This window comes from Sulfitobacter sp. TBRI5 (genome assembly GCF_051013555.1).
GTDB lineage: Bacteria > Pseudomonadota > Alphaproteobacteria > Rhodobacterales > Rhodobacteraceae > JL08.
Genome location: NZ_CP112884.1, coordinates 1,186,132 through 1,242,657, shown reverse-complemented (window position 1 = coordinate 1,242,657; position 56,526 = coordinate 1,186,132). Strand labels below are relative to the sequence as shown.

At 56.4% G+C, this 56,526-nt stretch carries 56 protein-coding genes (2 of these 56 cut by a window edge); 27 read left to right on the top strand and 29 right to left on the bottom strand.

Annotation, left to right across the window (positions count from 1 at the left end; genetic code table 11):
- Positions 1-247: the beginning of a lytic murein transglycosylase gene (locus OLX72_RS06400; RefSeq protein WP_433990073.1), read on the bottom strand. It extends 1,052 nt beyond the left edge of the window; only the first 247 of its 1,299 coding nucleotides appear in the window; the start codon lies at positions 245-247; its stop codon lies beyond the left edge, outside the window.
- Between the two features lie 192 nt (positions 248-439).
- Here OLX72_RS06400 and OLX72_RS06395 point away from each other — a divergent pair, with 192 nt between their 5' ends.
- Positions 440-838 (top strand): DUF1801 domain-containing protein, encoded by a 399-nt coding sequence (locus tag OLX72_RS06395; protein ID WP_254684668.1) that lies wholly within the window; start codon positions 440-442, stop codon positions 836-838.
- Here the strand turns inward: OLX72_RS06395 and rnr are convergent.
- The 3 genes from rnr to dapE are packed head-to-tail and all read right to left on the bottom strand — an operon-like array spanning position 835 to position 4,900.
- A complete protein-coding gene (rnr, locus tag OLX72_RS06390; RefSeq protein ID WP_114871964.1) occupies positions 835-3,087 on the bottom strand; it encodes a ribonuclease R in 2,253 nt (750 codons plus the stop codon). The two genes, OLX72_RS06395 and rnr, sit on opposite strands and share 4 nt — an antisense overlap.
- Before the next feature lie 12 nt (positions 3,088-3,099).
- Entirely contained in the window at positions 3,100-3,705 is a 606-nt protein-coding gene (locus OLX72_RS06385) for a TIGR04282 family arsenosugar biosynthesis glycosyltransferase (RefSeq protein ID WP_114871965.1), read from the bottom strand.
- A gap of 49 nt (positions 3,706-3,754) precedes the next feature.
- Positions 3,755-4,900, bottom strand: a complete 1,146-nt coding sequence (gene dapE, locus OLX72_RS06380) for a succinyl-diaminopimelate desuccinylase (RefSeq protein ID WP_114871966.1) — start codon at positions 4,898-4,900, stop codon at positions 3,755-3,757.
- A 281-nt stretch (positions 4,901-5,181) separates the two neighbouring features.
- On the opposite strand from dapE, the gene OLX72_RS06375 reads away from it, so the two are divergent.
- The 4 genes from OLX72_RS06375 to OLX72_RS06360 all read left to right on the top strand — a co-directional run bounded on the left by OLX72_RS06375 (position 5,182) and on the right by OLX72_RS06360 (position 9,819).
- Complete coding sequence (locus OLX72_RS06375; protein WP_433990072.1) at positions 5,182-6,783, top strand: Hint domain-containing protein; 1,602 nt, start codon at positions 5,182-5,184, stop codon at positions 6,781-6,783.
- A gap of 4 nt (positions 6,784-6,787) precedes the next feature.
- On the top strand, positions 6,788-7,876 hold the full coding sequence (locus tag OLX72_RS06370) for a Hint domain-containing protein (protein ID WP_114871968.1): 1,089 nt from the start codon (positions 6,788-6,790) through the stop codon (positions 7,874-7,876).
- 45 nt (positions 7,877-7,921) lie between these two features.
- Positions 7,922-8,977 carry a transporter substrate-binding domain-containing protein gene (locus tag OLX72_RS06365; RefSeq protein ID WP_433990071.1) on the top strand — a complete coding sequence of 352 codons (1,056 nt, stop codon included), beginning with the start codon at positions 7,922-7,924 and terminating at the stop codon, positions 8,975-8,977.
- Between the two features lie 90 nt (positions 8,978-9,067).
- Positions 9,068-9,819 (top strand): IS5 family transposase gene (locus OLX72_RS06360; RefSeq protein ID WP_433988765.1). Its coding sequence is split into 2 segments (ribosomal slippage): positions 9,068-9,401 and positions 9,401-9,819, totalling 753 coding nucleotides; the frame shifts between segments, so codons are not numbered across the junction.
- Between the two features lie 13 nt (positions 9,820-9,832).
- Here the strand turns inward: OLX72_RS06360 and OLX72_RS06355 are convergent.
- Both OLX72_RS06355 and dapD read right to left on the bottom strand, forming a co-directional pair.
- Positions 9,833-10,159 carry a hypothetical protein gene (locus OLX72_RS06355; protein ID WP_114871970.1) on the bottom strand — a complete coding sequence of 109 codons (327 nt, stop codon included), beginning with the start codon at positions 10,157-10,159 and terminating at the stop codon, positions 9,833-9,835.
- A 43-nt stretch (positions 10,160-10,202) separates the two neighbouring features.
- Positions 10,203-11,030, bottom strand: a complete 828-nt coding sequence (gene dapD, locus OLX72_RS06350; RefSeq protein ID WP_114871971.1) for a 2,3,4,5-tetrahydropyridine-2,6-dicarboxylate N-succinyltransferase — start codon at positions 11,028-11,030, stop codon at positions 10,203-10,205.
- 122 nt (positions 11,031-11,152) lie between these two features.
- On the opposite strand from dapD, the gene OLX72_RS06345 reads away from it, so the two are divergent.
- The gene (locus OLX72_RS06345; protein WP_433990070.1) at positions 11,153-11,995 is read left to right on the top strand and encodes a TIGR00730 family Rossman fold protein; all 843 of its coding nucleotides are present in this window, start codon (positions 11,153-11,155) and stop codon (positions 11,993-11,995) included.
- A gap of 6 nt (positions 11,996-12,001) precedes the next feature.
- Here the strand turns inward: OLX72_RS06345 and OLX72_RS06340 are convergent, their stop codons facing one another.
- The 4 genes from OLX72_RS06340 to OLX72_RS06325 form a co-directional block, all read right to left on the bottom strand.
- Positions 12,002-12,214 (bottom strand): hypothetical protein, encoded by a 213-nt coding sequence (locus tag OLX72_RS06340; RefSeq protein WP_254684669.1) that lies wholly within the window; start codon positions 12,212-12,214, stop codon positions 12,002-12,004.
- 98 nt (positions 12,215-12,312) lie between these two features.
- On the bottom strand, positions 12,313-13,065 hold the full coding sequence (locus OLX72_RS06335) for a DsbA family protein (RefSeq protein WP_114871973.1): 753 nt from the start codon (positions 13,063-13,065) through the stop codon (positions 12,313-12,315).
- 3 nt (positions 13,066-13,068) lie between these two features.
- Entirely contained in the window at positions 13,069-14,247 is a 1,179-nt protein-coding gene (gene rlmN, locus OLX72_RS06330; RefSeq protein WP_114871974.1) for a 23S rRNA (adenine(2503)-C(2))-methyltransferase RlmN, read from the bottom strand.
- A gap of 125 nt (positions 14,248-14,372) precedes the next feature.
- On the bottom strand, positions 14,373-14,903 hold the full coding sequence (locus OLX72_RS06325) for an invasion associated locus B family protein (protein WP_114871975.1): 531 nt from the start codon (positions 14,901-14,903) through the stop codon (positions 14,373-14,375).
- A 173-nt stretch (positions 14,904-15,076) separates the two neighbouring features.
- Between OLX72_RS06325 and OLX72_RS06320 the strand changes: the two genes are divergently transcribed.
- Entirely contained in the window at positions 15,077-16,084 is a 1,008-nt protein-coding gene (locus OLX72_RS06320) for an asparaginase (protein ID WP_433990069.1), read from the top strand.
- A 3-nt stretch (positions 16,085-16,087) separates the two neighbouring features.
- On the opposite strand, the gene OLX72_RS06315 is transcribed toward OLX72_RS06320, so the two are convergent.
- The 4 genes from OLX72_RS06315 to serB are packed head-to-tail and all read right to left on the bottom strand — an operon-like array spanning position 16,088 to position 18,111.
- On the bottom strand, positions 16,088-16,402 hold the full coding sequence (locus OLX72_RS06315; RefSeq protein ID WP_433990068.1) for a YciI family protein: 315 nt from the start codon (positions 16,400-16,402) through the stop codon (positions 16,088-16,090).
- 27 nt (positions 16,403-16,429) lie between these two features.
- The gene (locus OLX72_RS06310; RefSeq protein ID WP_433990067.1) at positions 16,430-16,858 is read right to left on the bottom strand and encodes an SRPBCC family protein; all 429 of its coding nucleotides are present in this window, start codon (positions 16,856-16,858) and stop codon (positions 16,430-16,432) included.
- Positions 16,851-17,183: an ArsR/SmtB family transcription factor gene (locus tag OLX72_RS06305; protein ID WP_114871978.1), complete on the bottom strand. Its 333-nt coding sequence runs from the start codon at positions 17,181-17,183 to the stop codon at positions 16,851-16,853. Before OLX72_RS06305 ends, OLX72_RS06310 begins: the two co-directional genes overlap by 8 nt.
- A 37-nt stretch (positions 17,184-17,220) precedes the next feature.
- Positions 17,221-18,111, bottom strand: a complete 891-nt coding sequence (serB, locus tag OLX72_RS06300) for a phosphoserine phosphatase SerB (RefSeq protein WP_433990066.1) — start codon at positions 18,109-18,111, stop codon at positions 17,221-17,223.
- Between the two features lie 151 nt (positions 18,112-18,262).
- Between serB and OLX72_RS06295 the strand changes: the two genes are divergently transcribed.
- From OLX72_RS06295 to OLX72_RS06285, 3 genes are all read left to right on the top strand, one after another.
- Positions 18,263-19,417 (top strand): phosphoserine transaminase, encoded by a 1,155-nt coding sequence (locus tag OLX72_RS06295; RefSeq protein ID WP_433990065.1) that lies wholly within the window; start codon positions 18,263-18,265, stop codon positions 19,415-19,417.
- Positions 19,418-19,503: 86 nt separating this feature from the next.
- Complete coding sequence (gene serA / locus OLX72_RS06290) at positions 19,504-21,099, top strand: phosphoglycerate dehydrogenase (RefSeq protein ID WP_114871980.1); 1,596 nt, start codon at positions 19,504-19,506, stop codon at positions 21,097-21,099.
- Positions 21,100-21,190: 91 nt separating this feature from the next.
- Positions 21,191-21,919 (top strand): metallophosphoesterase family protein, encoded by a 729-nt coding sequence (locus OLX72_RS06285; protein WP_114871981.1) that lies wholly within the window; start codon positions 21,191-21,193, stop codon positions 21,917-21,919.
- Between the two features lie 18 nt (positions 21,920-21,937).
- Here OLX72_RS06285 and tdh read toward each other — a convergent pair whose 3' ends face one another.
- From tdh to OLX72_RS06270, 3 genes are all read right to left on the bottom strand, one after another.
- The gene (gene tdh, locus OLX72_RS06280; protein WP_114871982.1) at positions 21,938-22,975 is read right to left on the bottom strand and encodes an L-threonine 3-dehydrogenase; all 1,038 of its coding nucleotides are present in this window, start codon (positions 22,973-22,975) and stop codon (positions 21,938-21,940) included.
- Entirely contained in the window at positions 22,972-24,159 is a 1,188-nt protein-coding gene (locus tag OLX72_RS06275; RefSeq protein ID WP_433990064.1) for a glycine C-acetyltransferase, read from the bottom strand. The genes tdh and OLX72_RS06275 overlap by 4 nt, the downstream gene beginning before the upstream one ends.
- 89 nt (positions 24,160-24,248) lie before the next feature.
- A complete protein-coding gene (locus tag OLX72_RS06270) occupies positions 24,249-24,815 on the bottom strand; it encodes a helix-turn-helix domain-containing protein (protein WP_114871984.1) in 567 nt (188 codons plus the stop codon).
- 146 nt (positions 24,816-24,961) lie between these two features.
- Here OLX72_RS06270 and OLX72_RS06265 point away from each other — a divergent pair, with 146 nt between their 5' ends.
- On the top strand, positions 24,962-26,137 hold the full coding sequence (locus tag OLX72_RS06265) for an acetyl-CoA C-acyltransferase family protein (protein ID WP_433990063.1): 1,176 nt from the start codon (positions 24,962-24,964) through the stop codon (positions 26,135-26,137).
- Between the two features lie 7 nt (positions 26,138-26,144).
- Here OLX72_RS06265 and OLX72_RS06260 read toward each other — a convergent pair whose 3' ends face one another.
- Together OLX72_RS06260 and OLX72_RS06255 are read right to left on the bottom strand one after the other, a co-directional pair.
- A complete protein-coding gene (locus tag OLX72_RS06260) occupies positions 26,145-27,740 on the bottom strand; it encodes a hypothetical protein (protein WP_433990062.1) in 1,596 nt (531 codons plus the stop codon).
- Positions 27,740-28,015, bottom strand: a complete 276-nt coding sequence (locus OLX72_RS06255; protein ID WP_114872507.1) for a spike base protein, RCAP_Rcc01079 family — start codon at positions 28,013-28,015, stop codon at positions 27,740-27,742. Before OLX72_RS06255 ends, OLX72_RS06260 begins: the two co-directional genes overlap by 1 nt.
- Before the next feature lie 218 nt (positions 28,016-28,233).
- Here OLX72_RS06255 and OLX72_RS06250 point away from each other — a divergent pair, with 218 nt between their 5' ends.
- The 3 genes from OLX72_RS06250 (at position 28,234) to fcl (ending at position 31,760) form a co-directional block, all read left to right on the top strand.
- Entirely contained in the window at positions 28,234-29,670 is a 1,437-nt protein-coding gene (locus OLX72_RS06250) for a mannose-1-phosphate guanylyltransferase/mannose-6-phosphate isomerase (RefSeq protein ID WP_433990061.1), read from the top strand.
- Between the two features lie 90 nt (positions 29,671-29,760).
- Complete coding sequence (gene gmd / locus OLX72_RS06245; protein WP_205389012.1) at positions 29,761-30,828, top strand: GDP-mannose 4,6-dehydratase; 1,068 nt, start codon at positions 29,761-29,763, stop codon at positions 30,826-30,828.
- Positions 30,825-31,760, top strand: a complete 936-nt coding sequence (gene fcl / locus OLX72_RS06240) for a GDP-L-fucose synthase (protein WP_114871999.1) — start codon at positions 30,825-30,827, stop codon at positions 31,758-31,760. Before gmd ends, fcl begins: the two co-directional genes overlap by 4 nt.
- A 14-nt stretch (positions 31,761-31,774) precedes the next feature.
- Here the strand turns inward: fcl and OLX72_RS06235 are convergent, their stop codons facing one another.
- Entirely contained in the window at positions 31,775-33,919 is a 2,145-nt protein-coding gene (locus OLX72_RS06235) for a polysaccharide biosynthesis tyrosine autokinase (RefSeq protein ID WP_433990060.1), read from the bottom strand.
- Positions 33,920-34,008: 89 nt separating this feature from the next.
- Here OLX72_RS06235 and OLX72_RS06230 point away from each other — a divergent pair, with 89 nt between their 5' ends.
- Positions 34,009-34,332, top strand: a complete 324-nt coding sequence (locus tag OLX72_RS06230; protein WP_162798181.1) for a hypothetical protein — start codon at positions 34,009-34,011, stop codon at positions 34,330-34,332.
- 22 nt (positions 34,333-34,354) lie between these two features.
- Here OLX72_RS06230 and ubiB read toward each other — a convergent pair whose 3' ends face one another.
- Positions 34,355-35,902 (bottom strand): 2-polyprenylphenol 6-hydroxylase, encoded by a 1,548-nt coding sequence (gene ubiB, locus OLX72_RS06225; RefSeq protein ID WP_114872002.1) that lies wholly within the window; start codon positions 35,900-35,902, stop codon positions 34,355-34,357.
- A gap of 3 nt (positions 35,903-35,905) precedes the next feature.
- The gene (gene ubiE / locus OLX72_RS06220; protein ID WP_433990059.1) at positions 35,906-36,658 is read right to left on the bottom strand and encodes a bifunctional demethylmenaquinone methyltransferase/2-methoxy-6-polyprenyl-1,4-benzoquinol methylase UbiE; all 753 of its coding nucleotides are present in this window, start codon (positions 36,656-36,658) and stop codon (positions 35,906-35,908) included.
- 86 nt (positions 36,659-36,744) lie between these two features.
- On the opposite strand from ubiE, the gene mutM reads away from it, so the two are divergent.
- The 8 genes from mutM to OLX72_RS06180 all read left to right on the top strand — a co-directional run bounded on the left by mutM (position 36,745) and on the right by OLX72_RS06180 (position 47,231).
- Entirely contained in the window at positions 36,745-37,596 is an 852-nt protein-coding gene (mutM, locus tag OLX72_RS06215; RefSeq protein WP_114872508.1) for a bifunctional DNA-formamidopyrimidine glycosylase/DNA-(apurinic or apyrimidinic site) lyase, read from the top strand.
- Between the two features lie 63 nt (positions 37,597-37,659).
- Positions 37,660-38,436 carry an enoyl-CoA hydratase gene (locus tag OLX72_RS06210; RefSeq protein WP_114872004.1) on the top strand — a complete coding sequence of 259 codons (777 nt, stop codon included), beginning with the start codon at positions 37,660-37,662 and terminating at the stop codon, positions 38,434-38,436.
- A 146-nt stretch (positions 38,437-38,582) separates the two neighbouring features.
- The gene (gene rpsT, locus OLX72_RS06205; RefSeq protein ID WP_114872005.1) at positions 38,583-38,852 is read left to right on the top strand and encodes a 30S ribosomal protein S20; all 270 of its coding nucleotides are present in this window, start codon (positions 38,583-38,585) and stop codon (positions 38,850-38,852) included.
- A gap of 578 nt (positions 38,853-39,430) precedes the next feature.
- Positions 39,431-40,783 carry a chromosomal replication initiator protein DnaA gene (gene dnaA / locus OLX72_RS06200; protein ID WP_433990058.1) on the top strand — a complete coding sequence of 451 codons (1,353 nt, stop codon included), beginning with the start codon at positions 39,431-39,433 and terminating at the stop codon, positions 40,781-40,783.
- 267 nt (positions 40,784-41,050) lie between these two features.
- Positions 41,051-42,169: a DNA polymerase III subunit beta gene (gene dnaN, locus OLX72_RS06195; protein ID WP_114868463.1), complete on the top strand. Its 1,119-nt coding sequence runs from the start codon at positions 41,051-41,053 to the stop codon at positions 42,167-42,169.
- A gap of 61 nt (positions 42,170-42,230) precedes the next feature.
- On the top strand, positions 42,231-43,340 hold the full coding sequence (gene recF, locus OLX72_RS06190) for a DNA replication/repair protein RecF (protein WP_114868464.1): 1,110 nt from the start codon (positions 42,231-42,233) through the stop codon (positions 43,338-43,340).
- A gap of 137 nt (positions 43,341-43,477) precedes the next feature.
- Positions 43,478-45,895 carry a DNA topoisomerase (ATP-hydrolyzing) subunit B gene (gene gyrB / locus OLX72_RS06185; RefSeq protein WP_433990057.1) on the top strand — a complete coding sequence of 806 codons (2,418 nt, stop codon included), beginning with the start codon at positions 43,478-43,480 and terminating at the stop codon, positions 45,893-45,895.
- Positions 45,896-46,016: 121 nt separating this feature from the next.
- A complete protein-coding gene (locus OLX72_RS06180; RefSeq protein ID WP_433990056.1) occupies positions 46,017-47,231 on the top strand; it encodes an MFS transporter in 1,215 nt (404 codons plus the stop codon).
- Position 47,232: 1 nt separating this feature from the next.
- Here OLX72_RS06180 and OLX72_RS06175 read toward each other — a convergent pair whose 3' ends face one another.
- Positions 47,233-48,141: a rhodanese-related sulfurtransferase gene (locus tag OLX72_RS06175; RefSeq protein WP_433990055.1), complete on the bottom strand. Its 909-nt coding sequence runs from the start codon at positions 48,139-48,141 to the stop codon at positions 47,233-47,235.
- A gap of 79 nt (positions 48,142-48,220) precedes the next feature.
- On the opposite strand from OLX72_RS06175, the gene pncA reads away from it, so the two are divergent.
- From pncA to pncB, 3 genes are all read left to right on the top strand, one after another.
- A complete protein-coding gene (pncA, locus tag OLX72_RS06170) occupies positions 48,221-48,817 on the top strand; it encodes a bifunctional nicotinamidase/pyrazinamidase (protein ID WP_114868468.1) in 597 nt (198 codons plus the stop codon).
- A 36-nt stretch (positions 48,818-48,853) separates the two neighbouring features.
- Positions 48,854-49,189 carry a cupin domain-containing protein gene (locus OLX72_RS06165; RefSeq protein ID WP_114868469.1) on the top strand — a complete coding sequence of 112 codons (336 nt, stop codon included), beginning with the start codon at positions 48,854-48,856 and terminating at the stop codon, positions 49,187-49,189.
- A gap of 90 nt (positions 49,190-49,279) precedes the next feature.
- A complete protein-coding gene (gene pncB, locus OLX72_RS06160) occupies positions 49,280-50,572 on the top strand; it encodes a nicotinate phosphoribosyltransferase (protein ID WP_433990054.1) in 1,293 nt (430 codons plus the stop codon).
- A 21-nt stretch (positions 50,573-50,593) separates the two neighbouring features.
- Here the strand turns inward: pncB and OLX72_RS06155 are convergent, their stop codons facing one another.
- The 6 genes from OLX72_RS06155 to OLX72_RS06130 all read right to left on the bottom strand — a co-directional run bounded on the left by OLX72_RS06155 (position 50,594) and on the right by OLX72_RS06130 (position 56,225).
- Complete coding sequence (locus OLX72_RS06155) at positions 50,594-51,493, bottom strand: DMT family transporter (RefSeq protein ID WP_114868471.1); 900 nt, start codon at positions 51,491-51,493, stop codon at positions 50,594-50,596.
- 149 nt (positions 51,494-51,642) lie between these two features.
- Positions 51,643-52,065: an alternative ribosome rescue aminoacyl-tRNA hydrolase ArfB gene (gene arfB, locus OLX72_RS06150; protein WP_114868472.1), complete on the bottom strand. Its 423-nt coding sequence runs from the start codon at positions 52,063-52,065 to the stop codon at positions 51,643-51,645.
- A gap of 300 nt (positions 52,066-52,365) precedes the next feature.
- Positions 52,366-52,995, bottom strand: a complete 630-nt coding sequence (locus tag OLX72_RS06145; RefSeq protein WP_114868473.1) for a queuosine precursor transporter — start codon at positions 52,993-52,995, stop codon at positions 52,366-52,368.
- A 91-nt stretch (positions 52,996-53,086) separates the two neighbouring features.
- Positions 53,087-53,989 (bottom strand): esterase-like activity of phytase family protein, encoded by a 903-nt coding sequence (locus OLX72_RS06140; RefSeq protein ID WP_114868474.1) that lies wholly within the window; start codon positions 53,987-53,989, stop codon positions 53,087-53,089.
- Positions 53,962-54,801 (bottom strand): penicillin-insensitive murein endopeptidase, encoded by an 840-nt coding sequence (gene mepA, locus OLX72_RS06135; protein WP_433990439.1) that lies wholly within the window; start codon positions 54,799-54,801, stop codon positions 53,962-53,964. The genes OLX72_RS06140 and mepA overlap by 28 nt, the downstream gene beginning before the upstream one ends.
- A 14-nt stretch (positions 54,802-54,815) precedes the next feature.
- Positions 54,816-56,225 (bottom strand): MFS transporter, encoded by a 1,410-nt coding sequence (locus tag OLX72_RS06130; RefSeq protein ID WP_433990053.1) that lies wholly within the window; start codon positions 56,223-56,225, stop codon positions 54,816-54,818.
- Positions 56,226-56,345: 120 nt separating this feature from the next.
- On the opposite strand from OLX72_RS06130, the gene OLX72_RS06125 reads away from it, so the two are divergent.
- Positions 56,346-56,526, top strand: partial view of a YggT family protein gene (locus OLX72_RS06125; RefSeq protein WP_114868477.1) — the 5' portion only. 107 nt of this gene lie beyond the right edge of the window; only the first 181 of its 288 coding nucleotides appear in the window; the start codon lies at positions 56,346-56,348; its stop codon lies off the right edge, out of view.

Genomic DNA, 56,526 nt, shown 5'->3' with positions numbered 1-56,526 from the left:
CACTTTGAATGCCCTGGCTGACTGCTCTTGATCTGAATGCCGCGACCCAGTTTTGAAACCCGGCCTCGGATCCACTCTCGCCCAACCCTTGATCGGGCGCCTTTTCAGACGCCAAACTGACCATTTTCGCGGCTGTTCTGGTATCAGGTCTGCTTTCGGGGCGAATTGACTGTTCTACCGCCGAAGCGTGAACTGATTGCACTGCCAACGCCGACAGAACCGCGATTCCACATATCGTCCAACGCATTTTTGCACCGTTTTTTTCTGCTCGGCCCAATGTTAGCGCGCCTTACTGAATCGCGAAAGGCGCAATTATGATCAAGCGCGGTCCTTTGCCGAAGCCGGAATTTGATATGCAGGTGGTGATCATTTACACTTGTCAAAAGGGATTTCATTCGGTTCCTTTTGCCGTTCATGTGCAACAGTGGTGGCGCGTCCCGTGACCCAACCGTTTTCAACAGACGCAGTTGCAGCAGCATTTCAATCCATGCCCGAAAGCGCCGTGGCCGGTCTGATGGAATTGCGCGCTTTGATCTTCAAGACGGCTGCACGCCTGCCCGAAGTCGGCCCGATAGAAGAAACGCTGAAATGGGGCCAGCCCGCCTATCTGACGCCGGTTACAAAATCAGGCTCTACCCTGCGTCTTGGTGTGCCAAAGTCGGCCAGCTTTGCACTATTCGCGCATTGCCAGACCGATATCATTTCGGGGTTCGCGGCAACGTTTCCCGGGCTTGACCGGATTGTTGGCAATCGCGCGGTGCTTTTTGACGCTGTTCACCAGATTGATCCTGCCCGGCACGGGCTGTTGATCCGGCACGCGCTGACCTACCACCTTTAGCGGCGCGACCGCGTCAGCTTGCGCTTTGTCTTGTCGCTTTTGCGTTTGGCCTTGCTGATCTTGCGGCGGGGTGAACGACCTGCGGGGGAAACCCCTTTCGGCAGTGCTTTTCCATCAAGCGTCAGCAGTTCCAGACCGATTCCACCGGTCACAGGGGCGGCTTCGGTCAGGCGTACAGTGGCGCGTTGCCCGATGCTGATCGTCAATCCGGTATCCGACCCCATCAATGTGCCGTTCTTGGCATCGAAATGAAAAAACTCGCGCCCCAAGGAACGGATCGGCACAAGCCCGTCAGCACCTGTTTCATCCAGTTTCACAAAAGCGCCGAACCGCGCAATCCCGCTGATGCGTCCGGTAAATTCGTTACCCACGCGCTCAGACAGATAGGATGCAAGATAGCGATCATTGGTATCCCGCTCCGCCATCATCGACCGGCGTTCGGTATCCGAAATATGTGCAGCGGTGGCATCCAGTCGTTCAATGTCATCCGGTGTCAGGCCATCATCACCCCACTTGTGCGCACTGATCAAAGCGCGATGCACAATCAGGTCGGCATAGCGCCGGATGGGTGACGTAAAATGTGCGTAATGTTGCAATGCCAGACCAAAATGGCCGAAATTTGCAGGGCTGTAATAGGCCTGCGCCATCGAACGCAGGGTCGAAAGATTGATCAGTTCGGCTTCTTCTGTTCCCGCAGCATCATTCAGCAGCCGGTTCAGGTGGCTGGTTTTCAGGACCTGACCCTTGGCCAGATTGAAACCTGCCGCTTGCGCCGTATCGCGCAGGCTTTCAAGTTTTTCGGGTGTCGGTTCTTCGTGTACCCTGAACAGCAGCGGCGATTTTTTTGCGATCAGGGTTTCTGCTGCGGCGACATTGGCCAGCACCATGAATTCTTCGATCAGTTTGTGCGCATCAAGACGTGCGCGGAATTGAACTGACTTGACGGTGCCGTCCTCGCCCAGCTCAACTTTGCGTTCCGGCAGTTCAAGATCCAGTGGTTGGCGCAGTTTCCGGGCATTGTCCAACGCGTGGTAGGCGGCAAATAGCGGTTTCAGAACCGTATCAAGCAATGGCGCGGTTTTTTCGTTCGGGGTTCCGTCAATGGCGTTCTGGACTTCCTGATAATTCAGCGACGCGGGCGACCGCATCAATCCCCGCACGAAACGATGGCTCAGTTTGCGCCCGTGTGCATCCAGAACCATCCGAACGGCCACGCAAGGGCGCGGGACACCTTCGTGCAGCGAACACAAATCGCCCGACAAACGGTCTGGCAGCATCGGAACAACGCGGTCCGGAAAATAGCTGGAATTGCCGCGCTTTCGCGCCTCGCGGTCCAGCGCCGATCCTGATGTGACATAGGCGGCAACATCTGCAATCGCCACCCAGACAATATAACCACCCGGGTTCTTGGGGTCGTCATCAGCCTGCGCAAAACAAGCATCGTCATGATCGCGCGCGTCGGATGGATCAATGGTGATCAGCGGCAAATCCCGCAAGTCCTGTCGCCCGTTCAAACCTTGCGGTTTGGCAGCATCCGCTTCGGCAATCACTTCGTCCGGAAAATCATCGGGGATTCCGTGCTGATGGATTGCAATCAGCGACACTGCGCGCGGCGCGGAAGGATCGCCCAACCGTTCGACAATGCGGGCGCGCGGCAGCCCCAACCTGTCCTTGGGGCCCGATTGTTCAGCTTCGACCAGTTCACCGTCCTTGGCGCCGTTGGTCGCGCCGTCAGGGACAACCCATTCGCTTTCGCGGCCTTTATCGATGGGCAGGATCCGCCCGCCTTCCGCTTTCTTGCGAAACACGCCCAGTATTCTTTTGGGGTTGCTTCCGATCCGGCGGATCAAACGGGCTTCGTAATTGTGGTCTTCTTCCTGCACGTGGGTCAGACGGGCCAGAATGCGATCACCTTCGCCCAGCGCCGGATCGGATGCCCGCAACACCATCAATACGATGGGCTCGACGCCCTCACCGTGCCATTCCAGAGGGCGTGCAAACAAATCTCCGTCAGCATCAGGGGCAAGAACCTGCAAAACACTTACCGGGGGCAGACGATCAGGATCGCGATAGGTCTTTTTTCTTTTTTCCAGATGCCCTTCGGCTTCCAGTTCTTTCAGCACCCGTTTCAGATCAATTCGGGCAGCGCCCTTGATCCCGAATGCCTTGGCGATATCGCGCTTGGCGGTCAGGGTCGGATTGTTGGAAATCCATTCCAGAATCTCGGGTTTTGTGGGGATACGAGCCATGCTGCTTGCGTATCACGGCCTAATCGCGCCGTCATGCGCAAAACACGCCAGATCGGCCATTGTGTCGACGTCCCGCAAGACATCTATTTTGCTAACGCGCGCATCTTTCAATCCTGTCAGGCTGTCAGACAAGGCGTGTTCAGTGGACCAGCGCACATTGGCAAACAAGGCTGGCGGAACAGGGGCGGGCCGTTTCAGACCAACAAGCCAGAACCCGCCATCAGTGGCCGGCCCAAAGACAGCATCGTGATTGCCAAGCGCGCGAAATGCGGCATTGATATGCTGGCGCCGAATGCCGGGAATGTCGGCACCGATAATGCAAACGGGGCCTTTTTGCGCGCTGCGAAATATGTGACGCATCCGGTCGCCCAAATCGCCCGCGCCCTGCGCCAGACGCGGCAGGTGCGCCGGCCAGACCCGGCTGGCCAATCCAGCCCTATCAGGTGTGACCGCTAAAACGATATCCCATCTTGGGTCCGCAACCGACCGCAACAAGAACGCAACCTGATGGCGAAACCACCATGCGGCCCTTGTCATCCCTATCTCGTGCCCCAGCCGCGTTTTCACGCGCCCCGGGCGCGGTTCCTTGACCATGACAACCAGAGTTTTTCGCCGCATTGCTTACTGTCCAGATGCCGAACGACAGCGCGTTTGAAAGGCGCGTGCTTTAGCCAAAATAATCCTTCAAAATCCGGGTGTAGATCGATTTCAGCTGATGGATTTGCGCCACCTCGGCCCGTTCATCGACCTGGTGCATGGTTTTTCCGACAAGGCCAAATTCAACAACAGGACAGTGATCCTTGACAAACCGGGCGTCCGACGTGCCGCCGGTGGTGGACAAGACCGGCGTGATACCTGTTTCCGACGCGACTGCCCCGGAAACGAGGTCCGACAATTCGCCCGGCGGCGTAATAAAGCTTTCGCCCGAAACCTTGACCATCGTGTCGATCGTCACGCCGAATTCCTGCGCAACCTTTTCGGCTTCCTGCAACAACCAGTCGGTTATGCCTTGTCCTGTATGGCTATCATTAAAGCGCACGTTGACGGTTGATCGTGTCGACGCGGGAATAACGTTCGTTGCCGGGTTTCCGGTGTCGATTGTGACTACGGCCAGCGTGGACGGGTCGAAATGCTGTGTTCCGGTGTCCAGCGTGTGGCTTGACAGGCGATCCATCAGCCTGGCCATAGCCGGCAATGGATTGTTGGCGCGATGGGGATATGCCGAATGGCCCTGTTCACCGGTCACGGTGAAAAATGCCGTCAGGGAACCGCGGCGTCCGATCTTGATCATTTCGCCCAATACATCCGGACAGGTCGGTTCGCCGACCAGACACACCGTCATCTGTTCTGCGGATGATTTCATGTAGTCCAGCAAGGCAGTCGTGCCGTCGATGGCCGCGCCTTCCTCGTCGCCGGTTATGGTCAGAATGATCGCGCCGTCCGGCGGTGTGTTTCGAACGAAATCCATCGCCGCCGCTGCAAAGGCCGCGACGCCTGATTTCATATCTGTCGCGCCCCTGCCATACATGAACCCGTCTTTGATCTCACCGCCAAAAGGCGCCATCGACCAGGCGGCCTCATCACCCAGTGGAACGACATCGGTGTGGCCGTTGAAGCCAAAAGTGCGGGCATGACCACGTGGCCCCCAGCGGGCAAACAGGTTGCTGACGTCACCGCGATCTGCGCGCGTGCATTCGAAACCGGCCTCGCTCAGAACGCTTTCAAGCAACACCAGCGCGCCACCTTCAACGGGTGTTACAGATGGGCACCGGATCAGTTTTGCGGTCAGGTCGGCAGCGTCTGTATCTGTCATGGATATCCTCTTTCTTCCAACGCCGTGGGTAAATCCGTAACGCGCATGATGCAATTGTGGCCAAAATGGCGCGTGCAATCACACCTGATGGTCAACAAGCCCTTAACAGAGCGGGAATCTTCGTGCTAGGATTCTGGCAATAATATGACCCGAGGCAGGGCAATCAGCAGTTAGGCCGAAACAAGCCGTTGAAAACACAGTTGTTTTCTATTCGAAACCACGGGGAAGAAACCCTGTGCTGATGCGTGTGCTGTCTCTTGTTGGTTCGAGTAGGGGCAGACATGGCAACGGCGACAGAGCTTTCGATCAATGAATCGGCGTCTGCCCTGCAAATGGCGCAAGCTATTTTTGGCACGGGCGTAACGATCATCACCGCGTCGGTACCGGGTGGCGATGCCCCTGATTATGATGGCGACAACCGGTCTTCGGGTATCTTTACCGGCGGGAACACGACGTCACCGGGTGTTACGCCGGGCGATAGTGGCGTGATCCTGTCCACCGGTCGCGTGCGTGATTTTACGAATTCTAATGGGTCTTCAAACACCAACGTGCGCGGCAATACGTCAACCAATACCAGCGGCGACAACAACGACCCGCTGTTCAACGCCGCGGCCGGCGCCAATACGTTTGATGCGGCTTATCTGGATGTTGATTTCATTCCCACAGGCAGCGTGATGACGATGCAGTTTGTGTTTGCGTCCGAAGAATACCCGGAATTCCAGAATTCGGTATATCAGGATTTCGTTGGCGTATGGGTCAACGGCGCACAGGTAGAACTGTCACTGGGCAACGGTGATGCCGACCCGGGCAATGTCAATTCCAACAGCAACGCCAACCTGTACCAAGACAATACAGGCGATCAGTTCAACACGGAAATGGACGGTTTCACCGTTACCATGACCCTGAAAATGAACGTGGTGCCGAACCAGATCAATTCGATCCGCATCGGTATCGCCGATGTGTCGGACAACAGCTACGATTCCAATCTTCTGATCGCGGGCAACAGCATCCAGACCGACATTATCGCGCAGGATGACAGCACCAATCTGTTTCCGACAGGGACGCGAACGCTGGACGTGCTGGCCAACGATATCGACAATGGCAGCACGCTGACGATAACCGAGATCAACGGCCAACCTGTCGGTGTGGGTGACACCGTGACGCTGACGTCCGGGCAAACAGTGTCTCTGAATGCGGACGGCACTCTGGAAATTGTGGGTGACGGCGATACCGAAGACTTCGCGTTTACCTACAAAGCCGACAGCGGAACCAATTCTGATATTGCTTTTGTCAATGTCAGTTCAATCCCGTGCTTTGTGGCCGGCACTTTGATCCTGACACCGGACGGTGAGGTACCGGTAGAATCCCTTGCGCCCGGCGCGCTGGTTGTAACCCATGACAACGGGCATCAGCCGGTACGGTGGGTCGGTCAGCGCACCGTCGACTCCGAAGGCGCGTTTGCCCCCATTCACATAAGGGCGAATACCTTTGGAACGCACAAGGATTTGCTGGTGTCTCCGCAACACCGGGTTCTGATCCGTGACAGTCTGGCCGAACTTCTGTTCGGAGATGCCGAGGTGCTGGTTGCTGCCAAGGATCTGGTCAACGACTACTCTGTGCGCCCCCGAACCGGCGGAACAGTCACGTACGTGCACATCCTGTTCGATGAACATCAAGTGGTCTTTTCCGAAGGATTACCAACGGAAAGCTTTCTACCGGGGCCACAGACCACGAAAAGTTTTGAACGGGATATTGTAGAAGAAATCTGTGCCCTGTTCCCCGAGATTGACCCCGAAACCGGCTCTGGATACATCGCGGCCGCGCGCCGCACGCTGCGCCAGTTCGAAGCGCAGGTTCTGATGTCCAGACAGAAGGCGGCGTAAGACGATGGCGTGGCTGGCACTTGCAGATCATGACGGTCAGGAATTCACGCTGACCGGTCTTGGCACCGCTGATGGGCCAAAGGCTGGAATTGAACCGGATGGGTTGTTGGCAAGGGGAACCCTGCTGATCGAAACACGGCTTTCGCCGGATGGCAGACCACAGGATCTGTTTGCATTCAGGGGGCGGGATGGCTGGCTGACAGCGCTGACGCTCAAGGCCATTCCCGGCGGCGGGCTGACCCTCGTGATCGCACAGAACGGGGAAATCACCCATGCGACGATCCTGCAAAACAGCGCGGTGCGCACGGATGTTGTGCGCGTAACCTATGCATGGGATGCGCCGAAACGCTGGGCACGGCTCGCAATTGAACGACCGGAAGGTATTGATGTTCACATGGTCAGCGTGGCGAACCCGAAACCGCTTCCGCTTGCGGATTTGCACGATCTGTTTCTTGCACATCACCAGCGCTATATTTCCGAAGACGTGGTGTTTTTCGCGCTGTCAGACCAGATTGAACCAATCGGTCCGATGCCAACACTCACCCGATCCGCGCCGATTGAAACATCCAAAGGACATGTGCGTGCCGGCAACCTGAAGCGCGGTGATCTTGTTCGGACAGAGCAGACAGGCCTTGTGCCGGTGCTGCATACCGTAAAACGCACCGTGCCCGCACGGGGAAGTTTCGCGCCCATCCGCCTGCGCGCGCCCTATTTCGGGCTTCAGCAGGATATCATCGTGGCCCCGGACCAACGGTTGGTGATCCGCGGATCAGAGGTGGAATACCTTTTTGGTCGTGAAGCGGTTCTTGTACCCGCGCGGCATCTTGTGAACGGTACGGTTGCCTTGCCACAGCAGTTTTCCCAAACAATAACCTACACACAAGTGATCCTGCCAAAACACGAAGCCATGATGCTTGCGGGTGCATCAGCCGAAAGCCTTTATATCGGGCGCTTGCGTCGTAAGCCGGATGAGCTGAAGGCCAGTGTGCTTGCAAACGTGAACCGCAATGATTTGCCTGAACACGGACAGGCTGCATTTCCGGTTCTACGATGGTTCGACGCAATTACATTGGCGGAACAACGCGCGGCATAGTTTCGACCGTCTTGATTACGCATCAGCTTTGACGTACGGGGCAATATGCGGTTCATGTTTTTCAAAGTCTTGGCATTTGTTCTGATCTGGCCGTTTTGGGCCTCGGCGCAGTCATTGACAATCAGCACTGTTGAACGGCCACCGTTCTCCATGAACATCGATGGGGCGCAGACCGGCTTTTCCATCGATCTCTGGCAGGCTCTTTCTGAAACCATCGGGCAGGAATTTACCATCACGCGCCATGATCGGTTCTCGGACATGCTCGATTCAGTCCAGAACGGCGAAGCGGATGCCGCGATCGCCAACATTTCGATCACATCCGCGCGCGAAGCCAAAATGGATTTCAGCCACCCGATTTTTGAATCCGGTTTGCAGATCATGACGCAAAAGCAGGCGTCAACAGGCCCGTCCATCTGGCGGGCTGTCGCCTCGGTCGAACTTGTCCTGGCCGTGCTGGCGGCATTTGCCATGTTGTTGGCGGGTGGAATGCTGATGTGGCGGTTTGAACGCCGTGCGCAGCCTTACTTTGATCGCAGCGCATCCGATGCCCTGTTTCCGTCGTTCTGGTGGGCGCTGAACCTTGTCGTGAACGGCGGGTTCGAAGAACGGGTGCCGCGAACGGTTTTCGGCCGGTTGTTTGGCGTTCTTCTGGTGATTTCCTCGCTTTTCATCGTGTCGATTTTCGTGGCCCACATCACGTCGGCCATGACGGTCGAGGCCATCAACGGGTCGGTGAATTCGTTTAATGATCTTTATGGCAAGCAGGTCGGCACAATCGAAAATTCGACGTCGGCCAGTTTCATGGAACGGCGCGATCTGGACTATGTTGCGTTTACAACGCTTGATGATCTGCTGGCCGCCTTTGAAGCGCAGGAACTGGACGCCGTTGTTTTCGATGCGCCTGTTCTGGCCTATTATATCGCGACTGAAACAAACTCTGTCGGCGAACTGGCCGGTGCGGTGTTCATGCGGGAAAACTACGGCATTGCCCTGCCATCCGGCAGTGCGCTGGTCGAAGATGTGAATCAGGCGCTTTTGACCCTGCGGGAAAACGGTGAATATGAAGAAATTTACCGCAAATGGTTCGGTAAAAGCCCCTAAGGGGCGCTTGTCCAACTAGGGGCTGTTGACGTTCGGGATTCCCAAATCACTTAACTTCTGATTCAAGGTTGCAAACAGAGGAGAGCAGCCTTGACCCGAAGAGTCCTGACCGATGCGCATTGGACAATCATCGACCCGTATTGTCTTGGAAAACCCACAGACCCGGGACAAACTGGGCGCGATCCTCGCCTGTTTGTGGAAGCCGTCCTTTGGATCGTTCGCACTGGGGCACAATGGCGCGAGTTGCCGGACGAATTCGGCAAGTGGAACTCTGTGTTCAAGCGGTTCCGCAGGTGGGTTAAGGCAGATATTTTCTATCATATGTTCAAAGTATTAGCCTCAGACGCCGACCTCGAATACGCCATGATCGATGGCACCATCGTCAAGGTTCACCGCTCTGGCCAAGGCGCAAAAGGGGGACTCTTTGCCAGGCCATCGGGCGCTCTCGCGGGGGGATAACCACGAAGATACTGGCGCTGACGGACGCGCTCGGCAACCTCGTCGATTTTTGCCTGATGCCCGGACAAGCCCATGATCTGCGCGAGACCGATACACTGATCCGAAATCTGTCTGCCGGGCACCTGCTGGCGGACAGGGCCTTTGATGCGGATTGGCTGCGCAATGACCTGCTGGATCGCGACATCACTCCGGTCATTCCGCCGAAGTCCAACCGGAAGTTCCCGGCGGAGTTCGACAAAGACACCTACAAATGGCGGCACCTGATCGAAAACTACTTTGGCAAACTGAAGGAAAACAGAGGGATAGCTATGCGCTCGTGCAAAACAGACCCCAGCTTCAAAGCATTCATCTCGATCGCCGCTACAATCATTCACATCAGGTGAACGTCAACAGCCCCTAGTCAAAAAATGGCGTGACTTGCGCAATGATCACGGCGTTTTCGTCCAGCGCGCGTTGCATCAGTTGCCGCTCATCCTCATCAATGTCATGCCCTTCGGCCTCTCGCTCTGACAAAGTGCCATAGCCGGTGACATCCAGTGGCGCTGTATCCGCTTGTTTCAGAATGGCGACAGTTTCGCGAACAGCTTCCGCCTCGTCTATGCCGGATGCAAAACACATGAGTGCGGCACCTGTCGCCTTATCCGGAAGGCCATCGCCTTCTTTGCGGCCGATCTGCACGACAAGAGTGTAAACCTGCTGCCGGCTTGGTTTCTTATCGCCCATTTTCTACTCCTGTCGGTCGCGGCTGTGGCGCAACCGGTATATTCTAGTCGCGCAGCAATTCGTTGATACCGGTTTTTGACCGAGTCCGCGCATCTACTCTTTTGACGATAACCGCGCAGTACAGATTGATCCCGTTTTTCGACGGCATAGACCCTGCGACCACTACGGAATAGGGCGGCACCTCGCCATAAGTGACGGTGCCGGTTTCGCGATCTACGATCTTGGTGGACTGCCCGATAAACACACCCATGCCCAGAACCGATCCTTCGCGCACAATACACCCTTCGACAACTTCGGATCGTGCGCCAATGAAACAGTTGTCTTCGATGATGGTTGGTCCGGCCTGCATCGGCTCAAGTACACCACCAATGCCCACGCCGCCCGACAAATGCACGTTCTTGCCGATCTGGGCGCATGACCCCACTGTGGCCCATGTGTCCACCATTGTACCGCTGTCCACGTAGGCCCCAAGGTTTACAAAGGACGGCATCAACACGACGCCCGGCGCGATATAAGCGCTTTTGCGGACAACGCAGTTCGGAACGGCCCGAAATCCTGCGGCTTTCCATTGGTTGTCGCCCCAGCCTTTGAATTTACTGTCTACCTTGTCCCACCAGCCGCCGGCCTGCGGGCCGCCATCCTGCTGTTCCATGTCCTTGATCCGGAACCCAAGCAACACGGCCTTTTTGGCCCACTGGTTGACGTGCCAGTTGCCGTCTGTCCCGCGTTCGGCGACACGCAACGCGCCGCTGTCCAGGGCGTTCAGCGTGTCTTCGATCGCTTCACGCGTTTCACCGCCTGTTGTCGGCGTAATTGTATCGCGCGCATCCCATGCGGCTTCGATTGCGGTTTCCAGTTGAGCGTTGGACATGGTTAACCCCTTGTTGTGCTGCGAACGGCTTAGACACCATCATGTGAAACCTTGCAATCACACTCTGGGCAATTCACCTCTTTCGCGATAGGTTCGCAGGCTGGAAAACATAGGTGCACAGAATGAAAGAAGACCGCCACAGCCCGTTTCGGGACGCGCATACCGATATTGAAACGGCCGAAGGTATTCCCAATACCCCACAAACGCGTGCTCCGGCGTACAAACTGGCATTTGCGGATCCCGATTTTCTGTGTCGGGATGAATTGCGCCCGGTCCGCTTGCAACTGGAACTGCTCAAACCCCAGATGATCCTTGATGAACGCGGGATCGAAAGCACAGTTGTACTGTTCGGGGGGGCGCGCATTCCCGAACCTGCGCACAAGGACCGCGCCCGCACCAAAACGCTTGCCGATCTTTCGAAATTCTATGACGAAGCACGCGAATTCGCGCGGTTGATGACGCTGAAATCTGTCCAGAGCTATGGCCGGGAGGATGTGATTGTCACCGGTGGTGGCCCCGGTGTGATGGAAGCCGGAAACCGTGGTGCCATCGACGCAGGCGGCGCATCAATCGGGTTGAACATCGTGCTTCCACACGAACAGGCCCCGAATGAATATGTGACGCCGGATCTGTGCTTTAATTTCCATTATTTTGCGATCCGCAAGATGCACTTTCTCATGCGGGCCAAGGCAATCTGCATTTTTCCGGGCGGATTCGGAACTTTGGACGAAATGTTCGAATCCCTGACGCTGATCCAAACCGGGCGTATGGAGCGCGTGCCATTTCTGCTGTTTGGCCGCGCATTCTGGGAAAAGATCATCAACTGGGAAGCGCTGGCTGACGCCGGCACGATTTCCGCCGAAGATCTTGATCTGTTCCGTTTTGTGGAAACCGCGACCGAAGCGGTAGACCTCATCGAGAACTGGGAGCCAGCGCCCGCGCGCGACAACCTGCCCGGTCGTTAGGCCAGATCAGGCTGCGGCGGCGTGCGGCACCATGCAAAGCGCGTTTCCGAAGGGCAGTTTGGTAACGATCATGCCCTCGGTGGTGTTTTCGATGCCATATCCATAGCCGGCCAAACGGTGGCGCCATTCGCGGGGCGACAGGGCCTTGGAGCGTTCCTGCGTGACAAGGCTCAGGATTTTTTCGGCTTCGAACGATTCGTTTTTGTTTACCATCGACATAAGGTTTGGTCCTTTGATTACCTTTTACTGGGCACAGCATTGCGGTTCACAATGGCCTTTATCGTCCGCGAACAGGGCAATTCAGGGGCATCCTGCAATCAATTAAGGCAACGAAACGGGCCGTCTTGCGCTTCCAGTGTAATCAACTGATCCAGATTTGTGGGACTGATCGAACCCAGAACCAGTGTCCGGCCAATCACGGTTGCCGGTGTTCCGATCACGCCCAGGGCACTGGCAAGCGCCTTGGATTTACGCAGGCTGCTTGCAACAGGTTCACCGCCGACATCGCGCAGCAGTTTATCGGGGTCCAGATCAAGCTCTTGCGCCATTTGGCGCAAACCAAAAGGACCGGGCGGTAACACCTTGCGCATCAGGTAACGGTGCGCGGCGATGTATTGCCCCTGCTCAGCCGCCGCAAGCGCAGCTTTGGCCGACCTGTCGGAACGGTCCCCGAGCAATGGAAGTTCGTACCAGACCAGCCGGATTGGTGCTCCGCTTTCCTCAAGTCGGATCAATCGTTCGCTTAGCACAAAACAATAGGGGCAGTTGTAATCCGAAAACACGGCAATCGGCAGACCGTCTTCCGGAGTGTGATTTTCGTACAGCGCGGCGCAGGGCGTCTGAAGCAATTCGGCCCGTTCCGCTGCAATCGATGGGTCCGGTGCATCCAGCCCGATCAGGGCAACCGGCCCTGATGAAACCGGCCCCTGATCCAGTTTCCGAAATCCGGGAAACCCGTCCAGCGGTACAAAATCAAAAGACGGAAATGCGCGTCGCCACAATGGCGGTATGCCAAAAACTGCCAGCAGAACCGCAGTGGACCCCAGAATATCCCGTCTGCGCAGCGCCACCGGTCAAAGCCCGGCCTCGGCCTCGATCTGCTTGCGCGATTTGCGTTCCCGTTCGGTGGCGGATTTCAATTGTCCGCAGGCGGCCATGATGTCTTCGCCGCGCGGCGTGCGTACGGGGCTGGCATAGCCCGCCCGATACACGATTTCCGAAAACGCCCGGATCCGGTTGTTCGAGGATCGTTTATAGGGCGCGCCGGGCCATTCGTTGAACGGGATCAGGTTGATCTTGGCAGGAATGCCCTCGATCAGTTTGACCAGACGGTGTGCGTCTTCATCGCTGTCATTCACGCCATGCAGCATGACGTATTCAAACGTGATCCGTTCCGAATTGCTGACCTTGGGATAGGTGCGCAATGCATCCAGCAACTCGGCGATGTTCCAGCGTTTATTGATCGGAACCAGCGTGTCACGCACTTCATCCGTTGTTGCATGAAAGGACACCGCCAACTGGCAGCCGATTTCCTGCGCGGTGCGGGCGATTTCCGGCACCACACCCGAAGTCGACAGTGTAATGCGGCGGCGCGACAGTTGAATGCCTTCGGGATCCATGGCGATTTTCATCGCGTCGCGCACGTTTTCAAAGTTGTAAAGCGGTTCGCCCATGCCCATCAGAACGATGTTGGACAGCAACCGCGCCTCGACATTGGGGCTTTTGCCCGGCTCGGGCCATTCGCCCAGATCATCGCGTGCGATCATCACCTGGCCGATTATTTCCCCGGCAGTCAGGTTGCGCACCAGTTTCTGCGTGCCGGTATGGCAGAACGAACAGGTCAGCGTACACCCGACCTGAGAGCTGATGCACAACGTGCCGCGCCCTTCTTCGGGAATGTACACAACCTCGACCTCGTGACCGCCGGCAATGCGCACCAGATATTTGCGGGTGCCGTCACTGCTGACCTGACGGGTTACCACCTCGGGAACTTCAATAACAAAATGCTGGGCCAGTTCTGAACGATAGGGCTTTGCCAGATTGGTCATCTGGTCAAAATCACGCACGCCCTTTTCGTAAATCCACTGCCAGATCTGGCGCGTGCGCATCCGGGCCTGTTTTTCCGGCGTGCCGTGGGCCACCAGTGTGTCCGCCAATGCCGCGCGGGTCAGCCCGACAAGGTTTATCGGCCCCTCGGGCAGTTTCCGCGGGATCGTATGTACATCCTGTGTGATCGGCGCCTTTACAGACATCGGGACTCTCCGTTTTCAGCAATGTGCCTCTATATAGGGTCAGACTGAAATATCAAAAGAAAACGCGGCATCAGCCGCGTTCATTTTTTGCTAGACTGGTCATAGCTTTTGGTAGCCGGGCTGGATCAGCCCTCGCACCGCTTTTCAGCATCTTCCAGTGCGGCGGTGAAACCCAAAAGCGAAAAGGTGTCCTTGGTCTGGGTGCCTTTTGACGATACGGCCGTGACAACAGCCTGTGCGCCACGCTTCATCGCCGTGATGATTTTCGCGTCATCCGCCGTTGATGCCGGCCATGCCCATTCATCTTCGGTGAACAGTTCGAATTCGGTGCCACCGATATCAAGATTGACCGTGGAACCGGGTTTGAACGGATATCCGCCCGTGAATGTAACCTGGCCCTTCACTTCGGCACCCGGACGATAGAACACGAACAACAGGATATCGCCACGGCGTACAGCAACAATGCGGCCATCGCGCGTATTGACCGTTTCCTTGGGGGATGACACGCCCCAGCATTCCTTTGGGTCGCTTTCTACAAAAACGCTCCAGTCCGTTTTGGCCGCGACGCGGTTTGTGCTTTGCTCTTGCGCCCAGGCACTGCTGCCCAGTACCGCCAAACACAGCCCCGAAATTGCGCCCGCTAACTTAATTCCCATTTGTCCAGCCTCCAGCCGTCCTAATCCTCAACTTCAAACGCGTTTTTGCAGCCTTGTTCCGGCTGTCTGATCGTATCAACCCGTTTTCTTTTCGACAGAAGCACACTAGCCTGAAACCTGCCACAGGCGAAAGCCCGATTGGCAGGAATTCGCGCAACTGTGAGTATAAAATAATGAACAATTCCGCATCCGCACCCGTTCCCATGGTGGAAATCTGGCGCGGTCCTTTTCTGGAAAGTATTCATGCCGGCCACGCCGTGATCTGTGACGAAGCAGGACAGATCGTTCAGGCATGGGGTGATCCCGAAGCCGTCGTGCTGCCGCGCAGTTCCGCCAAGATGATTCAGGGCCTGCCGCTGATCACATCAGGTGCCGCAGATCAGGCCGGTTTGACGACGGAACAACTGGCTTTGGCGTGCGCATCCCACAACGGCGCGGCCATTCACACCGACCGTGTGGCGGCGTGGCTGAAAGACCTTGAACTTGGCGATGACGATTTCCGGTGCGGCCCCCAATGGCCGGATGACAAGCCGGCAAATCACGCCCTGATCAGGGCATATGAAAAGCCGTGTCAGATGCACAACAACTGCTCGGGCAAACATGCGGGGTTTCTGACCCTGTCCCAGCATCTTGGTGCCGGGCCGGATTATGTTGATCCCGATCATCCGGTTCAAACCGCCTGTCTGGAAGCGTTTGAACAAACCACGCAACAGGCCAGTCCGGGTTTCGGGGTAGATGGCTGTTCTGCCCCCAATTTTGCAACAACCCTGCACGGAATGGCCCGCGCGATGGCCTTTTTCGCCTCTGCGCACGAGCGGACCGACACGACAAGTCAGGCCGCTGTAAGATTGTCGCAAGCCATGATGCTGCATCCTGATCTGGTGGCTGGCGAAGGCCGTGCCTGTACGGAACTGATGCGCGCGATGAACGGCAAGGTTGCGATCAAAACCGGTGCCGAAGCGTTCTTTGTGGCCATCATTCCCGAAAAGAAACTGGGTGTCGCGCTAAAGATCGTTGACGGCACCACGCGCGCCAGTGAATGCGCGATTGCATCCATTCTGGTCAAATTGGGTGTGCTGGACGCGGAACACCCCGCGACACGCAAACGGCGTTTTGCCCCGATTCTGAACCGGCGGGGGATCGAAGCGGGTTTAATCAAACCCGCTGCGACTTTACTTTGACGTTTACATTTCGACCACTGGCGCAACTTCGACACTGCCATTACCGCTGCTGACCATCGGGCAGCCTTTGGCCATGGCGACAGCAGCATCAATGTCTTTCGCACGGACAATGGTGAACCCCGAAAGCGGATTTGCGCCGCCATCATCTGCGACCCCTGCGGCACTTACGGTTTTTGACATACCCACGGGATTCCCCGGATTTACGACTGCGTCACTCAGATTTTCGAACCACGCCTGCCACTTGGCCATTTCCTTGGCGCCCTCTTCCGGTGTTTCCGGCATTTTGCCGCCATGATAGGCGAAAATGAAATCTGTCATAATACTCTCCCTTTGTGGTTGCTTTGGTTAATTCAATATCCGGCCAAGCCGTACCAGAGTCGCGCTCCAACCGGCTTCGTGGCGGGTCGCAATCTCGCTGTCGGGCAGCTCCCGGTGATCCACAATCAATCGTGCCCCAGATGCCGTTGGAACGATGGTGAACGTGACATGGCTTTCCTTGCCGCGTTGGTCGGTATCGTCGTGCCAGCCCCACGTGAACCCGACGGATCTGGGTGAATCCACATGGGTGACCTGACCTGACATCTTGAACCGCTGGCCGTTCTGATCCGACATATCAAAAAACCACGGCCCGGTTTTCGAGAAATCGATATGTTCTTTCTGAACAACCATCCCGTCGTGACCCCACCATTGCAAAAGCTGCGCGTGTTCGGTGACCACCCGGAACAGTCGTTCGGCTGTTACCTTGAATTCGCGTTCCAGACGGATATCAGCCATCTTCGTTTTCTCCCTCTGCGGCCAGAAAGGCATCAAGCCGGTCAAGGCCAGCCTCCCAGAATGCCTTGTGGTCCAGTGTCCATCCCGAAATCGCCTGTATGGCTTCGGGCCGCACGGAATAATAGCGTTTGGTTCCCTCGGCGCGTTGCCGGATCACGCCGGCTTCGCGCAGTACTTTCAGGTGTCTTGAAATGGCGGGCGCTGTCATGTCTGCCGTGGCCACCAGCGCACCGGCAGGTTGTTCGCCTTTCTCCATCAATCGGGTAACCAGCGTGAAACGGGTTTCATCCGAAAGGGCTGCAAATATCTTGATCAGGTTCGACATGTACAATAATTAACGTAAATGTTAATTAAATGAAACGTTAATTATTTCGTATGAATTCAGCTTTGCTGTATCCCTGAATGTACAAAAGCGCAGTCAGGTCACCGTGATTGATCCGGACATCACATTGCGCGGCAACCGCTGGCTTGGCATGCAACGCGACCCCGGTTCCGGCCCGTGTCAGCATCCCCAGATCGTTGGCGCCGTCGCCCACCGCCATAACGTCTGTTTCCGGCAATCCCAGCCTGTTCGAAATATCCACCAAAGCATCAACCTTGGCCTGCCGCCCAAGGATCGGCAGGGCGACATGCCCGGTCAGTTTGCCGGCGTCGATCATCAGGGAATTGGCGCGATTTTCGTCAAAGCCCAGATGCCGGGCAACCTGATGCGTAAACGCCGTAAACCCGCCCGAAACAAGTGTCGTGTAAGCGCCATTGGCCTTCATCGTCGCGACAAGTTCGGCCCCGCCCTGCATATACGTTATGCGTGTCGCCAGAACGTGATGGATCACATTTGCGTCCAGCCCAGCCAGCAGACCGACACGTTCAACCAGCGCTGCGTTGAAATCCAGCTCTCCGTTCATCGCCCGCGCGGTGATGTCCGCCACATGCGCACCCACACCCGCCTCGTCTGCCAGTTCGTCAATGCATTCCTGCTGGATCATGGTGCTGTCCATATCGGCCAGCAGCATTTTCTTTTTGCGATTGTCAGCTTGCTGTACCACCAGATCGACGCCCAGCTTTTGCAGATCATCCCAGACCTGCGGGTGATTGTCAGGCATCACCGGAAAGGTGAATTCTGCTGCTTCATCCGCGGCGAGCCACAGGGCACCCCCGCCGCCCCACGCATTGCGCAATGAGTCGACAAGGCTTGGATCCAGTTTCGGGCCTTGGGGCGAGGTAAGGAGTGTGGCAACAAACGGGCCTGCCAAGTTTCCGATCCACTTCAAAAAGGTCGCATTTAATTCATCAAGCGGCGCTATAGCGGCGTTTTGGCGCTTGCACCACCCCGATTGCGCCCGTATTTCCAGCGGTGGGACACCCTTCCCCAACGAAGGGCGCTTATCTGGAAGGATAGCAGAAATGGCTATTAAACAACCGGCATCGCGGCCGGCTAATCCGCGGTTTTCGTCTGGCCCTTGTGCCAAAATCCCTACATTCGAATTGCAAAAACTGTCTGACGCCCCGTTCGGGCGCAGCCATCGTGCCGCAGTTGGCAAGGCCAAATTGCTGGCCGCAATCGAAGAGACCCGCGACCTGCTTGGCATACCTGCCGATTATCGCATCGGTATCGTGCCGGCATCGGATACCGGCGCCTTTGAAATGGCGATGTGGAACCTGTTGGGGGAACGCCCGGTTGAAATGGTCGCATGGGAAAGTTTTGGCGCTGGCTGGGTCACCGATGCTGTCAAACAGTTGAAAATCGACGCGACGGTTCACACAGCCGATTACGGGCGGATCGTGGACATGGCGGCATTGAACTACGATCACGATGTTTGCTTTACCTGGAACGGCACAACCTCGGGCGTGCGGATGCCGAACGGGGATGTTATCCCATCGGATCGCGCAGGTCTGACGCTGTGTGATGCCACGTCGGCCGCGTTCGCGATGGACCTGCCTTGGGATAAACTGGATGTAACCACATTCAGCTGGCAAAAGGTTCTGGGCGGCGAAGGTGCACATGGCATGCTGATCCTGTCGCCCCGCGCGGTCGCCCGGTTGGAAAACTATGCACCGGCCTGGCCATTGCCCAAGATTTTCCGCCTGACAAAAGGCGGCAAACTGATTGATGGCATCTTCAGGGGGGAAACCATCAATACACCGTCGATGATGGCGGTGGAAGATTATCTGGTTGCCCTGGACTGGGCGCGTTCGGTTGGTGGACTGACCGGATTGATCAACCGTGCCAACGCAAACTCCGCCGCGATCGAGGCCTTCGTGAATGCCAATGACTGGATCGCCTATCTGGCAGAAGATCCGGCGACGCGGTCCAATACATCCGTTTGCCTGAAATTCACCGACGCCCGTATCGTTGATGGCGCGGCTTTCGCCAAGGCCGTTGCGAAACGGCTGGATGCCGAAGGTGTCGCCTATGATATCGGGGCCTATCGCGATGCCCCCCCCGGCCTGCGCATCTGGTGTGGCGGAACGGTAGAAACGTCCGACATATCAGCCATGCTGCCTTGGTTGTCCTGGGCATTTGACGCGGAAATAGATGCGCAAATGGAAGCTGCATAACCGAGCAATCCCGGAATCGAACACCATTGGGGTGCGCCACGTTGCGCCCCCCGTTCCCACAATTAATATCATCAAGGAGCGCCGAAATGGCCCCCAAAGTTCTTATTTCTGACAAGCTGTCAGACGCCGCCGTACAAATTTTCCGTGACCGGGGCATCGAAGTGGATTTCATGCCTGATCTGGGCAAGGACAAGGAAAAGCTTGAGGCGATGATCGGCCAGTATGACGGGCTTGCGATCCGGTCCGCTACAAAAGTGACCCAGAAAATACTGGACGCAGCGACCAACCTGAAGGTCATAGGACGCGCCGGGATCGGCGTGGACAATGTCGATCGCGAGGCTGCTTCGAAAAAGGGTGTGATCGTCATGAACACACCTTTCGGCAACATGATCACAACGGCCGAACACGCAATTGCAATGATGTTTGCCGTCGCGCGCCAGATTCCCGAGGCCAGCGCATCGACCCACGCGGGCAAATGGGAGAAATCCAAATTCATGGGCGTAGAGTTGACAGGCAAAACGCTGGGTGTGATCGGCGCGGGCAACATCGGCGGTATCGTCTGTGATCGCGCGCGCGGTCTTAAAATGAAGGTTGTCGCCTATGATCCGTTCCTAAGTCAGGAAAAAGCCGACAAGATGGGCGTTGAAAAGGTGGAACTGGATGATCTGCTGAAGCGCGCTGATTTCATCACCCTGCACGTTCCCTTTACCGATCAGACCGCAAATATCCTGTCTGCCGAGGCTATTGCGAAGATGAAAAAGGGAGTGCGTATCATCAATTGTGCCCGTGGCGGATTGGTGGACGAAGCAGCGCTGGCAGATGCACTGAAATCGGGCCACGTTGCCGGCGCGGCGTTTGATGTGTTCAAAACCGAACCTGCGATTGAAAACCCGTTATTCAATCTGCCCAATGTCGTTTGCACACCGCATCTTGGGGCCGCAACCACCGAAGCGCAGGAAAACGTTGCATTGCAGGTGGCGGAACAAATGTCCGACTATTTGCTGACCGGCGCAGTAACCAACGCGCTGAACATGCCGTCCGTGACTGCGGAAGAGGCCAAAGTGATGGGGCCATGGGTGAAACTGGCCGCGCATCTTGGTGCCTTTATCGGCCAGATGACAGACGAACCGATCAAGGCGATCAACATCCTTTACGACGGATCGGTCGCGGCGATGAACCTGGAGGCGCTGAACTGTTCGGTGATTGCGGGCATTATGAAAAAGGTAAACCCGGATGTGAACATGGTCAGCGCGCCTGTGATTGCGAAAGATCGCGGTATTCAGATCAGTACCACCAATCAGGACAAATCCGGCAGTTTCGATGGCTATATCAAAGTGACGGTCGTCACTGAAAAACGCGAAAGATCAATCGCGGGCACTGTGTTCAGCGATGGAAAGCCGCGCTTTATCCAGATCAAGGGCATCAATATCGACGCCGAAATCGGATCGCATATGCTTTACACCACGAATGAAGACGTTCCCGGAATTATCGGTCTTTTGGGGCAAACCATGGGTGAAAACGGCGTGAACATCGCCAATTTTACCCTGGGTCGATCGGCAGCGGGCGGCGAGGCGATTGCATTGCTTTATGTGGATGCCGCTGTGCCTGCCCCGATCCTCAAGAAGCTGTCGGACACAGGAAAATTCACTCAGGTCAAACCACTGGAGTTTGACGTTGCCTGACTTAGTTTAACCGCCGAAACCCAAAACGTCGCCCTGTCGGGGCGGCGTTATTTGTTTTATGGAACATCCAACACCCCAAAGGAGCGCCGGAATGACAAAACCAGTTTACGCCATCGGCGATATCCACGGCCAGATCGACATGTTGAAGGCCGCGCTGGCTTTGATCGAATCCGATGGCGGGCCTGATGCCAAGGTGGTGTTTCTGGGGGACTATATTGATCGCGGGCCGGACAGTTGTGCCGTCGTGCAGACGCTGATCGAAGGCTACGCACAGGGCCGCAACTGGAGGGCCCTCAAGGGCAACCACGATCGCTATCTGCTGCGGTTCATGAGCGACAAGAATGTGCATGACAGCCGGACCCGGCCTGACTTGATGTGGTTCAACCCGATCCTGGGGGGTGACAAGACAATGCTGTCTTATGGCGTTTACGCAAAGGATGGCGCATCGGTCAGCAATACACATACCGCCGCTTTGTCAGCCGTTCCCCAATCGCATCTTGATTTTCTGAACGATCTTGATCTGACCCACACCCACGACAAGCTGCTGTTTGTTCACGCCGGAATTCGCCCCGGCGTGCCATTGGCCGATCAGGTCGAAGACGATCTGATCTGGATAAGAGAGCCGTTTTTAAGCGATCCGCGGGACCACGGATATCTGATCGTGCATGGCCACACCGCGCTGGATGCGCCGCAGCACTATGGCAACAGGGTCAATCTTGACAGTGGCGCGGGCTTTGGGCGGCCCCTTACCACTGCGGTGTTCGAGGGGCGGGATTGCTGGTTGCTGACACCAAAGGGTCGTATTGCGTTTGGGCCGTGACTGTCGCGCACAACCTGTCTAGGTCCAGTCCAGAACAACCTTGCCACTTTGGCCCGATTTCATCGCGGCAAAGCCCTGTTCGAAATCATCAACCCCAAACCGGTGTGTGATAACGGCTGAAACGTCCAGTCCGTTTTGCAGCATTGCGATCATCTTGTACCACGTTTCGAAAATCTCGCGCCCGTAGACGCCCTTGATGGTGATGGCCTTGAACACGATGCGTGACCAATCCACAGGTGATTTGCCGGGCGGAATGCCCAGTAACGCAATGCGCCCGCCCATCACCAGCGCTTCGACCATCTGATCCAGCGCGCGCTGGTTGCCGGACATTTCCAGACCCACGTCAAACCCTTCGCGCATCTTCAGTTTCGACACTGTTTCGGCCAGTTCCTGTGTCGCCACGTTGACTGTCACAACATCGGCAACCCGCGCGGCCAGATCCAGCCGATCCTGATTGACGTCTGTAATGACCACATGGCGCGCACCCACATGGCGGGCCACTGCCGCGGCCATGATCCCGATCGGGCCTGCCCCGGTCACCAACACATCCTCGCCCACCAGATCAAAGCTGAGCGCGGTGTGAACCGCATTGCCCAACGGATCCAGAATAGCGCCGATATCGTCGGAAATCTCATCGGGCAAGGGCACGACATTGAATGCGGGCAGGCGCAGGTATTCGGCAAACGCCCCCTGTTCATTCACCCCGATTCCGCGTGTTTGCGGATCAAGATGAAACTTGCCAGCGCGACTTTGACGAGAGTTTTTGCCGATCAGATGGCCTTCCCCGCTGCACCGTTGCCCGATGTCCAACCCTTCCACATCACGACCCAGTTCGACGATCTCACCAGCGAATTCGTGGCCGGTGATCAGTGGAACAGGTACGGTTTTCCGGGCCCATTCATCCCAGTTCCAGATGTGGATATCAGTGCCGCAAATCCCGGTTTTCTTGATGCGGATCAGAACATCATCCGGTCCGATCTCGGGAACTGGCGCACGCTGCATCCACAGTCCTTCACGCGGGTGCGCTTTGACCAGCGCTTTCATTTCGTTGCTCATGTCAGAACCCCCACCGCCTTGCCGGCAACTTCGAATGCTGTCAGCGCATGATCCAGATCCGCCCAAGTCAGAGCCGCATTCATCTGCGTTCTGATCCGCGCCTGACCGCGCGGGACCACTGGAAAAAAGAACCCGGAAACATAGACGCCTTCGTCGAACAATCGCGCAGCCATGTCCTGTGCCAACCTTGCTTCACCCAGCATCACTGGCACGATCGGGTGCTGCCCGGGCAACAGATCAAACCCCAGCCGTTCCAGCCCGGCGCGCCAATAGGCTGTGTTTTCGAACAATTGCCGGCGCAAATCTGCCCCGTCTTGCACCAGGTGAATCGCCTCAATCGCTGCGGCTACAATTGCGGGCGGCAACGAATTGGAAAACAGATAGGGCCGCGCCCGTTGGCGCAGCAGATCAATCACAGGCTGCGGGCCTGCGATGTAACCGCCGATAGACCCGCCCAGCGCCTTGCCCAAAGTGCCTGTCAGAATATCGACATCCAGACCGAAGTGATCAGGCGTTCCTGCCCCGCGCGGGCCCATGAACCCTGTTGCGTGGCAATCATCCACCATGACCAGTGCGCCGGATTTCTTTGCAATTGTGGTGATTTCCGGCAGATTGGCCAGTGTTCCATCCATGGAAAACACACCGTCGGTTGCAATCATGATGTGGCGCGCACCATCTGCGCGCGCCTTTTCAAGCTGCGCCCTCAGATCTGCCATATCGTTGTTCCGGTACCGATAGCGTTTTGCCTTGCACAGCCGGATACCGTCAATGATCGACGCGTGGTTCAGGCTGTCGGAAACAACCGCGTCCTCCGGACCCAAAAGCGGTTCGAACAAACCGCCATTGGCATCAAAACATGCTGCAAACAGGATCGTGTCATCCTTGTTCAGAAATCTGGCCAGTGCCTGTTCCAGATCGCGATGGATATCCTGCGTGCCGCAGATGAACCGTACGCTGGCCATCCCGAACCCTTTTGTATCCATCGTGGATTTCGCCGTCTTGATCAGGTCAGGATGATCGGCAAGCCCAAGATAGTTGTTGGCGCAAAGATTGATGACCTGCCGCCCGCCAACCGCGATCTTTCCACCTTGAGGGGACGTGATCAAACGCTCGCGCTTGGTCATGCCGTCAGTTTCAATCTGGGTCAGGCTGTCGCGGATATGGGAAAGAAAGGCATCGGTCATGAAAGGCTCCTTTCGGTCATCCTAACATGACGGAACCGATTCCCAAACGAAAGAATACAGTATCACGGAAAAAATCCGTAATACCGGAATCAGGCGTTCTGGACCAACAAAAACGCACGGGCCGGACCGGTCGGCGCGGTGATCCGGTGGACAACATCTGCCGCGTAATAGGCGGTATCGCCAGCGCCCAGTTCTTCGGTGGCGTCCCCGGATGTCACCACGATATACCCTTCGATCACCGAAATATGTTCGCGCGCACCGCGCGTGTGCGGTTGGCTGTCCAGAACGCCGCCGGGTGCCAGGCGAAGTTCGTAAACCTCATTCCGGCCAGCCTGATCGGGTGGGGACAGGATCAGAATACGGCATCCTTCGCCCATATTGTCGATCGTAGGCACCTGGTCCGCACGCAAGATTTCAATTTGGTCGCTTAGGGGATTCGCATCCAGAAGGCCCGCGAAATCGACCTGCAATGCGCGTGTCAGGTTCCATAATGTTGCGATGGTCGGGCTGCTTTCGCCCCGTTCGATCTGGCTGACCATGGATCGCGACACGCCGGACAGTTTGGCCACCGCGTCCAGCGAAAGGCCTTGTGCGCGCCGCGCTTCTTTCAGGCGGGCGGGCAGTTTCGTCAAGATAGCGTCGCTTTTCTCCGTCATGGCGGAAACTTGGCCGGTTCCACCCGCGCTGTCAACGTCGCCTGATGTGGGTCGAATGTGGCAAAATGCTCAGTTGGCATCTTTGGGCTGACATCCGGCTTGCGTTGCTTATTATTGGCTTTGAAAACTTTCAAAGGAATCCCGAAATGACCGATATCGTAATTCTTGACGGCGCCCGCACTGCAATCGGCACTTTTGGCGGTGCGTTGGCCGGAACGCCCCCAATTGATCTTGGCGCCGCGGCGGCCAAAGCGGCGATGATCCGGTCCGGTGTCGAAGGTGGCCAGATCGGCCATGTCGTTTTTGGCCATGTGATCAATACTGAACCACGTGACATGTATCTGTCGCGGGTCGCCGCAATGCAGGCCGGAATTCCGGACACAACCCCGGCGATGAACGTGAACCGCCTTTGCGGGTCCGGCGCGCAAGCGATCGTGTCGGCGGTGCAATCCCTGATGTTGGGGGATGCGGAATTTGCGCTGGCGGGCGGGGCGGAAAACATGTCGCGTTCTCCGTTCATCATCCCGGATCAGCGCTGGGGCGCGAAAATGGGGGATATCCGAACGCTGGATATGATGCTGGGCGCGCTGAACTGCCCGTTCGGCACCGGCCACATGGGTGTGACGGCCGAAAATGTGGCCGCCGAACATGATATTTCGCGTGCCGCACAGGATGCCTTTGCCTTGGAAAGCCAGAACCGGGCGGCCAATGCATTGCAGAACGGATATTTCAAATCGCAAATCACGCCGGTCGAAGTACGCGTAAAACGCGATACCGTGCCGTTCGAAGTTGACGAGCACCCCAAAGCCACAACCGCTGACGCACTGGCCGGATTGCGCACCGTGTTCCAGAAAGACGGGACTGTCACGGCGGGCAACGCATCCGGTATCAATGACGGTGCGGCAGCAATTGTACTGGCCACAGCCGATGCGGCAGCCAAGGCAGGTCTGAAACCCAAAGCACGCGTTTTGGGCTATGCCCACGCCGGTGTTCGCCCCGAGGTGATGGGGATCGGGCCGGTGCCTGCTGTGGAAAACCTGCTGGCGCGCACAGGATTGTCGGTTGCGGATTTCGATGTGATCGAAAGCAACGAAGCGTTCGCTGCTCAGGCCTGTGCCGTGAACAAGGGCTTGGGTCTGGACCCAGCCAAGGTAAACCCCAACGGTGGCGCGATCGCGCTGGGCCATCCGGTTGGCGCAACCGGAGCGATCATCACGATCAAGGCGCTGTACGAACTGGAACGTATCGGCGGGAAAAGGGCGCTGATCACGATGTGCATTGGTGGCGGGCAAGGCATCGCGCTGGCGATCGAGCGGCTTTGATATCAACCTAAGACTGTTTCGGGGTTGGTGCGCATTGCGCCAGCCCCATGCGGATCAGTTCTGTTCCGGATATCCGGTAGTAGGTATTGATCCGCGCCCGCCCGGTTTTCAGGTACCATCCGCGCAATGGTTCCGGATAATGCGCCGCAATCAGATGGGACCAGTATTCAAACGCCTCCGGACGCAGGCGAACCCCGTAATTCGAAGGCCCGTGAAACCCGAAACTGGTGTCCGGCAATACGCAGGTCTGCGGCAGACCCAGATACAATGTGCAGGTTGAATAACAGACCCGCCCCCGCAGTTCGATTTTTTGACCGTTGGCACGGATCACAGCCAGCTTGGCCAGTTTGGTCCGGATTTTCCCGCCTCGGTCATTGCCGATGACAACCGTCTCTCGCGCCGAAATCTCTTGCGCCCGGATCAGTCCCGATCCCGTAAACGACGGACCGACAAGACACAAAAGGCAGGCTGCGAAACACCGCATCCACTGGCCAAATTTGCGCACGCAGCGCGTTGTGCCGGCGCACCCATACCCGAAACGGCCGCCAACAATGGCCGCGATAACGCTGTCATGCGCTGTCACGGCATTGCAGGACGTTGCCGAAAACGCGCCGTTTTCAAAGCTTGTGCAATTGGATAGGACCACCTGCATCGCGTTGGCGTCATCCTGATGAAAGCTCCACCCGTCTTTCGCTCCGCATGATGCATCACAATCAAAAAACGCGATTAATCCGTTTGTCCGTCGTATCCGCACCGCATCCAGAGGCGACGCTGTATTTGAAGGCGATGAATACCGAAAGGAACAGGACACACCAACAACGTTGCGATCTGCCGCTGCATCGCAGTGCAAAGCCCCTGTAATGCCACCTTCGATGTGGATATTCTCCAGATAAAGATCATCGGAATGATCCAGAAATCGCGCCCCGTTGAAGTTTCGGATTGCAGCAATATCGCGCGGGCCGGGTGCGCGACCGATGTTCACGTGCAAAACGGATCCGTCCTTGAACCAGGTGTTGACCGTCGCTTGACAGGCCACCAGATCGTTGGCTTGCACCAGTTCAGAATAAAGCCCGTTTTCGGTTCGCACATCGGTGCGAAACACCCTGTTCAAGGATGTAATTCCGGCGGAATATGTGCCGCCTGCATCGCTCCATTCGGCTTCAAACGGGCCTGTGCGGTACCAAACCGGGCCATTCCAACCGATCACGGCAACCGGATAGGCAGGTTCGATCTGTCCGTTTTTGGTAAAGGCGCTGCCCTCGAATTCACCTGATTTGATCAGAATGCGATACGCCGCGCCTGTTGCATTGCCCGCGCTGAAAGCGGCATGAATGGAACGTTTTGCATTTGTGAAATCGCCATCCATGCTGCCAAAGCCGCTGTTGCCATCATCGCCATCAACGCCGTCCACATGCAGGGCCGCACCGTCCCAGATCAAGGGATCAACCAGTTGACGTGGGTCCGTATTCAACCGAAAGGCACCACCGGCGGACATGCGCACATCCAGCGCAAGAACAGAACCGTCCCATCCCAATCCGTCCGGCGGACCGAAAAAAGACTGCTGGCGCGCGCGCGACGTACAATCAAACCCCAGGCCAATCATTAGTATAACCCGATAATGCCGGACGCGGTTGTACCGCCTGCACTACCAAGAACACGCCTTACCCGAAAAGGATAGACGACGCCGGCGGCAAGCCCCGGCAAGACAACGGTACTGCCATCCATCAGAATTGCGCCTACGTCACCTCCTGCGGCAACCATGATGGCCCGCGGCAAGACGCCAAGATCAGTGTTATCATCCGGTACAATCGAAAAACCGCCGGTCGCAGGGGCGGATAATCCGGGCTGGAAACTTGAAAAGTGGTCAAGGATTGGCATTCCTAACTCCTGCAAAATCAGCGCCAAACATGCAGTGCGAACCTGTCCAAAACATAACCGGACCGTGACGGTGGGCGTTGCGTTGTATTTTCGATGCACCGCAGCCAGCATTGCGCCTGTCGATACCTTTCAAATCGGTGCCAATCTGCTATTCGGAATAGGCGTACGATCACGAAGGCGGACGTTTTTGAAATAGACGGATTTGTCAGGGTTAGAACATGCAATCAATTTATCCGGTTCTGTTATGCGGTGGGTCTGGAACCCGTCTTTGGCCATTGTCGCGCAAAAGCTATCCCAAACAATTTTCACCATTGATCGACGCGCAATCCTTGTTTCAGGCATCGGCCATGCGCATGTCGGGAAAGACGCAGTCATTGTCTTTCAATGCACCCGTCATTCTTACAAATTCGGATTTCCGCTTTATCGTGACAGAACAATTGACCGAAGTCGGCATTGACCCCGGTGCAATTCTGATCGAACCACAAGGCAGAAACACGGCCCCGGCCATCCTTGCGGCGGCGCTTTACCTGTCAAAATCCGATCCCGATGCAATCATGCTTATCGCGCCGTCAGACCATGTGGTGCCTGACGCGGGCGCATTTCACGGGGTCGTTGAACAGGGATTGGCCGCTGTGGAAAAAGGCCAGCTTGTTACCTTTGGTATCACACCGGATCGTCCCGAAACCGGCTATGGCTATCTGGAACTGTCCAAAAAGCCAGACGGGTCCGGTGCCCCGATTGCCCTGTCGAAATTCGTCGAAAAACCAGATGCCACCACCGCAAAAAAGATGTTGAAAGCCGGAAACTTTCTTTGGAACGGCGGCATTTTCCTGTGTCGGGCAAGCGAAATCATCGCTGCCTTCAAAGCCCATTCACCTGACCTGATCGACCCTGTTCAGGCCTCGATAAACAACGCCAAAACAGATCTGGGTTTTTTGCGGCTTGCACCGGATGACTGGTCAAACTGCAATGACATTTCGATCGACTATGCCGTGATGGAGCGGGCCGACAACCTCTCGGTTGTTCCCTTCACCAGTGCCTGGTCTGATCTTGGCGGCTGGGATGCCGTCTGGCGCGAAACCAATCCCGACAAGGATGGTGTGTCTACCAGCGGTCCGGCAACAGCCATTGATTGTGAAAATACGCTTTTGCGATCCGAAAGCGAAACCTTGGAAGTGGTCGGTATCGGCCTGAAGAACATAATGGCAATTGCCATGAATGATGCCGTTCTGGTCGCAGATATGAACCGGGCGCAGGATGTAAAACTTGCTGTTTCGGCGCTCTCGGCCAAGGGTGCGACGCAGGCTGTGGCCTTTCCCAAGGATCACCGCCCCTGGGGATGGTTCGAAAGTCTGGTGGTCGGTGACCGGTTTCAGGTAAAGCGTATCGTTGTCCATCCGGGCGCGGCGTTGTCGCTGCAATCGCATGTTCACCGGTCCGAACACTGGATCGTTGTGGAAGGCACTGCAAAGGTCACGATTGACGATAAGGTGCAACTGGTGACAGAAAACCAGTCGGTCTACATTCCGCTGGGCGCTGTTCACCGTATGGAAAACCCCGGCAAGGTTCCGATGGTCCTGATCGAAGTTCAGACCGGTGCTTATGTCGGTGAAGACGACATTGTGCGGTATGAGGACGTCTACGCGCGCGAATGACGCGAATGAATTGCCGCCTTCACATCCGGGCACTCGCGGTTTAGCACAGGCTTCAAACAGATTTTTGCGCCTGAAAGAATGGAAAATTTGATGACAAAACGTGCAATGATAACGGGCGTCACCGGACAGGATGGTGCGTATCTGGCAGAACTTTTGCTTAAAAAAGGCTACGAGGTACACGGGGTCAAACGCCGGTCCTCGTCTTTTAATACGTCGCGTATCGATCACCTGTATCAGGATCCGCATGACCGCGAAGTCAAATTCAAGCTCCACTATGGCGATATGACCGACAGCACAAACCTGATCCGTCTCGTGCAGGAAATCAAACCTGACGAGATTTACAACCTTGCGGCCCAAAGCCACGTTCAGGTCAGTTTTGATACCCCGGAATACACAGCCAATGCCGATGGTATGGGCACCCTGCGTCTGCTTGAATCAATCCGGATTCTGGGCATGGAAAAAACCTGCCGGTTCTATCAGGCGTCTACATCCGAACTTTACGGTCTGGTTCAGGAAGTCCCGCAAAGCGAAACAACACCCTTTTACCCGCGCTCGCCCTATGCAGCGGCAAAGCTTTATGCCTACTGGATCACCGTCAACTACCGCGAGGCATACGGGATGCATGCGTCCAATGGTATCTTGTTCAATCATGAAAGCCCGTTGCGCGGAGAAACCTTTGTAACCCGCAAAATCACCCGCGCTGCTGCAGCGATCAGCCTTGGACTGCAAGACAAACTTTATCTTGGCAATCTGGATGCCAAGCGCGATTGGGGCCACGCACGTGACTACGTGGAAGGCATGTGGCGCATCGTTCAGCAGGAGACAGCGGAAGATTTCGTTCTGGCAACAGGGGAAACCCAAAGCGTGCGCAGTTTTGTTGACGCCGCGTTTGCAGCCGTTGGTATTTCCATAGGATGGAGCGGTACGGGCGTTGACGAAAAAGGCATCGATGAAAAAACCGGTCAGGTTCTGGTCGAAGTGGATGCCCGGTATTTCCGTCCGACCGAAGTTGACCTGTTGATTGGCGATCCGACCAAGGCGCGTGAAAAACTGGGATGGACCTATACAACCACCCTGTCGGAAATGGTGCGTGAAATGGTTGAAAGCGATCTGAAAGTCGTGGCGCGTGAAAAATCGCGCAAGGACCGCGAAGGATGATGTTTGATCTGTCCGGCAAACGTGTTTGGGTCGCTGGGCATCGCGGCATGGTTGGTGGCGCTGTTGTCCGTCGCCTTGCAAGTGAAGATTGTGAAATAATCACGGCCGGGCGCGATGTTGTCGATCTGACGGATCAGGCTGGCGTTGATCGCTGGATGGAAAAAACCCGCCCGGATGCCATCGTTCTGGCGGCGGCGAAAGTTGGCGGAATTCATGCCAACAATACGATGCCGGCGGAATTCCTGCGCGATAATCTGGTACTTGAAACAAACGTTATTCATGCCGCCTATCAATGCGGGGTCGAAAAACTTTTGTTTCTGGGGTCGTCCTGCATCTACCCCAAATTGGCGCCACAGCCGATCAGCGAAGATGCTCTTTTGACAGGCCCTCTTGAACCCACGAACGAATGGTACGCGATCGCCAAGATCGCGGGTATCAAGATGTGTCAGGCGTATCGCAAGCAATACGGCTGTGATTTCATTTCCGCACAACCAACCAACCTTTACGGACCGGGCGATAACTATAATCTTGAAACAAGCCACGTCTTGCCCGCACTTCTCAGAAAGTTTCACGAAGCAAAGGAAAGCGGCGCCAAATCCGTAACGCTGTGGGGAAGCGGAACACCGTTGCGCGAATTCCTGCATGTCGATGATCTTGCGGATGCGCTTGTGTTCTTGCTGAAATCCTACTCCGGCGATGTCCCTCTGAATGTGGGATCAGGTTCCGAGGTCACCATTCGCGAACTGGCCGAAACGATTGCCGATGTTGTCGGCTACAAGGCCGAACTGGTTTTTGATCCGTCAAAACCCGATGGCACACCAAGAAAGCTTATGGATTCTTCGCAACTGCACGCCCTTGGATGGAACAACGTGCGTTCCCTGCGCGATGGTATTGAACAAACCTATCAGGCGTTGGACGGTCGTTTTTCCTGATCACGGCCAAGTTTTTAAGATACGGGCGCACCCCGTGCCGCATAATCGGCATAACAACTGTGTTTGCCGCCTAAACCGTATCTTTTCATGCCTTTCAGACTGATTTGGGTCAGCACCAGCCCGGAAACGTTCACACCGGTACTTCGGAACAGCCTCAGCGTTTTACGGATTTGCACATCAGATGTGCTGTCCCATTTCACAGTCAGAAGAACGGTATCGGCCTGTTTCGCCAGAATGCACGCATCGGGGGTCGCCAGAACCGGTGGCGTATCAATGATAATGTAGTCGTATTGCGCGCGAAGCGTTTGCACCAGATCGCGAATGCGCCGTGAAGAAAACAGATCCGCCGGGTTCTTGCGTGTTGAATTCGCCGCCAAAATGTCCGCGCCATACCCTTCGGGGCGATGGATTCCCTCCCCGATCTGTGCCGTTTCGTTCAGGATAGACACGATTCCCGCCTCAGGAAGATCTTTGAATTGTTGGCGCAGTCTGCCCCGTCTGACATCGCCTTCGACAACCAGCACTTTCTTGTCCAAACCGCTCAATACTTCGCCCATGCTCAACGCGATTGTGGTTTTTCCTTCGCCGGGCATTGCGGAAGTGACCAGAATGACCTGTTTTTGACTTTCTTTCTGGGACAGAAGAATAGATGTGCGCAGGCCCCGCATGGCTTCCATGCGGCGTGCATCACAGGCTAGGTTCAAACGGGCAGGCTGAACGCGCCCCACATCAAGTGCAGGTATTTGCCCCAGAACAGGCAGGCCGGAAAACGTCTCTAATGCCGCAGCCGTGCGAAATGACGTATTGGCGGCTTCTTGCACCAGCACGTAAAGCGCTCCGCAGGTGAGACCGAAAAGGGCCGCCATCGTGATGATCAACGATTTTCGCGGGCTATGCGCAAAGCTTGGGACAACGGCATGCGACAACACCCGACTATCCGCCTGCTGAATACCTTTTTGCGCTGATGTTTCCTTCAGACGGCTTAGAAAATGCTCGTACAAAAGGCGCGTTGCGGCGGCTTCGCGGGTCAATTGCTGCAAAGCGATAAGGTCCTGACCTTGTTGATCGATCTGCAGGTCAAGCTTGGTTTCGGACGCTTGCAAAGCCGCAAGCTGTAGCGTTGCCCGGTCAGCTTCAATCCGGACACGTGACAGGATATCGCGGTACCGGTCATCGAATTCGGCAATACGATCGGGGGTTAGGCGCCCTGATGACAACATTTGCGTCAACAAAACATCATCTGCCACTGCGACCTTGTCATGTGGCGTTTGCGCATCCACCATCTTGCCCAACAGTCCCTGCATTTTTGCCTTCCGCGTATGCGCCGCAGCAATGCGCGCCCGCAATTCCTTCAACTGCCGCTCAAGAACCTGAAGGGCAGGGGCAGAAATCAACGCAGTTGCGGCGGTAAACTGCGCCACCTGCGCTTCTGCATCTTCCAGTTGCGATTGCAGTTCAGCAACGCGGCTTGCCAGCCATTTCGCCGCGTGCTCGGTGGCGTGTTGTTTTTCATTCATCTGGTTGTCGATGTACAATCTGGCGATGGTATCGGCGATTATCGCCGATTTTTCAGGCGATTGGGTCGTCACGGAAATCCTGAAGACATGACTTCCCGGAATATTGCGCACCGAAACCTTGGACAGCAAAACGTTTACGATCCTGTCCAGATCGCGCCCCGTCCTGTCATCATCCGTTGCCGGCGGACCAAAACTTTGGCCGCCACCGAGGACGGATTCAATTCCGCTGCGCAAACGCGTTTTCAGCCCTGGTTCGCGCAGATCGGCGTTGAATTCCGGATCGGACATCAGGTGCAAGTGGCGCGCAACGTCTGTCATGAGGGTGCGCGCGCGCAAAACTTCCACTTCTGACGTTACGGATGACGGTTCACCGGATACGGCTGCGATGACACTGGGCAATGCCACAACGCTGGTTTGGCGGGTATCGAAAATCACCACAACGCTTGATGTGTAAAGTGCCGTTGCAACGGCAAAAACGTAATAAGTTGTTAATAAAACCGCGACTACACTTGCGGCCGATATGATCATCTTGCCCCGCCACAGTGTCAGCAGCAGCGTTCGAAAATCGGCCCGGAAAGGTGCGGTCGTTTGTTCGGCAGGGCCATTCGGGTCCGGCAGGAACCGCGGTTCGTGTTGTGTCATGTCGCGAATACTCAGACCAATCGGTTTGAAATTTGGTTCGTTCAAATTGCAACGATTGGGTTAACGCCAGATTAAGAAAGGTGATGTTCATGCGCATCAATGCTGACAGGACACAACACTTGCCCGTACCATCGGGATCAAACCTGTATTACAGGGTCGGTTCGGCCTTCAGGTCCGGCCTGATTGGCGCAACTCTGCTTGCAATCTGGCCGATAACGACAAGCGCGCAAACGCTTGACTGCCAGAATCCGGACAATCTGGGAAATGATGAATGCCTTGGCGTCCCGCCCGATCCTGCCTTGGGGAACCCGACAAACCTCATACCGCTTTTGACGCCGTTGATCGGCCTGGCCGTCGCCGGCGCGCTGGCCGGCACCGGCGGTACAAGCACGCCAAGTACAACAAACCAGTAAGTCCGTTCCGGGCCGCTACCGATCAGAAATCCGGCAAATGCGTCCAATTCTGCAAAACCCAGAACAACAGTGCACCCAGCCCGCCGCCCAGCAGCGCCCAAAACACGGCTGCGGGCCATTTCGCCTCCGCGGGCGCCATGGCCTCGTTCGATTGCCGGATCAACGCCGCTTCGACCAATCCGGGCAATCGTGGGCCGAAACGCGCCATCACCCGCGCGGTCTTGGCAAGATCACTCACAATGGCCTTCGGACCGATTGATTGCTTGATGTAATCTTCCACTGTCGGGCGCGCGACCTGCCAGATATTGATATGTGGGTTCAGCGAACGGGCAACCCCTTCCACCACCACCATGGTGCGCTGCAAAAGGATCAGTTCGGTGCGGGTTTCCATACCAAACCGTTCTGTCACCTCAAACAGATAGTTCAACAAACGCCCCATGGAAATCTGCGTTGCGTCCATTCCGAAAATAGGCTCGCCAACAGCGCGCAGGGCGCGGGCAAATTCATCGACATCCTTGTCTGCGGGCACATACCCGGCTTCGAAATGCACCTCTGCGACACGTTTGTAATCTTTCCGGATAAAGCCGAACAGAATTTCGGCATAAACCCGGCGGGTATATTCATCGATATGGCCCATGATCCCGAAATCATAGGCGATGATGTTGCCGTTTGGCGCAACTTTCAGATTGCCCTGATGCATGTCCGCATGAAAATAACCGTCGCGTAAGGCGTGCTGCAAAAACAATTGCAACACCCGCTCGCTCAGTGCTTTTCGATCGTGCCCCGCAGCATCAATTGCCGCATTGTCCCCCATCGGGACACCATCGGCCCAGCCCAGTGTCATCACCCGCCGCGCCGACAGGTCCCATTTGATCGGGGGCAGCTGGAAACCCGCATCGTTCTTTGTATTTGCCGCAAATTCCGACGCTGCGGAGCTTTCCAGTCGCAGGTCCAGTTCACCACGCACCACACCGTCAAAATGCTCGACAACCTCCATCGGGCGCAAACGCCGTGACCCCGGCGAAAACACTTCGACCATGCGTGCCGCAAGATAGAATGCGTCGATATCCTTGCGAAAGGCGCGTTCAATTCCGGGGCGCAGCACTTTTACGGCCACGGCCTCGCCATTGCTGATCAGCCGTGCCTTGTGCACCTGCGCAATCGAAGCGGCCGCCACCGGCTCGCTGAACTCGGAAAACACGCTGTCTACGGGTTGGCCCAGCTCTTTTTCAACCTCGGTGCGAGCCTTGTCGGTTGGAAACGGCGGCAGCTTGTCTTGCAAGACCCGCAATTGAACAGCCAGCTCATCCCCCACCACATCCGGGCGGGTCGAAAGAACCTGTCCGAATTTGATATAGGCGGGTCCCAAAGCTGTCAGCGCGCGGGTCGCGGGCGGCATCGTAACATCACCTTTGAGACCCAGCCATTTAAACGGCCAGCCCAGCGCACGGGCTACAAACCGCAGTGATTTGGGGGCTTCGAACGCATCCAGAACGACATTCATTGCACCTGTTCGTTCCAGCGTTGCACCGGTGCGGACCAGCCGCCAGATGTTGTGCGGTCCTCGCATGGTCTAGATCTTCCATCCGGAATGAAGCGCGGCAACACCCATTGTCAGGTTGCGATACTTCGCGTTTTCGAATCCGGCCTGCCGAACCATATTCAGAAACGTCTCCTGATCCGGAAAGTTCCGGATCGATTCGACCAGATATTTATAGCTTTCGCTGTCATTGGCGATCAGCTTGCCCATGCGGGGGATCACGTTGAAACTGTAAAGGTCATAGGCCTTTTGCAGTGCGTCGTTCGGCAATTGCGAAAACTCCAGCACCATCAACCGCCCGCCCGGGCGCAAGACACGATAGGCCTCGTTCAGGGCCTCTTGCGGACGGGTCACGTTGCGGATGCCAAAACTTATTGTATAGACATCAAAGCTGTTATCAGGAAACGGCAGCGCCATCGCATCACCGACAACCCAATCCAGGCTATCGGCCATTTGTTCCGCTTCTGCCCGTTTGCGCCCTTCGACCAGCATCGATTCTGTTAGGTCCAGCACCGTTGCATGCCCGGAACCGGCCCGTTTCAGAAATCGAAAGGCGATGTCACCAGTGCCGCCGGCCACGTCCAGCAGTTTTTGTCCGGCACGCGGGGCCAGCCAATCCATCATTGCGTCCTTCCAGATCCGGTGAACCCCTGCTGACATCACATCGTTCATGACATCATATTTTGTGGCTACAGAGCTGAAAACGCCCTTCACCCGTCCGGCCTTTTCGGACTCGGGCACTGTTTCAAAACCGAAATGGGTTGTTTTGTCGTCGCTGTCTGTCATCTGGCCTGACCGCTGTGTTACATCGCCCTTGTTATAGGGCGCATGTCGCCATGCACAATGCGCCCCTTTTGCACAAAGGACATATGATGCCTGAACTCCCCGAAGTTGAAACTGTGCGCCGTGGGCTGCTTCCGGTGATTGAAGGGCAAACGATCGCGCGTGCAGACGTCAACCGCCCAGATCTGCGCTGGCCCTTTCCCGAAAATATGGCGCAGCGTTTGACGGGGCAGAAAATTGTCGCGTTGCGACGCCGCTCGAAATATATTCTGGCTGATCTGAAAAGTGGCGAAACGCTGCTGATCCATCTGGGTATGTCCGGGCGCATGCTGATTTCCGGCGATCCGCTTGGGCAATTCGTACATGACCACCCCGCAGCGGAAAAACACGACCATGTTGTTTTGCACATGCAAAACGGTGCGCGCATCACCTTCAATGATCCACGCCGCTTTGGTGCAATGGACCTGCTGGATACCGCAACCGCCGACTCTCACCGGCTTTTGGCGGTTTTGGGACCCGAACCTTTGGGTAATGATTTTAACGAACCTTATCTGGTCGCAGCGTTCAAAGGAAAGAATACACCCGTCAAATCCGCCTTGTTGGATCAGAGAATCGTTGCGGGTCTGGGTAATATATACGTCTGCGAAGCCCTGTTTCGCGCCCACATCTCGCCCAAACGCCGCGCCGGCCAGCTTTCGGCGCGGCGAGTCGCATCACTGGTTCCTGTCATCCGCCAGGTTCTTGCCGATGCGATAAAAGCGGGCGGATCTTCATTGCGCGATTTCCGCCAAGCTGATGGGGAACTGGGATATTTTCAGCATTCCTTTGATGTTTACGGCCGCGAAGGCGCCCCGTGCCGGACACCGGATTGTACCGGAACCATCGCGCGACTTGTGCAATCGGGGCGCTCGTCTTTCTATTGTCCGCAATGCCAAAGATGACTTGAACCCGCCGCGTGTCGTGCTAATCCTTTGCGCCTGACCGGAACAAGCGAAAGCAGAATTATGGCCTTTGAGACGATCATCGTCGAAGTTGAAGACCACGTTGCCTTGATCAGGCTGAACCGCCCCGACGCAATGAATGCCCTGAACACCAAACTATTGGGCGAACTGTGCACTGCGCTGGAAGACGCAGACCAGAACGACAAGGTCCGGTGCATCGTGATCACCGGATCGGACAAGGCGTTCGCTGCGGGTGCCGACATCAAGGAAATGTCCGAGATGTCCTATGTCGAAGTCTTTCTGAAAGACCTGTTCGGCTCCGAAGGCACGCGTATCACCAAGACCAGAAAACCTGTTATCGCAGCCGTTGCAGGCTATGCGCTGGGCGGGGGATGCGAACTTGCCATGATGTGTGATTTCATCATCGCAGCCGACACCGCCAAATTCGGACAGCCCGAAATCAATCTGGGCGTCGTGGCCGGTATTGGCGGAACCCAGCGGCTGACACGTTTTGTGGGCAAGTCCAAAGCAATGGATATGAACCTGACCGGTCGTTTCATGGACGCAGCCGAAGCGGAACGCGCCGGGCTGGTAAGCCGCGTCGTTCCCGCCAAGAAATTGATGGAAGAGGCAATGGGCGCTGCTGGCAAGATTGCCGAGAAATCGGTTCTGACAGCCATGGCCGTGAAAGAGGCGGTCAACCGCAGCTATGAAACCACGCTGAGCGAAGGCATCTTGTACGAACGGCGCATGTTTCATGCGATGTTCGCCACTGAAGATCAATCCGAAGGTATGGCGGCGTTTCTGGAAAAAAGAACTGCGCAGTTCCGCGACAAATAGGCAGACACGACAGTTTTCCGGGGAATATCGGGCCAGAATGCGATTTGCGGCCCATTCATCGGGCGCACCCTGTTGACAGGGCGGCGACTCGGGCCTAAAGACGCGAATTCAGATTACACCCTACCCAAACCGTGGGACGACATAACATGGCCAATACGCCTCAATCAAAAAAACGCGCGCGCCAGAACGAGGCCCGCTTTCAAGTCAACAAAGCGCGTCGTTCGCGTATCCGCACCTTCCTGCGCAAAGTGGAAGAAGCGATCGCATCGGGCGACCAGTCGGTTGCTGTGAACGCATTGCGAGAAGCACAGCCAGAACTGATGCGCGGTGTCTCCAAAGGCGTGTTTCACAAAAACACAGCTGCGAGAAAAATGTCACGCTTGTCTTCTCGGGTAAAAGCGCTGGGCCAAGCCTAAGCCGCACCGACTAAGCGATTGACCGATAAAGGTGTCCCGACCGGGGCGCCTTTTTTTGTTGTGCGGTTTTCGCAGACCCGATCGTGACATGGGTCTGCCCGGCTGACAGATTCTTTTCACAAAAAGATGAGTCAAGATTAGAGTTCAGTTGCCGCTGCCGTTCCGAAGTTGCTACCAACAGTACAGCGATTCACTTCGCCTTGGGGGGACAGGCTCCACACCGGATAGATCCTATTTGCACGGATCGCGTAAGGGTGCGGATGTGTCGGCGGTGCAACCCGATTGCATAACCACACCCTGCCGGATTTCTGGTTGAAGAACCAGCTTTTCGGTCCTGTCAAAATTGTTGTGCGCGCGCGGCGTGCGGTGGATTGGTGTACAAACCGGGCGAACCGGAACACCAGAAACCGGCGTCAAGCAGTGATGATTTGGTTCGGCACCTGTTGGTGATCGTGCTCCTTCTGCGGGGTGCGTCGCATCGCGTGGTGTTGGGTAATGGGTAAGGCCGATTGGGACGGTCTGTTTGGGGGCTCATTGATGGCAACGATTAGAATAGAAGGGCTTGGACGGGCGACTTTATGACTCAAGAAAAATGGGGACAACTCAGACAACAGCTGCTGAAGACGGTAGGTCAGAACAACTATAAGACATGGATCGAGCCTCTGGAATTTTCCGACCTCAAAGATGGCGTTGCCACATTCCATGTCCCGACAAATTTCATCGGAAATTACGTATCTCAAAACTTTGCAGACCTGATCCTGTATGAACTGAATTCAACAGGTGCATCGGTTCAGCGCGTATCGTTCCGCGTGCCTGCAAATGCCACCGCTATCCCTGCCAAGCCGGTGTTCAAATCGGCCAAGGCCAAACCCCAGACCAGCGAATCCGGCCTGACGGCCGCGCCGCTGGATGCCCGGTTCACATTTGACAGCTTTGTCGTGGGCAAACCCAACGAACTGGCCCATGCGGCTGCGCGCCGTGCCGCCGAAGGTGGGCCTGTAACCTTTAACCCGCTGTTTTTGTATGGCGGGGTCGGGCTCGGTAAAACGCACCTGATGCACGCCATTGCTTGGGAACTGCGCGCCCGTCACCCCGAACTGAACGTGCTGTATCTATCGGCCGAACAGTTCATGTACCGCTTTGTTCAGGCATTGCGCGAACGCAAGATGATGGATTTCAAGGAACTGTTCCGCTCGGTCGATGTGTTGATGGTGGATGATGTTCAGTTCATTGCCGGAAAAGACAGCACGCAGGAAGAGTTCTTCCACACATTCAACGCGCTGGTTGACCAGAACAAACAGATCATCATTTCCGCCGACCGCGCCCCGGGCGAAATCAAGGATCTTGAGGATCGTGTGAAATCGCGGCTGCAATGCGGCCTGGTGGTTGATCTGCATCCCACGGATTACGAATTGCGGTTGGGCATTCTGCAAACCAAAGTTGAAAACTACCGCACCATGTATCCCGAACTGAACATTTCGGATGGCGTGCTGGAATTTCTGGCCCACAGAATCTCCACCAATGTGCGCGTGCTCGAAGGCGCGTTGACCCGCCTTTATGCTTTTGCGTCGCTCGTTGGCCGTGAAATCACGATGGAACTGACACAGGATTGTCTGGCCGACGTGTTGCGGGCATCGGAACGCAAGATTTCCGTTGAGGAAATCCAGCGCAAGGTTTCGGATCACTACAATATCCGCCTGTCCGATATGATCGGGCCCAAGCGTGTGCGCACGTATGCGCGGCCCCGACAGGTCGCCATGTATCTGTGCAAGCAGTTGACCAGCCGGTCGCTTCCGGAAATCGGGCGTCGGTTCGGCGGGCGCGATCACACCACTGTCATGCATGGCGTCAAGCGCATTGAAGAACTGAAGCAACAGGATGGCCAGATCGCCGAAGATATCGAACTGCTGCGCCGCGCGTTAGAGGCGTAGCGGCACGCGGCTCTGTCTGTAACTGCCCCATCGTGGCGGGTGGGCAATCAAATCGAACGCACATTTCCCTAATTCCGGCGCTGGCTTGCGCAAAGCTTGCGCCGGAAACACAATTTCCGTTTTCCTGATCACTCTGACACCCGATGTTCCAAGCGGCATCTTGACCCTTGCTCCAAAGCAATGGACAAACGAACACAGAACAAAATGCTTGTACGGGGGGCACAAACCGCTAGGTTGCTCGTCCCGGTAGTCCAAAGGGTGGAACACATGAAACTCAGCATCGAACGCGGCGCATTGCTCAAGGCCGTGTCTCAGGCCCAGTCGGTTGTGGAACGGCGCAACACGATCCCCATTCTGGCCAACGTGCTGATCGAAGCGGAAGGCAGTGATGTGCATTTCCGTGCCACCGATCTGGATATCGAAGTGGTCGACAAGGCACCTGCGCAGGTCGAACGGGCAGGCGCAACCACTGTGTCAGCCACGACCTTGCACGAAATCGTGCGCAAGCTTCCGGACGGGGCACTTGTTACCCTGACAGCGGATAATGCTGCAGGACGCCTCACAGTCGAAGCGGGAAGGTCGAACTTTTCCCTTGCGACGCTTCCGAAGGAAGATTTTCCCGTCATGGCGTCCTCGGAATATGCATCCAATTTTTCTGCGCCCGCACCGGTGTTGCGCAGGTTGTTCGACAAATCGAAATTTGCGATTTCCACTGAAGAAACACGGTATTATCTGAACGGCGTTTATATGCACATATCGGATGCGGATGGCGGCAAGGTTCTGCGCTGTGTTGCAACCGATGGCCACCGGCTGGCCCGCATCGATGCGCCGTTGCCGGAAGGCGCGGGCGACATGCCCGGTGTTATCGTACCCAGAAAAACCGTTGGTGAGCTGCGCAAACTGCTGGAAGACGACGATATGCAGATCGCGGTATCTGTTTCGGAAACAAAGGTCCGTTTTGCAACGCCGGATATCACACTGACGTCCAAAGTGATTGATGGAACATTCCCGGACTACACGCGCGTTATCCCGCAGGGAAATACGCGCAAACTCGAAGTGGATGCCGCCGAATTTGCCCAGGCCGTTGATCGTGTCGCAACCGTATCCTCCGAACGGTCGCGCGCTGTCAAACTGGCGCTGGACGAAGATCGCCTGATCCTGTCTGTCAACGCCCCCGACAGCGGTGCCGCCGAAGAAGAACTGGCGGTTGCCTATGGCGATGAACGGCTGGAAATCGGGTTCAATGCAAAATACCTTCTGGAAATTGCATCTCAGGTGGATCGCGAAAACGCGGTGTTCATGTTCAACTCGGCCGGCGATCCGACACTGATGCGCGAAGGCAACGATACCAGCGCCGTCTATGTTGTCATGCCGATGCGCGTGTGACCCAGAACGGGAACCGGCGAAAACCCCTCTGCGCGGCGACTGACGCAAACGGACATACCTGATGACGTCACTTCATATTTCTGAACTGACGTTGTCCCACTTCCGCTCGCATAAAATGGCGCGGATCGCCTGCGATGGCCGCCCTGTGGCGATTTTTGGGCCCAACGGCGCGGGTAAAACCAACATTCTCGAGGCTGTATCGCTGTTTTCGCCGGGGCGCGGACTGCGCCGTTCCAGTGCCGAAGATATGGCCCGCCGCCCTGAAGCCTTGGGATGGAAGCTGACAGGCATCCTGCACTCGCTCGCTCAGGTACACGAGGTCGAAATCTGGTCTGAAAGTGGCGCTGCCCGCCAGGTAAAAATTGATGGCAAATCGGCCTCGCAACTGGCGCTGGGTCGGATTGCGCGCGTCTTGTGGCTGATCCCGTCGATGGATCGGCTTTGGATCGAAGGGGCCGAGGGCCGGAGGCGTTTTCTGGATCGCATGACGCTCAGCTTCATACCGACCCATGCCGAGGTATCGTTGGCGTATGACAAGGCAATGCGCGAACGTAACCGCCTGCTGAAGGATCAGGTGCGCGAACCGTCATGGTACACCGCACTCGAGGCCCAGATGGCCAGTGCCGGGGCCACCATCCATGCCAACCGGATCGCCGCACTGGCTCTGCTGGCCGATGCCCAGCAGGATGCGCAAACGGCTTTTCCCAGTGCCACGCTGGAATTGATACAGACCGATGGCGACATGCCCGAAACCCAAGATGCGCTGCGCGATGCTTTTGCCGAAAACCGGTTCCGTGATCTGGTGGCCGGGCGCACCCTGATCGGCCCGCACAGAACGGATGTTTACGGCGTTTATGCCGCAAAAAATGTGCCGGCGCGCGATTGTTCCACGGGCGAACAAAAGGCGCTGCTTGTGTCCCTTATTCTGGCGAACGCAAGGGCCCTGACCCGTGAATTCGGCGCGCCGCCGCTGTTGCTTCTGGACGAGGTCGGCGCCCATCTTGATGCAGATCGCCGTGCTGCCCTTTATGACGAGGTTGTCACACTGGGTGCGCAGGCATGGATGACAGGCACCGGCCCGGAATTGTTCGACACGATGGGCGACCGCGCAATGTATCTGGAAGTGACCGAAGAATCCGGTCTTTCACAGGTGCGACAGGCGCAACCCTGACGGCCGTTTGCGCTTTGGAACGGGTGCTTTTGTGCTTGGGCGAAATACCCCGCCAAAAGGCACAAAATATAGGGCAAACGCGTGACATCCCCCCCAATACCCAGTATAAAAAGCGAAAATAACAAAGGGATTTTCGGATGTCCGAAACCGAACAGGTGCCAGAAGAATACGGCGCTGATTCCATCAAGGTTCTCAAAGGCTTAGAGGCGGTGCGCAAGCGTCCCGGTATGTACATCGGCGACACCGATGACGGGTCTGGCCTGCACCACATGGTGTACGAAGTCGTAGACAATGGCATTGACGAGGCGTTGGCCGGTCATGCCGACGCGGTGAACGTTGTCATTCACGCGGATTCAAGCGTTTCCGTCAGCGACAACGGACGCGGAATACCCGTGGGTATCCACGAAGAAGAAGGCGTGTCTGCTGCCGAAGTCATCATGACCCAGCTTCATGCAGGGGGTAAATTCGACAGCAATTCGTACAAGGTTTCCGGCGGTCTGCACGGTGTTGGTGTGTCCGTGGTAAACGCATTGTCCGATTGGCTTGAATTGCGCATCTGGCGCAACGGCAAGGAACATTATGCAAGGTTCGAAGGCGGCTTTACGACTGAACACCTGAAAGTCGTGGGCGAATGTGGCGACCGCACAGGTACCGAAGTGCGTTTCATGGCGTCGACAAACACCTTTTCAAACCTTGATTATTCATTTCAGACACTGGAAAAACGGCTGCGCGAACTGGCGTTCCTGAACTCCGGTGTGCGTATCATCCTGACGGATGAACGCCCCGCCGAACCGTTGCGCTCGGAACTGTTTTACGAAGGTGGCGTCAAAGAGTTTGTGAAATACCTCGATCGTCACAAAAGCTCGGTCATGCCGGAACCGATTTTCATTACCGGCGAACGCGACGACATCGGGATCGAGGTCGCGATGTGGTGGAATGACAGTTACCACGAAAGTGTTCTGCCGTTTACCAACAACATTCCGCAACGTGATGGCGGCACCCATATGGCCGGATTTCGCGGGGCGCTGACGCGCACGATCAACAATTATGCGCAAAGTTCTGGTATCGCGAAGAAGGAAAAAGTCAGCTTTACCGGCGACGATGCCCGCGAAGGTCTGACCTGCGTGCTGTCTGTCAAAGTGCCTGATCCGAAGTTTTCATCCCAGACCAAAGACAAACTGGTCAGTTCCGAAGTACGCCCCGCTGTCGAAGGGTTGGTGAACGAAAAACTGGCGGAATGGTTCGAGGAAAACCCGAACGAGGCCAAAATCGTTGTTGGCAAGATTGTCGAAGCGGCACTGGCGCGCGAAGCGGCGCGAAAGGCACGGGATCTGACCCGTCGTAAAACGGCGATGGATGTGAACTTTCTGGCTGGAAAGCTTAAGGATTGTTCGGAAAAAGACCCGTCCAAAACTGAAGTGTTCCTTGTCGAGGGTGACAGCGCCGGTGGATCTGCCCAAACCGGGCGTGATCGTCAGACCCAGGCCATTCTGCCCTTGAAAGGCAAAATCCTGAACGTTGAACGGGCGCGGTTTGACCGCATGCTTGGGTCACAGGAGATCGGCAACCTGGTGATGGCGCTGGGCACAGGGATCGGACGCGATGAATTCGATATCTCGAAACTGCGCTATCATAAGATCGTCATCATGACGGACGCGGACGTAGACGGCGCGCATATCCGCACCCTGTTGCTGACATTCTTTTACAGGCAAATGCCGGAACTGATCGAACGCGGCCATCTCTATATTGCGCAACCACCGCTTTACAAAGTGTCACGCGGCAAATCCGAAGTGTACCTGAAGGATCAGGCCGCGATGGAAGAATACCTGATCAATCAGGGCGTCGAAGGCGCCATGCTGAAACAGGGAAATGGCGAAGAAATTTCGGGGCAGGACCTGTTGCGCGTCGTTGATATGGCCCGCCAGATGCGCCGCGTGCTTGAAGCGTTTCCAACGCATTATCCGCGCCACATCCTTGAACAGGCGGCCATTGCCGGGGCCTTTGCCCCCAGTGTTGTCGACGCCGACCTGCAAGGCACCGCAGACAAGGTGGCCGAGCGTCTGAACCTGATTGCGCTGGAATATGAAAAGGGCTGGCAGGGCCGCATCACCCAGGATCACGGCATCCGTCTTGCGCGCATCCTGCGCGGCGTGGAAGAGGTGCGCACCCTTGATGGCCGCATCATGCGTGGCGGCGAGGCAAAGCGCACCGGGGCGTTCACCCAAAGCCTGCAGGATGTCTATTCGCTGCCGGCTCAATTGATCCGCAAAGACAGAAGCCAGATGATTTATGGCCCGATGGACTTGCTGGATGCCATTCTGGCCGAAGGCGAAAAAGGTCTGTCCCTGCAGCGTTACAAGGGACTGGGTGAAATGAACCCTGATCAGTTGTGGGAAACCACGCTTGATCCGGACGCTCGCACTTTGTTGCAGGTTCGCGTCGAAGACATGGCCGAAGCTGATGATCTGTTTACAAAACTGATGGGGGATGTGGTTGAACCACGCCGCGAATTCATTCAGCAAAATGCCCTGAACGTCGAAAACCTGGATTTCTAGGTCTGAATACGGGCGGCTACAGCGCGTTTGTGCGGGAACCGCCCGTTTCGGTTTTCTGATCCGAACCAAGCACTGAAACTGGCGCTATACATTGCCCCGCGCCGTGCCTAACGTCGCGGTTATGCAAGGCAGCGACATACACGACAGCAGCTATTCCTGGACGCGGTTGATCATCACGCTGATCATCGCGACAGTCGCCAATGTCGGCATGTGGGCCGTTATCATAGTGATGCCCGCGGTCGAGGTTGAATTCAACGCGGGCCGTGCAGAAGCATCAATGCCCTACACCCTGACAATGATCGGATTTGCACTGGGCAATTTGCTGATTGGCCGACTGGTCGATCGCTTTGGCGTGACTGTAGCCTTGATTGGCGCCGCACTGGTCAGCGCGCTGGCCTATCTGTGCGCGATTCTGTCCGGATCCATTTTCGTTTTGTCGCTTGCGCATCTTTTGCTGGGGCTGGGAACGGCGGTGGGATTTGGGCCGCTGATCGCCGATATTTCGCATTGGTTCCTGCGCAAGCGCGGCATTGCTGTCGCGTTGGTGGCAAGCGGGAATTATCTGTCGGGCGCGATTTGGCCGACTTTGCTGGCCGACATTCTGACAGCCGACGGCTGGCGCCATGTTTACATGATCCTCGCCATAATGACGCTCGCCGTGGTCATTCCGCTGTCCTTCCTGCTTCGCCGCCGTGTTCCGGAAGATGCCCACGGCAAGGCGCAGGCTGCTGCCACCTTGCGCGCGCGCAGCACCGGGTTTTCACCGCGCACATTGCAGTATCTGCTGGGGCTGGCGGGCATCGGATGCTGCGTGGCCATGTCGATGCCGCAGGTTCATATCGTTTCCTACTGCGTCGGGTTGGGCTACGGGCCGGTTGTCGGCGCTGAAATGTTGTCGCTGATGTTACTGGGGGGCGTTGTCTCGCGCGTCTTGTCGGGCGTTCTGGCCGACAAGGTGGGTGGCGTTATCACTTTGCTGGTCGGTTCGACATTGCAGTGTATCGCCCTGTTTTTGTACCTGCCCTATGACGGGCTTGTGCCACTTTATGTCATCAGCCTGATTTTCGGCCTTTCGCAAGGTGGAATAGTGCCCAGTTACGCGTTGATTGTGCGCGAATACATGCCTGCAAAAGAGGCGGGTGCACGTGTCGGATTTGTCATGATGATGACGATCCTCGGGATGGCGCTGGGCGGTTGGATGTCGGGCTGGATCTACGACATGACAGGTTCATATCAGGCGGCGTTTCTGAACGGCATTGTCTGGAACCTGATGAACATGGGCATCATGGTGATGCTTCTGTTGCGCGGCCGCCCGCGGCAGATGGTACCTGCTTAACTCAGGTTTTGGGGCCCATGTGGGTTTCGCCGCGCGATCTGGCCAGGGCAATCTGCTTCTGGCGTTCTCGGAACCGGTTCTTGTCCTGCTCTGACGTTTCGTCCACGCAGTGGAAACACGATACGCCTTCTTCGTAATCGGGCCGGTCGGTATCACTGGGCAGGATCGGGCGGCGGCAGGCGTGGCACAACATGTGCGGCCCCTCGGCCAGACCGTGACCCACTGACACCCTGCCGTCAAACACGAAACATTCGCCCTGCCACGTACTGTCTTTCGCGGGCACGTCTTCAAGGTACTTCAGTATGCCGCCATGCAGGTGAAACACCTCTTCCACGCCTTGGCCCAGAAGGTAGTTGGTTGATTTTTCGCACCGGATACCCCCGGTGCAGAACATCGCGATCCGCTTGTTGTGAAACCGGTGTTTGTTTTTTTCCCACCATTCGGGAAATTCACCGAATGACTTTGTTGCGGGGTCAACTGCGCCCTCAAAGGTACCAATTGCCACCTCGTAATCATTGCGCGTGTCAATCACGGCCACATCCGGGCTTTGGATCAACGCGTTCCAGTCTGCTGGTTCGACATAGTGCCCGACCCGTGCGCGCGGGTCCACATCGGGCTGGCCCATGGTAACGATCTCACGCTTCAGGCGCACTTTCATCCGGTTGAACGGCGCATCGGCAGACGTGCTCTCCTTCCACTCCAGATTGCCGCATCCGGGCAATGATCTGATATGCCACAGCACGGCATCAATCCCGGCGCGCGATCCGGCAATGGTGCCGTTGATCCCTTCACCGGCCAGCAGAAGTGTCCCTTTGACTCCGTTGGCACAACACATTTCAGCCAGCGGCCCCTTGACCTTGGCGGGATCTGCAAAACGCGTGAAATGATAAAGTGCAGCGATTGTATACATGCGCCGCCCAATACGATGTTGCACGCGCACGGACAAGACGTAGGGTAGTAAAAAACAGACGCGACAAAGGAGCCCGGCCATGACACAGGCGCTGATTGTGATCGACGTGCAAAACGATTTTTGCCCCGGTGGCGCACTGGCTGTACCCGATGGTGATAGCATTGTACCCGGCATCAATGCGCTGATGGCGGAATTCACGACGGTTCTTCTGACACAGGATTGGCATCCCGCAGGACACAGTTCATTCGCTTCGTCCCACAAGGATGCCGCTGCCTACGACATGATCGACATGCCCTACGGCCCGCAAGTGTTGTGGCCGGATCACTGCATTCAGGGTGGTATTGGTGCGCAATTTCACCCTGACCTGCAGGTGGATCGTGCCGATCTTATTCTGCGCAAAGGCTATAACCCTGAAATCGACAGTTATTCCGCCCTGTTCGAAAACGATCACAAAACCCCGACAGGGCTGGACGGGTATTTGCGCAGTCGCGGGATAACACACCTTACAATAGTCGGTCTGGCTCTGGATTTCTGCGTGAATTTCTCGGCCGTGGATGCGGCAAAGGCCGGGTTTGATGTTCGCGTCGATACATCGCTTTGCCGCGCGATTGATCTGAACGGATCGCTTCAGCAGGCAACGGACGGGATGATCGCCGCTGGTGTAACACTGTCATGAACATGCATTGGACTGAACTGAAGAAAGGATGCCCAGATGAACCTGCCAGACTTTATTCTGAACGCTGGAACGCTTGATTTGCCGATACCCGAAGACATCGTCACGGCAACGGGTTTTCGATCCGAAAAAGGACTGGTTGCGTTCTTTAACGTCCACAAGGATGTAACTTTGCCGCCCCATTCCCACGGCGCACAATGGGGGACGGTTCTGGAAGGATCGATCGCGCTGACCATGAACGGTGTGACCAGAACCTACGGACCGGGTGAAAGCTATGATATTCCCGCCGGGGTGGAACACGGCGCGACCGTGCCGGCGGGTTCCAAGCTCATCGATATATTCGAAGAGTCGGACCGCTATGCATTTCGGACCTAGCTGAATCCATCGGCTGCGCGCATCGCCAAGCCTTGCCACGCAACCGCGCCTTTGCTTTAACCGTCCGGAACCCAAAAGACGGAGCCGGACATGGTCGATATTGCCACCCGCGTCTATAACCACAAATGGAAGATCGACCCGATTGTCCGATCTTTGATCGATACGGACTTTTACAAGTTGCTGATGTGCCAATCGGTGTTTCGCAACAAGCCGGACACGCATGTCACGTTTTCGCTGATCAACCGGTCAACCCATATTCCATTGGCCACACTTGTCGACGAAGGCGAATTGCGCGAACAACTGGATCACATCCGGTCTTTGTCCCTGTCGCGGGGGGAAAGCACATGGATGCGCGGCAACACGTTTTACGGCAAGCGCCAGATGTTCCGCCCCGATTTCATGGACTGGTTCGAAAACCTGTCGCTTCCACCCTATCATCTGGAGCGCAAAGGCGATCAGTACGAACTGACGTTCGAAGGGGCGTGGCCCGAAGTGATGTTATGGGAAATTCCCGCGCTGGCCGTCCTGATGGAACTGCGCAGCCGCGCTGTTCTGAATGATATGGGCCGCTTTGAACTGCAGGTGCTGTATGCCCGCGCCATGACCCGTGTCTGGGAAAAGATCGAAGCGCTGCGCGATATCCCGAACCTGAGCATTGCCGATTTCGGCACCCGTCGTCGTCATTCCTATCTTTGGCAGGATTGGTGCGTTCAGGCCATGCGCGAAGGACTGGGTGAAAACTTTACCGGTACGTCCAATTGCCTCATTGCCAAGAACCGCGAGGTCGAGGCGATCGGCACCAACGCGCATGAACTGCCGATGGTCTATTCCGCACTGGCCAACTCTGACGCCGAACTGGCGAAAGCCCCTTACGAGGTATTGTCGGACTGGCACGAGGAACATGACGGCAATCTGCGCATTATCCTGCCCGACACCTATGGAACGGAAGGGTTCCTGAAAAATGCGCCCGACTGGCTGGCTGGCTGGACAGGGATACGCGTCGACAGCGGCGACCCCGCTGCGGCTGCAGAAATTGCGATACGCTGGTGGAGGGAAAGAGGCGAAGATCCAACCGAAAAACGCGTTATCTTTTCCGACGGTCTGGATGTTGCCAAGATCGCGGAACTTCAGGCGCAATTTGACGGACGCGTCAAAGTCTCTTTCGGGTGGGGAACGCTGCTGACCAACGATTTTCGCGGTTTCGTCCCCAATGATACGCTGGCCCCGTTTTCGCTGGTGTGCAAGGCGGTATCGGCCAATGGCCGTCCGACCGTCAAACTATCGGACAACCCGAACAAGGCGATGGGACCGGCAAAGGAAATCGAACGCTACAAGGCTGTTTTTGGTGTCGGGGCGCAAGACCGTCAGGAAGTCGTGGTATAGCACAAACGATCCAAAACCGCTTTACAGCTTGCGCCGTCGCAACCGCCTTTCGCGCCAGACGATCATCAATCCTCCAAACGCGATGAGAACCGCACCGGGGAACAGATCGTCCAGAGGCGCTTCGCCAAAAAATACCCAGCCGAAAACAAAAGCGATAAGAATACCAAAGTAGTTAAACGGGGCCAGATTGCTTTGCTCGGTCATCCGGTAGGAAATGACCAGAGACAGCACGGCAGACCCGCCAAAAACACCCATTGCCATGATCCACAACACATCTTCGCCACCACGCACCTGCGAGAACCCGCCCGTGGCCCATGCCAGCGCAAATGCTCCGACCATGGATGTCGCACTGGAATAAAGGTTGATCAGCGGGCTGGGTAAATCCACATCCATCCGCCGTGCCAGGACGCCGGAAAGCGCGTATAGAAATGCTGCCGCCAGTGGCAGCAGCGCGTCATAGCTAAAGCTGTCACCGCCCGGTCGCACGATCATGACGACACCTGCAAATCCCACCATAACCGCAGCCCAACGTGCGGCGCCAACCCGTTCGCCCAGCAAAGGCACCGCCAGCGCAGTCATGAAAAGCGCATTGGCATATGTGATTGTGGACGCCGTGGCAAATGCGAGCCGCCCCAGCGACAGATAGAAAAAGAATTGTGCAAACGTAGTCAGAATCCCGCGCAGACACGCCAACTTCCATTGGCGCATTTTCAGAATGCGACCTTTCTGATGCCAACTGCGCGAAGACCAAAGCGCAATCGCGCTTGGGATCAGACCAAACAGGTTGCGATAGGCGCTCAACTCGGCGGCGCCGTAATAACCCGACAGCAATTTGATGATCAGACCCATGAAATCGAATAGAACGATTGCCAGAAGGCTTAGCAAAATCGCGGGCACAACCCTGTCGTCTCGCACATCCACTTAAGTGCGCGCCCTGAACGGAACGAAAGGCCGAAAATTCAGATCATCCATGGCGTGACACTGGGCGACAGCGGCGCGCGCGACAAGTGCGATATTGAACGAAAGCGCAAGATAAGGATCGCGGTACTGTTGGGCCCGGCAGCCCGGACCTAGTCTTCGCCCTCGACGCGCCCGCGCAAGGCTTTGACATCGCCGCGCACTTTCTTGGCTTTCAGGCGGCGTTTTTTAGACCCTAACGTGGGCTTTGTCGCGATCCGCCGTTTTGGCGCAACCAGCGCGGCGCGCACAAGTTCGGCCAGACGGTCACGCGCGATGTCGCGGTTGCGCGCCTGCGACCGGGTTTCGTCGCACTGGATGACCACAGCGCCCTCTTTGGTCCAGCGCCTGCCCGCCAGTCGCCGCAACCGCGTTTTGACCGGGCCGGGCAAAGACGGCGAACGGGCCGCTTCGAACCGCAATTCAACGGCGGTACTGACCTTGTTCACATTCTGCCCGCCCGGACCGGATGCGCGGCTGAAGCTTTCGCTCAACTCCCAGTCTTGCAGGGATATATCGTCAGAAATGCGCAACATCGGGCTTTCACGTACAGGAAACTGGCATGGCGCTGACCCTACCGTGCTTGTTCCCCAGAAAAAAGGGCCGCCCCGATGTGTGGAACGGCCCTTTCGAAAGTCTGCGGAGGTGGGGTCGGTTAGATTGTTTTCCGATCCACTCGGGCGGGCAACGCCGCCAAGGATTGCCTTAGCGGGCGACCTCCCAAGCTGTTCCGACACCTCTCTCCAATACCTTTCTCGACACTGGATCACCTCCTTCCGAATTGTTTCAACTAAGGTGATTCTTGCACGGCTTTTTGCAATCGCAAAGCAAAATCTTCACTGTGATTCGGTTTGTGTGTTCAATCTGTCGACAATGATACGGAACGGCACCAGCGCCAGCAGACCAAGCGACAGTTTGACCAGCCAGTCCGCCGCCGCCAGCGACACCCAAAGCGGTGTTGCGCCACCGAACCCCAAGAAGGGCAAAACTTCGTTCGCCCAGACCACATCGGTGGCTGGATCGATAAAGGCAAACTGCGCCGAAAAGGCGATTGAAAAAAACAGGGCCGTGTCTACCGATGACCCGACCAAAGTCGAGACCAGCGGTGCCTTCCACCACGTATTGTTGCGCAGCATCGAAAAGATCGAAACATCCAGCAGTTGCGCTGTCAGAAATGCGATACCCGATCCCACGGCAACGCGAAATGTTACCAGTGGCCCGAATTCGCCGGTAAGCTGGGTGCCGACCAGCGAACAGAATATGCCCACAATGAAACCAACAAAAACAACGCTTCGCGCGGGCCCGGCGCCATAAACGCGGTTCATGATGTCAGTGACAAGAAATGCCAGAGGATAGGTGAAAGCGCCCCATGTCAGCCATTGGCCGAAAAGATGCTGCACCAGAATGTTGGACGCCACAACAATGGCGGCCATAGCCAGAATGCCGGGAAGATGTTCGCGCTTCATGTTTTTGTGCCCGTTTTGTCAAGGTTGCGGCGACTTGGCCCGCCTCATTGCGGACCTTGGCTGACTAATGCGTCACGCGGGCGGGCGCAAGCTATTCCTGAAGCATGTAATCAACCACTTCGGTACGCTGGAAAACCCGGAAATTATCATCGGATATCATCGTTATGCGAATACGATCCTGATCATCCTGCCACAGCGCGATACCTTCCAGATTGTCGTGTTTTCCCGGTAGCGAAGTGAACACGACAGCATCGTTTTCAAAACCTGTCCGGGTCACGTCAAACTGCCTTATACGGCTGCGAAATCCGAACGGGCTGACCGCGCGCTCCAGCACATAAAGCTTGCCATCAGGTCCGAAATCCGCGCCCACGGGCCGAAAAGACCCTCGCAGAGTATACAAGAACGGTTGCTGCCACTTTTCACCATGCCGCCATCGGAAAACAGGTGCGGTTTTGCGACCACCTTCGGGTATAGCGAACACCGTGCCCGTGTCATCAACGGCCAAAGCTTCGAATCCAATATTGGTGGCAAAGGCCCGCCAAGCTTTCGAATACGAGGCCCAGTGCGCCTTGTCCAAAGGTGAATCATACAACCAGATCCGCTGCACAAATTCGAAGGACACGACGATACGACCGTTGGGAAGCAACGCCAGCCCTTCGGAATCATTCAGGTTGCCGGTTACATCCCCGCCCGCATCATTCTTCAGCGGGTTGGTGGAAGTTACAGAAATGTCGCGAATTCTGCCGTCTGAACGGGTGATTTGCCCTGTCACAATTCGCCCGCGATCCGTCACCGCGTGAAAGGATTTTCCATCATGCGACAGTTCAAACCCTGAAAAGCCGCCAAACCACGGATCGGGCAGGGACCAGATATAGCGATTCAGCAGATGCGCTTTCGCCGGCCCGGGCGTGACAAACGAATGCGCCGACCAAACCGCAATGGCGGACACCAGACAAAACGCAGCGATCAGTGCTGCTTTAGAACTGTGGCGCATTGCTGAGGTAAATCCGCCAGCACATATTCACGTCTTGGCTTGGGTTTCTTCGCGTTCGGATCAGGGGGCGGCGGGTTCAGAATGTCATTCACCCATTTCTGCGCATCGCCGCATCCGTTGCCTGCCGGCGGCGGATCCTGATCAACACAGCCTCTTGCTCCTTTGGGGCAGGCCAGCCGCACGTGAAAATGATAGTGATGGCCATACCAGGGGCGCACTTTGCGCAGCCAGGACTTGTTGCCCTTTTCATCGTTGCACATCTGCACTTTTGCGCCCGGAAACACGAAAATCCGGGCAACGCGTTTGTCCTTGGCGGCCGCCTTGATGATTTCGTGATGTGCCCGCGTCCAGCTGCTGTTCACATATGCACCATTTGCACGACGCAGCGACAAGGACGAGATGTTTTCCCGTTGATTAGGTGACAGGTTCAGCCGATCCGGCGGCAACATCCAGATATCAACGTCCAGACCGATCTGGTGGCTTCTGTGACCGCTCAGCATCGGGCCGCCCCTTGGCTGGCTGATGTCTCCGATATACAGCCCCTTCCAGCCGGGCTGCTGCGCTGCCTTGCGGCTCAGGTCTTGGACGAAATCAACAACATCTGGATGTCCCCAGTTGCGGTTGCGCGACAGCCGCATGGCCTGCCATGTCGGCCCGGTTTCAGGCAATTGTACCGCGCCCGCGACACATCCCTTGGCATAGCTGCCAAACGGTGCCGGCCTGTGTTCGGATGCGTCTTTCATTGCGCCGAACTGTTGTTTCGCCAGTTGCTGCGCGTCTGTGGCCGCGGGCCAGACGCCCAGCGCCGCCATCAGACAAAGTGATGTCAGGATTCGAACCATTCTGCCTTGTCTCCCTTCGGATGAACCCAGCGTAACAGGATCAGGCCGATTACGAAAAGTACAATTACCGGCGAAATGCCCAAACGTGCGCTGCCTGTCGCATATGTGACCATTCCGATCAGGGCGGGGGCCAGAAACGACGTGGCTTTCCCTGAAAGGGCAAACAACCCGAACGCTTCTGTCGGTCGCGCGGGGTTGGCATGGCGCACCATCATGGATCGCGACGCGGAATAAAGCGCACCGCCCGCACCGCCGATGGCAGCGCCGCAGATATAAAACACGATGTCAGGCAGGGCGGATCCGACAGGCAGGGGAACCCCGAAAATCTGTTCACGCGACATGCCGACGATAACAGTACAAACGGCAATCAAAACACAGATCATAAAGGCAATGACCGGCTTTGGGCCAAAGGCACGGTCGGCACGCCCACCGATAAACGTAACGATCGCAGCCGTGACAGCGCCGACGATACCGAACACCCCGATCTGGATGATCGACCAGTTCAGAACCAGCGTCGCATAGACGCCGCCAAAGCCGTAAAGCGCGTTCAGCGCATCACGGTAAAACATCGATGACGCCAGAAACGCTGCAAGACTTCTGCGCCTGACAACGGATTTCAACGTGGTCCCCAGATCGCGAAACGCAGCAGATATCGAAGCAGAGGCCGCTTTGTGGCCCGGCGCCTCGCGCACCCACATGAAAAACGGGATCATGAACACAAGATACCAAAGCGACGTAAACGGCCCGACAAATCGCGTGCCTTGGCGCTCCGCGGCGTCCAGCCCGAACATCGGGTCCAACCCGATCAGTGTCTTGCCGGTTTCGTTTTCGGCAAAAAACAGCAGCATTGCGAACAACGAAACAACCCCGCCCCAATATCCAAAGGCAGCCCCGGACCCCGATATCCGACCCACCTCCTTATCGTCCCCCAGCGACGGCAGGATCGCGTTTACAAAGATCAGGGCGTATTCCGCGCCGATCATCGCAATGCCGAAACTGATCAGCGCGCCCCACAAGAACAATCCGTCCGGCATCAGAAACCAGATGCCGCAGGTGCCCCCGACATACAGAACGGAAAACGCAATGATCCACGGCATACGCCGCCCCGAACTGTCTGCAAATGCCCCCAGAATCGGTGCAGTAAATGCGATGGCAAGCCCGATCAGGGTTTGGCCAAGCGACCAAAGCGATTGCGCGTTTGCGTCTGCTTGTACCTCGGGCAACCCGGTTTCCAGAAAATACTGCGCCGCCACGGCCGCGAAATAGGGGCCAAAGATAAAGGTCAGCAGCAATGTGTAAAATGGCTGCGTTGCCCAATCAAAGGCCATCCAGCCCCAAACCCGCTTTTGCAGCGAAACCTGCACCGTGCCCTGCCTCTTGTTGATTGGGCGCATTAAGAGCAGGTGGCGCCGCACAACGCAAGAAAGGCTTTGCCATGCCTGCTGTGTGCATCTGATGCTCTTGCTCTTTGCTGTCCGGGGCCTTACCTCGGTGGCAGAAAAAAGGATGCCCTGATGTTGTCTCTGTTTCAAATTCTGATGCTGATCCTTGATGTGGCGTGGTTTTTCATCATTGCCCACGTCATCATGAGCTGGCTGATCAATTTTCAGGTCATCAACATGCACCAGCCGCTGGTTGCCCAGATTTGGCATATGTTGAACCGCATTCTGGAACCGCTGTACCAGCCGATCCGTC

What these genes read in the sequence shown, in the direction of transcription:
- tdh (WP_114871982.1), bottom strand. Translation starts at nt 22,975, where the DNA reads ATGAGCAACGAAATGAAAGCGCTGGTCAAAGCGCACCCGCGTGAAGGA.
- OLX72_RS06315 (WP_433990068.1), bottom strand. Translation starts at nt 16,402, where the DNA reads ATGACAGATTTCATTTTCGCCTATCATGGCGGCAAAATGCCGGAAACA.
- dnaA (WP_433990058.1), top strand. Translation starts at nt 39,431, where the DNA reads ATGACTCAAGAAAAATGGGGACAACTCAGACAACAGCTGCTGAAGACG.
- OLX72_RS06285 (WP_114871981.1), top strand. Translation starts at nt 21,191, where the DNA reads ATGACAAAACCAGTTTACGCCATCGGCGATATCCACGGCCAGATCGAC.
- OLX72_RS06295 (WP_433990065.1), top strand. Translation starts at nt 18,263, where the DNA reads ATGGCTATTAAACAACCGGCATCGCGGCCGGCTAATCCGCGGTTTTCG.
- dapE (WP_114871966.1), bottom strand. Translation starts at nt 4,900, where the DNA reads ATGACAGATACAGACGCTGCCGACCTGACCGCAAAACTGATCCGGTGC.
- OLX72_RS06375 (WP_433990072.1), top strand. Translation starts at nt 5,182, where the DNA reads ATGGCAACGGCGACAGAGCTTTCGATCAATGAATCGGCGTCTGCCCTG.
- OLX72_RS06310 (WP_433990067.1), bottom strand. Translation starts at nt 16,858, where the DNA reads ATGGCTGATATCCGTCTGGAACGCGAATTCAAGGTAACAGCCGAACGA.
- OLX72_RS06370 (WP_114871968.1), top strand. Translation starts at nt 6,788, where the DNA reads ATGGCGTGGCTGGCACTTGCAGATCATGACGGTCAGGAATTCACGCTG.
- rlmN (WP_114871974.1), bottom strand. Translation starts at nt 14,247, where the DNA reads ATGTCTGTAAAGGCGCCGATCACACAGGATGTACATACGATCCCGCGG.
- OLX72_RS06255 (WP_114872507.1), bottom strand. Translation starts at nt 28,015, where the DNA reads ATGCCAATCCTTGACCACTTTTCAAGTTTCCAGCCCGGATTATCCGCC.
- OLX72_RS06165 (WP_114868469.1), top strand. Translation starts at nt 48,854, where the DNA reads ATGAACCTGCCAGACTTTATTCTGAACGCTGGAACGCTTGATTTGCCG.
- pncA (WP_114868468.1), top strand. Translation starts at nt 48,221, where the DNA reads ATGACACAGGCGCTGATTGTGATCGACGTGCAAAACGATTTTTGCCCC.
- mepA (WP_433990439.1), bottom strand. Translation starts at nt 54,801, where the DNA reads ATGGCGGCGCTGGGCGTCTGGCCCGCGGCCACAGACGCGCAGCAACTG.
- OLX72_RS06265 (WP_433990063.1), top strand. Translation starts at nt 24,962, where the DNA reads ATGACCGATATCGTAATTCTTGACGGCGCCCGCACTGCAATCGGCACT.
- OLX72_RS06260 (WP_433990062.1), bottom strand. Translation starts at nt 27,740, where the DNA reads ATGATTGGCCTGGGGTTTGATTGTACGTCGCGCGCGCGCCAGCAGTCT.
- OLX72_RS06340 (WP_254684669.1), bottom strand. Translation starts at nt 12,214, where the DNA reads ATGTCGATGGTAAACAAAAACGAATCGTTCGAAGCCGAAAAAATCCTG.
- OLX72_RS06325 (WP_114871975.1), bottom strand. Translation starts at nt 14,903, where the DNA reads ATGGGAATTAAGTTAGCGGGCGCAATTTCGGGGCTGTGTTTGGCGGTA.
- rpsT (WP_114872005.1), top strand. Translation starts at nt 38,583, where the DNA reads ATGGCCAATACGCCTCAATCAAAAAAACGCGCGCGCCAGAACGAGGCC.
- OLX72_RS06250 (WP_433990061.1), top strand. Translation starts at nt 28,234, where the DNA reads ATGCAATCAATTTATCCGGTTCTGTTATGCGGTGGGTCTGGAACCCGT.
- dapD (WP_114871971.1), bottom strand. Translation starts at nt 11,030, where the DNA reads ATGTCCAACGCTCAACTGGAAACCGCAATCGAAGCCGCATGGGATGCG.
- serA (WP_114871980.1), top strand. Translation starts at nt 19,504, where the DNA reads ATGGCCCCCAAAGTTCTTATTTCTGACAAGCTGTCAGACGCCGCCGTA.
- OLX72_RS06210 (WP_114872004.1), top strand. Translation starts at nt 37,660, where the DNA reads ATGGCCTTTGAGACGATCATCGTCGAAGTTGAAGACCACGTTGCCTTG.
- mutM (WP_114872508.1), top strand. Translation starts at nt 36,745, where the DNA reads ATGCCTGAACTCCCCGAAGTTGAAACTGTGCGCCGTGGGCTGCTTCCG.
- OLX72_RS06320 (WP_433990069.1), top strand. Translation starts at nt 15,077, where the DNA reads ATGAACAATTCCGCATCCGCACCCGTTCCCATGGTGGAAATCTGGCGC.
- arfB (WP_114868472.1), bottom strand. Translation starts at nt 52,065, where the DNA reads ATGTTGCGCATTTCTGACGATATATCCCTGCAAGACTGGGAGTTGAGC.
- OLX72_RS06145 (WP_114868473.1), bottom strand. Translation starts at nt 52,995, where the DNA reads ATGAAGCGCGAACATCTTCCCGGCATTCTGGCTATGGCCGCCATTGTT.
- OLX72_RS06385 (WP_114871965.1), bottom strand. Translation starts at nt 3,705, where the DNA reads ATGCGGCGAAAAACTCTGGTTGTCATGGTCAAGGAACCGCGCCCGGGG.
- gmd (WP_205389012.1), top strand. Translation starts at nt 29,761, where the DNA reads ATGACAAAACGTGCAATGATAACGGGCGTCACCGGACAGGATGGTGCG.
- fcl (WP_114871999.1), top strand. Translation starts at nt 30,825, where the DNA reads ATGATGTTTGATCTGTCCGGCAAACGTGTTTGGGTCGCTGGGCATCGC.
- OLX72_RS06355 (WP_114871970.1), bottom strand. Translation starts at nt 10,159, where the DNA reads ATGGGCGATAAGAAACCAAGCCGGCAGCAGGTTTACACTCTTGTCGTG.
- OLX72_RS06180 (WP_433990056.1), top strand. Translation starts at nt 46,017, where the DNA reads ATGCAAGGCAGCGACATACACGACAGCAGCTATTCCTGGACGCGGTTG.
- OLX72_RS06175 (WP_433990055.1), bottom strand. Translation starts at nt 48,141, where the DNA reads ATGTATACAATCGCTGCACTTTATCATTTCACGCGTTTTGCAGATCCC.
- recF (WP_114868464.1), top strand. Translation starts at nt 42,231, where the DNA reads ATGACGTCACTTCATATTTCTGAACTGACGTTGTCCCACTTCCGCTCG.
- OLX72_RS06140 (WP_114868474.1), bottom strand. Translation starts at nt 53,989, where the DNA reads ATGCGCCACAGTTCTAAAGCAGCACTGATCGCTGCGTTTTGTCTGGTG.
- ubiB (WP_114872002.1), bottom strand. Translation starts at nt 35,902, where the DNA reads ATGCGAGGACCGCACAACATCTGGCGGCTGGTCCGCACCGGTGCAACG.
- OLX72_RS06275 (WP_433990064.1), bottom strand. Translation starts at nt 24,159, where the DNA reads ATGACCGATGCCTTTCTTTCCCATATCCGCGACAGCCTGACCCAGATT.
- OLX72_RS06305 (WP_114871978.1), bottom strand. Translation starts at nt 17,183, where the DNA reads ATGTCGAACCTGATCAAGATATTTGCAGCCCTTTCGGATGAAACCCGT.
- OLX72_RS06235 (WP_433990060.1), bottom strand. Translation starts at nt 33,919, where the DNA reads ATGACACAACACGAACCGCGGTTCCTGCCGGACCCGAATGGCCCTGCC.
- rnr (WP_114871964.1), bottom strand. Translation starts at nt 3,087, where the DNA reads ATGGCTCGTATCCCCACAAAACCCGAGATTCTGGAATGGATTTCCAAC.
- dnaN (WP_114868463.1), top strand. Translation starts at nt 41,051, where the DNA reads ATGAAACTCAGCATCGAACGCGGCGCATTGCTCAAGGCCGTGTCTCAG.
- OLX72_RS06365 (WP_433990071.1), top strand. Translation starts at nt 7,922, where the DNA reads ATGCGGTTCATGTTTTTCAAAGTCTTGGCATTTGTTCTGATCTGGCCG.
- gyrB (WP_433990057.1), top strand. Translation starts at nt 43,478, where the DNA reads ATGTCCGAAACCGAACAGGTGCCAGAAGAATACGGCGCTGATTCCATC.
- OLX72_RS06230 (WP_162798181.1), top strand. Translation starts at nt 34,009, where the DNA reads ATGCGCATCAATGCTGACAGGACACAACACTTGCCCGTACCATCGGGA.
- ubiE (WP_433990059.1), bottom strand. Translation starts at nt 36,658, where the DNA reads ATGACAGACAGCGACGACAAAACAACCCATTTCGGTTTTGAAACAGTG.
- pncB (WP_433990054.1), top strand. Translation starts at nt 49,280, where the DNA reads ATGGTCGATATTGCCACCCGCGTCTATAACCACAAATGGAAGATCGAC.
- OLX72_RS06130 (WP_433990053.1), bottom strand. Translation starts at nt 56,225, where the DNA reads ATGCGCCCAATCAACAAGAGGCAGGGCACGGTGCAGGTTTCGCTGCAA.
- OLX72_RS06270 (WP_114871984.1), bottom strand. Translation starts at nt 24,815, where the DNA reads ATGACGGAGAAAAGCGACGCTATCTTGACGAAACTGCCCGCCCGCCTG.
- OLX72_RS06345 (WP_433990070.1), top strand. Translation starts at nt 11,153, where the DNA reads ATGAAAGAAGACCGCCACAGCCCGTTTCGGGACGCGCATACCGATATT.